At 68.9% G+C, this 45,300-nt stretch carries 43 protein-coding genes and 1 pseudogene; 31 read left to right on the top strand and 13 right to left on the bottom strand.

The window, feature by feature from the left end; genetic code table 11:
- Nucleotides 1-144: 144 nt before the first annotated feature.
- Nucleotides 145-405 (bottom strand): hypothetical protein, encoded by a 261-nt coding sequence (locus RSA25_RS04430; RefSeq protein WP_332807705.1) that lies wholly within the window; start codon nt 403-405, stop codon nt 145-147.
- 78 nt (nt 406-483) lie between these two features.
- Between RSA25_RS04430 and RSA25_RS04425 the strand changes: the two genes are divergently transcribed.
- Entirely contained in the window at nt 484-1,290 is an 807-nt protein-coding gene (locus RSA25_RS04425; protein ID WP_332807704.1) for a helix-turn-helix transcriptional regulator, read from the top strand.
- A 15-nt stretch (nt 1,291-1,305) separates the two neighbouring features.
- On the opposite strand, the gene RSA25_RS04420 is transcribed toward RSA25_RS04425, so the two are convergent.
- The 5 genes from RSA25_RS04420 to RSA25_RS04400 all read right to left on the bottom strand — a co-directional run bounded on the left by RSA25_RS04420 (nt 1,306) and on the right by RSA25_RS04400 (nt 6,816).
- The gene (locus RSA25_RS04420) at nt 1,306-1,917 is read right to left on the bottom strand and encodes a LysE family translocator (protein WP_332807703.1); all 612 of its coding nucleotides are present in this window, start codon (nt 1,915-1,917) and stop codon (nt 1,306-1,308) included.
- Between the two features lie 185 nt (nt 1,918-2,102).
- Nucleotides 2,103-3,287 carry an ABC transporter permease gene (locus tag RSA25_RS04415; protein ID WP_332807702.1) on the bottom strand — a complete coding sequence of 395 codons (1,185 nt, stop codon included), beginning with the start codon at nt 3,285-3,287 and terminating at the stop codon, nt 2,103-2,105.
- Complete coding sequence (locus tag RSA25_RS04410; protein WP_332807701.1) at nt 3,284-4,030, bottom strand: ATP-binding cassette domain-containing protein; 747 nt, start codon at nt 4,028-4,030, stop codon at nt 3,284-3,286. The genes RSA25_RS04415 and RSA25_RS04410 overlap by 4 nt, the downstream gene beginning before the upstream one ends.
- Nucleotides 4,027-5,538 (bottom strand): alpha/beta hydrolase, encoded by a 1,512-nt coding sequence (locus tag RSA25_RS04405; protein WP_332807700.1) that lies wholly within the window; start codon nt 5,536-5,538, stop codon nt 4,027-4,029. Before RSA25_RS04405 ends, RSA25_RS04410 begins: the two co-directional genes overlap by 4 nt.
- 108 nt (nt 5,539-5,646) lie before the next feature.
- On the bottom strand, nt 5,647-6,816 hold the full coding sequence (locus RSA25_RS04400) for a GGDEF domain-containing protein (RefSeq protein WP_332807699.1): 1,170 nt from the start codon (nt 6,814-6,816) through the stop codon (nt 5,647-5,649).
- Nucleotides 6,817-6,938: 122 nt separating this feature from the next.
- On the opposite strand from RSA25_RS04400, the gene RSA25_RS04395 reads away from it, so the two are divergent.
- The gene (locus tag RSA25_RS04395) at nt 6,939-7,568 is read left to right on the top strand and encodes a hypothetical protein (protein WP_332807698.1); all 630 of its coding nucleotides are present in this window, start codon (nt 6,939-6,941) and stop codon (nt 7,566-7,568) included.
- A gap of 60 nt (nt 7,569-7,628) precedes the next feature.
- Here RSA25_RS04395 and RSA25_RS04390 read toward each other — a convergent pair whose 3' ends face one another.
- The gene (locus RSA25_RS04390; RefSeq protein WP_332807697.1) at nt 7,629-8,378 is read right to left on the bottom strand and encodes a ferredoxin--NADP reductase; all 750 of its coding nucleotides are present in this window, start codon (nt 8,376-8,378) and stop codon (nt 7,629-7,631) included.
- Between the two features lie 104 nt (nt 8,379-8,482).
- Here RSA25_RS04390 and RSA25_RS04385 point away from each other — a divergent pair, with 104 nt between their 5' ends.
- From RSA25_RS04385 to RSA25_RS04365, 5 genes are all read left to right on the top strand, one after another.
- Nucleotides 8,483-9,442 carry an ABC transporter ATP-binding protein gene (locus RSA25_RS04385; RefSeq protein WP_332807696.1) on the top strand — a complete coding sequence of 320 codons (960 nt, stop codon included), beginning with the start codon at nt 8,483-8,485 and terminating at the stop codon, nt 9,440-9,442.
- A complete protein-coding gene (locus tag RSA25_RS04380; RefSeq protein WP_019185458.1) occupies nt 9,439-10,239 on the top strand; it encodes an ABC transporter permease in 801 nt (266 codons plus the stop codon). Before RSA25_RS04385 ends, RSA25_RS04380 begins: the two co-directional genes overlap by 4 nt.
- A gap of 4 nt (nt 10,240-10,243) precedes the next feature.
- Nucleotides 10,244-10,996, top strand: coding sequence for a DUF3800 domain-containing protein (locus RSA25_RS04375; RefSeq protein ID WP_332807695.1), 753 nt, complete (start codon nt 10,244-10,246; stop codon nt 10,994-10,996).
- 145 nt (nt 10,997-11,141) lie between these two features.
- Entirely contained in the window at nt 11,142-12,080 is a 939-nt protein-coding gene (panE, locus tag RSA25_RS04370; protein WP_332807694.1) for a 2-dehydropantoate 2-reductase, read from the top strand.
- Between the two features lie 8 nt (nt 12,081-12,088).
- Nucleotides 12,089-12,988 (top strand): NAD-dependent epimerase/dehydratase family protein, encoded by a 900-nt coding sequence (locus RSA25_RS04365; RefSeq protein ID WP_332807693.1) that lies wholly within the window; start codon nt 12,089-12,091, stop codon nt 12,986-12,988.
- Between the two features lie 49 nt (nt 12,989-13,037).
- On the opposite strand, the gene RSA25_RS04360 is transcribed toward RSA25_RS04365, so the two are convergent.
- The gene (locus tag RSA25_RS04360; RefSeq protein ID WP_332807692.1) at nt 13,038-13,859 is read right to left on the bottom strand and encodes a TatD family hydrolase; all 822 of its coding nucleotides are present in this window, start codon (nt 13,857-13,859) and stop codon (nt 13,038-13,040) included.
- Nucleotides 13,860-13,970: 111 nt separating this feature from the next.
- Between RSA25_RS04360 and hrpB the strand changes: the two genes are divergently transcribed.
- Nucleotides 13,971-16,475, top strand: coding sequence for an ATP-dependent helicase HrpB (gene hrpB, locus RSA25_RS04355; RefSeq protein ID WP_332807691.1), 2,505 nt, complete (start codon nt 13,971-13,973; stop codon nt 16,473-16,475).
- A 162-nt stretch (nt 16,476-16,637) separates the two neighbouring features.
- The gene (locus RSA25_RS04350) at nt 16,638-17,027 is read left to right on the top strand and encodes a hypothetical protein (RefSeq protein WP_332807690.1); all 390 of its coding nucleotides are present in this window, start codon (nt 16,638-16,640) and stop codon (nt 17,025-17,027) included.
- 302 nt (nt 17,028-17,329) lie between these two features.
- Here the strand turns inward: RSA25_RS04350 and RSA25_RS04345 are convergent, their stop codons facing one another.
- Together RSA25_RS04345 and RSA25_RS04340 are read right to left on the bottom strand one after the other, a co-directional pair.
- A complete protein-coding gene (locus tag RSA25_RS04345; RefSeq protein WP_332807689.1) occupies nt 17,330-17,869 on the bottom strand; it encodes a pseudouridine synthase in 540 nt (179 codons plus the stop codon).
- 84 nt (nt 17,870-17,953) lie between these two features.
- The gene (locus tag RSA25_RS04340; RefSeq protein WP_332807688.1) at nt 17,954-18,808 is read right to left on the bottom strand and encodes a methyltransferase; all 855 of its coding nucleotides are present in this window, start codon (nt 18,806-18,808) and stop codon (nt 17,954-17,956) included.
- Between the two features lie 174 nt (nt 18,809-18,982).
- Here RSA25_RS04340 and RSA25_RS04335 point away from each other — a divergent pair, with 174 nt between their 5' ends.
- From RSA25_RS04335 to RSA25_RS04245, 19 genes are all read left to right on the top strand, one after another.
- Nucleotides 18,983-19,936 (top strand): aldo/keto reductase, encoded by a 954-nt coding sequence (locus tag RSA25_RS04335; protein ID WP_332807687.1) that lies wholly within the window; start codon nt 18,983-18,985, stop codon nt 19,934-19,936.
- Nucleotides 19,937-20,690: 754 nt separating this feature from the next.
- Nucleotides 20,691-20,897 carry a hypothetical protein gene (locus RSA25_RS04330; protein WP_332807686.1) on the top strand — a complete coding sequence of 69 codons (207 nt, stop codon included), beginning with the start codon at nt 20,691-20,693 and terminating at the stop codon, nt 20,895-20,897.
- Between the two features lie 55 nt (nt 20,898-20,952).
- Nucleotides 20,953-21,147, top strand: a complete 195-nt coding sequence (locus RSA25_RS04325; RefSeq protein WP_332807685.1) for a hypothetical protein — start codon at nt 20,953-20,955, stop codon at nt 21,145-21,147.
- A 183-nt stretch (nt 21,148-21,330) separates the two neighbouring features.
- Nucleotides 21,331-21,933, top strand: a complete 603-nt coding sequence (locus RSA25_RS04320) for a hypothetical protein (protein WP_332807684.1) — start codon at nt 21,331-21,333, stop codon at nt 21,931-21,933.
- A complete protein-coding gene (locus RSA25_RS04315) occupies nt 21,917-23,281 on the top strand; it encodes a YcaO-like family protein (RefSeq protein ID WP_332807683.1) in 1,365 nt (454 codons plus the stop codon). Before RSA25_RS04320 ends, RSA25_RS04315 begins: the two co-directional genes overlap by 17 nt.
- A gap of 8 nt (nt 23,282-23,289) precedes the next feature.
- Entirely contained in the window at nt 23,290-24,129 is an 840-nt protein-coding gene (locus RSA25_RS04310; RefSeq protein ID WP_332807682.1) for a hypothetical protein, read from the top strand.
- A gap of 64 nt (nt 24,130-24,193) precedes the next feature.
- Nucleotides 24,194-25,018 (top strand): SagB/ThcOx family dehydrogenase, encoded by an 825-nt coding sequence (locus tag RSA25_RS04305; RefSeq protein ID WP_332807681.1) that lies wholly within the window; start codon nt 24,194-24,196, stop codon nt 25,016-25,018.
- Nucleotides 25,015-26,241: a site-2 protease family protein gene (locus tag RSA25_RS04300; RefSeq protein WP_332807680.1), complete on the top strand. Its 1,227-nt coding sequence runs from the start codon at nt 25,015-25,017 to the stop codon at nt 26,239-26,241. The genes RSA25_RS04305 and RSA25_RS04300 overlap by 4 nt, the downstream gene beginning before the upstream one ends.
- Before the next feature lie 40 nt (nt 26,242-26,281).
- On the top strand, nt 26,282-28,981 hold the full coding sequence (locus RSA25_RS04295) for a lantibiotic dehydratase (protein WP_332807679.1): 2,700 nt from the start codon (nt 26,282-26,284) through the stop codon (nt 28,979-28,981).
- The gene (locus RSA25_RS04290) at nt 28,971-30,011 is read left to right on the top strand and encodes a lantibiotic dehydratase C-terminal domain-containing protein (protein ID WP_332807678.1); all 1,041 of its coding nucleotides are present in this window, start codon (nt 28,971-28,973) and stop codon (nt 30,009-30,011) included. The genes RSA25_RS04295 and RSA25_RS04290 overlap by 11 nt, the downstream gene beginning before the upstream one ends.
- Nucleotides 29,995-31,110: a thiopeptide-type bacteriocin biosynthesis protein gene (locus RSA25_RS04285; protein WP_332807677.1), complete on the top strand. Its 1,116-nt coding sequence runs from the start codon at nt 29,995-29,997 to the stop codon at nt 31,108-31,110. Before RSA25_RS04290 ends, RSA25_RS04285 begins: the two co-directional genes overlap by 17 nt.
- Nucleotides 31,107-32,972, top strand: a complete 1,866-nt coding sequence (locus RSA25_RS04280; protein ID WP_332807676.1) for a hypothetical protein — start codon at nt 31,107-31,109, stop codon at nt 32,970-32,972. The genes RSA25_RS04285 and RSA25_RS04280 overlap by 4 nt, the downstream gene beginning before the upstream one ends.
- Nucleotides 32,969-34,012 (top strand): lantibiotic dehydratase C-terminal domain-containing protein, encoded by a 1,044-nt coding sequence (locus tag RSA25_RS04275; protein ID WP_332807675.1) that lies wholly within the window; start codon nt 32,969-32,971, stop codon nt 34,010-34,012. The genes RSA25_RS04280 and RSA25_RS04275 overlap by 4 nt, the downstream gene beginning before the upstream one ends.
- Before the next feature lie 29 nt (nt 34,013-34,041).
- Nucleotides 34,042-34,215, top strand: a complete 174-nt coding sequence (locus RSA25_RS04270) for a hypothetical protein (protein ID WP_332807674.1) — start codon at nt 34,042-34,044, stop codon at nt 34,213-34,215.
- 65 nt (nt 34,216-34,280) lie between these two features.
- On the top strand, nt 34,281-35,015 hold the full coding sequence (locus tag RSA25_RS04265) for a YIP1 family protein (RefSeq protein WP_332807673.1): 735 nt from the start codon (nt 34,281-34,283) through the stop codon (nt 35,013-35,015).
- Between the two features lie 48 nt (nt 35,016-35,063).
- The gene (locus tag RSA25_RS04260; protein WP_332807672.1) at nt 35,064-36,236 is read left to right on the top strand and encodes an efflux RND transporter periplasmic adaptor subunit; all 1,173 of its coding nucleotides are present in this window, start codon (nt 35,064-35,066) and stop codon (nt 36,234-36,236) included.
- The gene (locus RSA25_RS04255; RefSeq protein WP_332807671.1) at nt 36,233-36,928 is read left to right on the top strand and encodes an ABC transporter ATP-binding protein; all 696 of its coding nucleotides are present in this window, start codon (nt 36,233-36,235) and stop codon (nt 36,926-36,928) included. The genes RSA25_RS04260 and RSA25_RS04255 overlap by 4 nt, the downstream gene beginning before the upstream one ends.
- Entirely contained in the window at nt 36,925-38,157 is a 1,233-nt protein-coding gene (locus tag RSA25_RS04250; RefSeq protein ID WP_332807670.1) for an ABC transporter permease, read from the top strand. Before RSA25_RS04255 ends, RSA25_RS04250 begins: the two co-directional genes overlap by 4 nt.
- A gap of 550 nt (nt 38,158-38,707) precedes the next feature.
- A complete protein-coding gene (locus tag RSA25_RS04245; RefSeq protein WP_332807669.1) occupies nt 38,708-39,937 on the top strand; it encodes an RtcB family protein in 1,230 nt (409 codons plus the stop codon).
- 42 nt (nt 39,938-39,979) lie between these two features.
- Here RSA25_RS04245 and RSA25_RS04240 read toward each other — a convergent pair whose 3' ends face one another.
- On the bottom strand, nt 39,980-40,882 hold the full coding sequence (locus RSA25_RS04240) for an NAD(P)/FAD-dependent oxidoreductase (RefSeq protein WP_332807668.1): 903 nt from the start codon (nt 40,880-40,882) through the stop codon (nt 39,980-39,982).
- Nucleotides 40,872-41,324 carry an Rrf2 family transcriptional regulator gene (locus RSA25_RS04235; protein ID WP_332807667.1) on the bottom strand — a complete coding sequence of 151 codons (453 nt, stop codon included), beginning with the start codon at nt 41,322-41,324 and terminating at the stop codon, nt 40,872-40,874. The genes RSA25_RS04240 and RSA25_RS04235 overlap by 11 nt, the downstream gene beginning before the upstream one ends.
- 80 nt (nt 41,325-41,404) lie before the next feature.
- Here RSA25_RS04235 and RSA25_RS04230 point away from each other — a divergent pair.
- Nucleotides 41,405-41,875 (top strand): annotated as a pseudogene (locus tag RSA25_RS04230) (methyl-accepting chemotaxis protein); the annotation flags it as partial.
- Nucleotides 41,876-41,929: 54 nt separating this feature from the next.
- Here the strand turns inward: RSA25_RS04230 and RSA25_RS04225 are convergent.
- Nucleotides 41,930-42,832, bottom strand: coding sequence for a LysR family transcriptional regulator (locus RSA25_RS04225; RefSeq protein ID WP_332807666.1), 903 nt, complete (start codon nt 42,830-42,832; stop codon nt 41,930-41,932).
- Between the two features lie 127 nt (nt 42,833-42,959).
- Between RSA25_RS04225 and RSA25_RS04220 the strand changes: the two genes are divergently transcribed.
- Together RSA25_RS04220 and dkgB are read left to right on the top strand one after the other, a co-directional pair.
- Nucleotides 42,960-44,174, top strand: coding sequence for an MFS transporter (locus RSA25_RS04220; RefSeq protein WP_332807665.1), 1,215 nt, complete (start codon nt 42,960-42,962; stop codon nt 44,172-44,174).
- A gap of 119 nt (nt 44,175-44,293) precedes the next feature.
- Nucleotides 44,294-45,097, top strand: a complete 804-nt coding sequence (gene dkgB / locus RSA25_RS04215; protein WP_332807664.1) for a 2,5-didehydrogluconate reductase DkgB — start codon at nt 44,294-44,296, stop codon at nt 45,095-45,097.
- Nucleotides 45,098-45,300: the final 203 nt, after the last annotated feature.

Genomic DNA, 45,300 nt, shown 5'->3' with positions numbered 1-45,300 from the left:
CCCCGGCGCGGGGGCGGGCGCCTCGGGGGCAGTGCCGGCCGCCCCCCCCCCCCCCCACACCCCCACCCCGCGAGACAGAGCCGGCACTCGCAAGGCTTCATACGCCCCGACGACGGAACCCCGCAAATGGGCGAAGAACCTTTTTCATCCCTCGCCGTCCTGCCCGATCAGGCGCTGCAGGCACGGATCGCGCGGCGCCAGTACCTCGAACAGGCCCAGCGCCCGCAGGCTGGGCAGCAACGCCCGCACGTCGTGCTCGGCACTGGCCCGGTCTGCCGCGCTGGCGTTGGGGTCCTGCAGGACCCTGGCGTTGGCCAGGAAGGCGCCCACGCTGCCCTTGCGCACCCGGACACCGTTGCACTCGGCGTGGTTCTGGTCATCGGCAAGCACGTCTTCAGGCAGCATCGCGGTAGCTCCGTATCGGGTAGGGCCACAGTGTGCGGCGGCCACGGCGGCCGATCTGTCGTATAACGGCCAATGGATATGGCAGATCAGACACCGACCCCGTTGATCGACCCACAGCTGGCTGAGGCCGGCGAGGGACCGATGCTGTTCGCGGCCAGCACCGGGCCGGCCCTGGCCGGCGCGGGCGGGCGACGCACCGCCCGCCACCACCACGCGCGCGGCCAGCTTGTCGGGGCGCGGCACGGCCTGCTGCAGATCGAGGTCGGCACCGCGCATTGGCTGCTGCCGGCAGGCCACCTGGGCTGGATTCCCCCGCACCTGCCGCATGCGCTGCTGGCCCGCCAGCAGTTCGACGGGTGGAGCCTGTACTTCAGCGCGGCGGCGTGCGCGGCGCTGCCCAGCCAGCCGCGGATCCTTGCGCCGGGCCCGCTGCTGGCGGCCGCCATCGCGCGCGCCCGCGCCTGGCCGGCCGGTGCGCTGGGGGCGGCGCAGCAACGGCTGGCCGCGGTGATCGTGGACGAGATCGCCGGCTGCCCGGCGTTGCCGTTGGCGCTGCCGCAACCGCTGGACCGCCGCCTGCAGCGGGTGGCGCGCGCCCTGGCCGAACAGCCGCACGACACCCGCGAGGTGGCCGACTGGGCAGCGCGCGCGGGCCTGTCCAGCCGCACGCTGGCGCGCCGATGGCAGGCCGAAACGGGCATGGGGCTGGCCCAGTGGCGGCAACGGCTGCGGGTGCTGCACGCATTGCCGCGCCTGCTGGCCGGCGAGTCGGTGACCGGCACGGCATTGAGCCTGGGCTACGACACACCCAGTGCGTTCATCGCGGTGTTCAAGCGGGAGCTGGGCACCACGCCGGCGCGGTATGTGCAGGCCGCCCGCCCATAACCGGCCGGCACGCGCTCAACGCCCCAGCAGGGCCTGGCCGGCCATCGCCACCCCGATCACCGCCACCACCACCAGGAACGCCCCGGACAGCCCCAGCAACACGCGGTGCACGCGCGGGCGCAGCAGGCGCCGCACCAGCACGCACACCGCGAGCAGCACGCTGAAGTCGAGCACGATCCAGGCCAGGGTGAGCACCACCAGGCTGGTATCGGGGTGGGGCGTGATGGCCAGGAACTGCGGGAAGAACGAGGCGAAGAACAGGATGTCCTTCGGATTGGCGATGGCCATCGCAAAGCCCTTGCCGATCCCGCCGGCAGGCGGCGTCGGCACGGCCATCGCCGCCGGGTGCCGCGCATCGCGCAGCAGTTGCAGGCCCAGGTAGCCGATGTACAGCGCGCCGGCCGCCTTGATCACGGAAAAGGCGGTCTCGTTGACCGACAGCAGCCCCCGCACCACCAGCGTGGACAGCACGATCAGCACCAGCGACGCGGCATTGGTGCCCACGATCACGCGCAACGCCTGACGCGTGCCGCCGGCCAGCGCCGTACCGGCCACGAACACCGTGACCGGCCCGGGCAGCGCGATCATCACCACCACGCTGGCCACGTACAGCGCCATCAGGTTCATATCCCACTGCATCTTGCCTGCCCTGCCCGCGCGTGTCCGCGTTCCATCCTAGCCGCGCGCGGCAGGCGATGGCACACCGTGGCCGGCATGGCCGTGCAATCACGCCGATCACGCCATGCCATGTCGCTTTGACGATGGCGTGCGGCGGCGATGGCGCGACGGCGGCCTGCCGTCGCGCCGACCGGTCAACCCGAAATGGCCAACCGTTCCTGGTGATAGCGGCGCACCGCCGCGTACCACAGCACCGCGGCCAGGCCGAAGCCGGCGGCCAGGTACACCGCCCACATCTGCGCGCTGATCGCCTCGTGGCGGATGATCTTGAGCAGCATCTGGTTCTGCGCCAGGAACGGCACCGCGAACTGCCACAGCTCGCTCTTCAGCGGATACACCATCAGCGCGTAGCCGGGCAGCATCGGCAGCAGCATCAGCCAGGTCATGTGGCTCTGGGCTTCCTTCATGCTCTTGGCCGCCGCCGACAGGAAGGTCAGCAGCGAGGTGCCGATGAACAGCATCGGCAGCATGATCAGCAGCATCTGCGCCATCGGCAGGAAGCCCATGTTGAGCTGTCGCCCTGCCCCGCTGCTGGAAAGCTGCGCGCTGAGTTTGAAGGCCAGCAACGTGAGCAGCAGCGAAGCCATGCCGACCACGCAGGCGGCCACGATCTTGCCGCTGACGATGGCACTGCGCGGGGCCGGGGTGGCCAGCAGCGGCTCCAGCGACTGGCGCTCGCGTTCGCCGGCGGTGGTGTCCATCACCAAGTAGGCGCCGCCCAGGAACGAGGTGATGGTCAGCAGCACCGGCAGCAGGAAGGACAGCACCTGGCCGCGCTTGGCCTCGGCGGTGGCCAGGTCCTGGGTGGCCGCATCCAGCGGACGCGCCACCTGCGGGTCCACGCCCCGGGCCAGCAGGCGCAGCGCTCCCACCTGCTGGTTGTAGGCGCTCAGCGCGGTCTTCAGGCGCAGCGTGGGGATGTCGGCGGCGCGACGCGTGCTGTCCTGCACGATCTCCACCAGCGCCGGGCGGCCCTCGGCCCAGTCCTTGCCGAAGTCCGGGCTGATCCGCAGCGCGACGTCGATCTGCTGGTCGCGGATGGCAGCGGTCAGGTCCTTGGGCGCCTCCACCGCGTTGAGCCCCTGCGCGGCCAGGAAGCGCACCAGGTTGGGCGCGTTCTCGCGGCCGATGGTGGCGATGTCCAACGGCTTGTCGATCTGGGTCTTGACGCGGCTCTCGGCCAGCTTGCCCATGCCCAGGATCAGGATCGGGTACAGCAGTGGGCCCAGCAGCAGGGTCAGCGCGAGGGTGCGGCGGTCGCGGGAAAGATCGCGCAGTTCCTTGCGCATCACGGTCAACAGCGTGGCAAACGAACTCATGCGTGCAATCCTTCTTCCGAACCGATCACCTTGACGAAGGCATCTTCGAGATTGTCTTCCCCGGTCTGCGCGCGCAGCTCGTCGGCGCTGCCGGCGGCCATCACCGTGCCATGGGCGATGATCACGATGCGATCGCAGAGCGCGGCCACCTCCTGCATGATGTGGCTGGAGAAGATCACGCAGCGGCCCTCGTCGCGCAGGCCGCGCAGGAAGCCACGCAGCGCGCGGGTGGTCATCACGTCCAGGCCATTGGTGGGCTCATCGAGGATCACGTTGCGCGGGTCGTGCACCAGCGCGCGCGCGATGGCGGTCTTGGTGCGCTGGCCCTGCGAGAAACCATCGGTCTGCCGGTCCAGGATGTCCTCCATGTCCAGCGCCTTGGACAGCACCTGGGTGCGCGCGCGGATCTGCGCCCCGCTCATGCCGTGCAGCTGGCCGAAGTAGGCGATGTTCTCGCGCGCGGTCAGGCGCTTGTAGACGCCACGCGCATCGGGCAGCACGCCCAGCCGGCGGCGCACCGCCACCGCGTCGGTGGCCGCGTCGATACCGTCCACGCGCACATGGCCCTGGTCGGGCGTCATCAGCGTGTACAGCATGCGCATGGTGGTGGTCTTGCCGGCGCCGTTGGGGCCGAGCAGGCCGGTGATCTGGCCGTCCTCGGCCTGGAAACCGACGTTCTCCACCGCCTTGATCAGGCCGGTCTTGGTCTTGAAGGCTTTATGCAGGTTCTCGGCGACGATCATGGTGCCCATCCGTTGAACGAAGTGAAGGCCGGCACCGGGCTCAGCGAGTCCAGGCAGGTGGCGTCGAGCGATCTGGCATCTGCCTTGTCCATGAACTGGCCCAGCAGACGCGGCATGCAGCCGGCGTTGAGGGTGCCGTGGCCCTGGCCCTTGGCGACCAGGTGGCGGCCGTTGGGCAGGGTCTTGAGCACCTGTTCGGCATAGCGCGGCGGGGTGACCGGATCGAACTGGCCCGACAGCAGCAGCACCGGCCCATCGCTCTTGAACGGCACCGTGAAATCCTTCGGGCGCGTGCCCACGTTCCAGCCCGGGCAGGCGGCGAAGAACATGCGCGCCACCTCCGGCCCCAACAGGCGATCGCTGGCGGCCGGCTCCTGGTAGCGGTCGGCGTCCTCGGCGCAGATCACCGACCACTGCATGCCGCGGTTCATCTGCACGCCCAGCGAGCGCCCGGCCATTCTGCTCAGCGACATCAGCGGCGCGTAACGGCCGTGGGCGGCTTCGTCCAGCACCACCGGCAGCAGGGAGGACAGCTCGGGCATGTAGGAGAACATGAAGGCCAGCCCGGTGACCGAGTCGGCGGTGAGGGTATCGCGCTTGGTCTCGGCGGTGCCGGGGTCGCGGTATTCCACCTCGACCGGGGCCGTGGCCAGCGCGCCCATCACGTTCTTCAGCTGGGTGCGCGTATCGACCGGGAAGCGCTTGGCGCAGACCGGGTCCTTGCTGCACTGGGCGGCCTGCAGGTCGATGGCCGCCTCGAAGGTGTCGGCGAAATCACCGCCCACCACCACGTCGTTGGGCACCACGCCGTCGATGACCACCGCGCGGGTGTGCTGCGGATAGCGCGCGGCGTACTGCTGGGCCACGCGGGTGCCGTAGGAGCCGCCGATCAGGTTGATCTTGTCCACGCCCAGGGCCGCGCGCACGGTATCGATATCGGCGATGGCCTCGGTGGTGGTGTAGAAGCGCGTGTCGGCGCGGTCGCCCAGCGATTTGACGCACTGCGCGGCGAAATCGGCGATGAGCTGGGTGGACGGCGTGGCCGTTTCGTCCAGCGTCATCTCCTTGCCGCTGGCATCCAGGCAGGTGAGCGGGTTGGATTTGCCGGTGCCGCGCTGGTCCACCAGGATGATGTCGCGCTGCTTGCGCACTTCGCGCAGCGCCAGGTTGATCACCGCCGCCACTTCGGTGGCGGCCTGGCCCGGGCCGCCGGCCAGGAAGAACACCGGGTCGCCCTTGCCATCGCCTTCGTTGCTGGTTTCCAGCCAGGCGATGTTCAAGCCGATCTTGCGCCCGTTCGGCGCGGCCGGGTTTTCGGCCACCTGCAGGGTGGTGCACTGGGCTTCCACGTTGTCGCTGGCCTGGGTGCTGGTCAGCGTGCACGGCTTGAACGTCAGTGTTCCGTACTGGCGTTGCGCCGCTTCCGGCGTGGCGTCCGGGGTGGCCTGGCAGGCGGCCAGCAGCAGCAAGGCTGCACCGGTCGCCAGGGGACGGCAGGAAACTCGCATGTTCGATCGCATCCTGGATTGAAGGGGTCCAGCATGCCATGACGGCGGGGCGCGCTGGATGTGACCGATGGCCTGGGCCGGCCTCGCCACGTGCGCGCCGCGCCGGACTCAGGCCGGCAACAGGGGGCCGGCGCAGACCGTGCGGTCGCGGCCCTCGGCCTTGGCCTGGTACAGGGCGCTGTCGGCGGCGGCCAACAGGGTGGCCAGGTCGTGCGCACCGTGGCTGACCACCAGCCCGATGCTGGTGGTGACATGCACCGGCTGCTGCTCGACCACGGCCGGCCGGGTCTGCAGCTGGGCGCGGATGTAGGCGGCCTGCTGGCGGGCCTGCGCGTGGTCGGCCCCGGGCAGCAGCACCACGAACTCCTCGCCGCCGTAGCGGCCCAGCAGGTGCGTGCGCGTCTCCAGGCTCTGCGCCAGCACGCCGGCGAAGTGCTGCAGCACCCGGTCGCCGCACGGGTGCCCCCAACGGTCGTTGACCTGCTTGAAGTGATCCACGTCCAGCAGCAGCAGCGCCATCGGCTGCCGCGCCCGCTGGCTCTGCAGCAGGCAGGCGCGGCCGTCGGCCAGCACCGCACTGCGGTTGAGCAGGCCAGTCAGGCCATCGGTGCGCGCGGCGCGGCGCAGGTCCACCAGCATCCGCTCCACCAGCAGCAGCACCAGCGCAAAGCAGCGCGCCAGCTCCAGGAAGATTCCCGCCAGGTAGGTGATGAACATCGGCGCGCCGGCGCGGAAGATGTCCTGCCCGGCGTCGGCCGCGACCGGCAGCCACAGCCGCACCACGTACACCCCCGCTTCGGCGGCGAACACGGTGGCGGCCAGGCGGCAGCTGGTGCGCTGCAGGGGCGGCGCATGGCGCAGCAGCAGCCAGGCCATCCAGGCGTTGATCAGCACCGCGAACAGGCTGGCCACCTTCAGGCGGATCGCCAGGTCCGGGAACGGCACCACGAACACGATGATGCCGGCCACGTACGCGCCGGCCAGCAGCAGCGGCTGCCACGCGGGCAGGCGCACCTGCAGGTGCCGCGCCACGCCGTAGAGCATCAGCACCGCCGACAGCGCCAGCACCGCATTGCCGAAGATCACCGTGGGCACGGTCGGCAGGTGCGCGCGCAGGGCCACCGAGGTGAGGCTGAGCGCCAGCAGCCACAGGCTCGCCGTCCACAGCCGCAGCGCCGGTTGCCCGCGCAGGACCAGCAGCAGCAGCGAAAAACCCACGGCGATGCCCAGGCAGAGCAGGTAGCCGAGCACGGCGACGGTGGGGAAATCCAGTGACATGTCGCCTCGGGTGCCGGAATGGCGCCCGCAGTTTACTGTGCGTGGCCATGGCGGCGCCCGCACCGGGGCGCGGGCATGCGGTTTACACTCGGCCGCTTTCCCGATGCTCGAAAGGATTCGTCATGACCCCCACCCCACCCTCCTCGCCGTGGACCGCGCTGGTGCAGTCCCTCGGCGCCCACGGCCTGGCCGACCAGCTCTGCCAGTCGGACGCCGATGAAAGCTGGCGTCACGATGGCGCCATGCCCGACGACGCGCCCTCGGCCGAGCAGTTCGAGGCGCTGCTGCCGCCGGCCTATCGCGCCTTCGTGGCCGAACACGGCTACCCGCTGCTGGCCGCCCCTGCCGAGCTCAACTACGCCTTCGCCTTCCTGCCACCGCAGGCCGCCCGCCAGGTCAGCACGCTGATCGCCGATGACGAGCGCGACTTTGCCGAGGTGCGCGCGGCGCGCCGTGCCGGCACGTACGCCTGGCCGCACGTGATGTTCGCCGGCTGGAACTTCGCCGATGGCGACGGCTGGGCGTTTGGCGTCGATCCGGCCGCGGAGGACGCGCCTGAGCCGACGGTGTGGCTGCTGGAAGGCGGCCTGGTGGTGGAGGAAGTGGGCAGCTTCCCGCAATGGCTGGCCGAACGTGCCGAGGATGTGCGCCAGCGCCTGGCGGCGCTGGACGCCGATGCGCTGGCCGCGGCCGCCGCCTGGGAAGGCGACTATGCCCATGGCCCGCAGGATCTGCGCGGGTTTGACGGCTGAGGGGCGTGACGCGCGGCGGCGTGTTGGCGGGGCGGCCCTGGCCGGCCCCGCGGCAGCCCCTTACTTGCTGCTGACGTACTTCTCGCGCCGCACCTGCGGCGTGGGCAGGCCGGCGGCCTTCAACACCTCGAAGGTGGCATCCACCATGTCCGGGTTGCCGCACAGGTAGGCGATGTCGGTGGCCGGATCCGGGGCGAATTCGGCCAGGTGCTGCTGCACGTAACCGTGGCGCACGTCCGGGTGCGGGTTGTCGGGCAGCTCGCGCGACAGGCACGGCACGTAGCGGAAGCCCGGATGGGCATCGGCGAAGGCGTAGAAGTCGTCGCTGTACAGCAGCTCGCCCGGGGTGCGGGCGCCCTGCAGCAGCACCACCTCCACCCCACGCCCGGCCATCGCGGTGGCCAGCAGCGGCAGCATCGAGCGGTACGGGGTGACCCCGGTGCCGGTGGCGATCAGCAGGTAGCGGGCGTTGTGGTCGCCCGGCATCAGGCAGAACCGGCCGAACGGGCCGCTGGCGGTGACGTGGCCGCCGATGTCCAGGCCCTCGAACAGGGCCGTGGCGGCACCGCCGGGGACGAAACTGACCGCGATATCCACCGCCTCGCCCGGCCCCAGGGCGTGATCGTGAACGGTGGCCAGCGAGTAGCTGCGCTTGGTGGCGGTGCCGTCGGCGTACTCGAAATGGACCTGGATGAACTGGCCGGGCTGGAAATCCAGCGGCTGGCCGTCATCACGCAGGAACTGGTAGTGGCCGACGGTGGGGGCCAGCATGCGCCGGTCAACCAGCTTGAGGGGGAATTGAACAGGCACGATTTTGGGAAACAGTGTGTAGCCGGGGCAGGCCCTCGGGGTCTTCTATAATAGCCGCTCCCCGCCCCTATCCAGCGCCAGCCCATGGGCGCGAAGGCAAGAGCTTGGCTTCCCAGACTACCCCCGCGCCCAGCGCCGCCCCCGCCCTGCGCGTGCGCGACCTGCGCAAGACCTATGACAACGGCACCCAGGCCCTGAAGGGGGTCTCGCTGGACGTGGCCCCGGGCGACTTCTTCGCCCTGCTGGGCCCCAACGGCGCCGGCAAGTCCACCCTGATCGGCATCATCAGCTCGCTGGTGAACCTCAGCGAAGGCCAGGTGGAGGTGTTCGGCAGCGACCTGGTCCGCCACCGCAGCGCCACCATGCGCCTGATCGGCCTGGTGCCCCAGGAGATCAACTTCAACCTGTTCGAGAAGCCCTTCGACATCCTGGTCAACTACGCCGGCTTCTACGGCGTGGCCCGGGCCGAGGCCGAGCAGATGGCCGAAGTGGAACTCAAGCGCGCCCACCTGTGGGACAAGGCGCAGGTGATGAGCCGCACCCTGTCCGGCGGCATGAAGCGCCGGCTGATGATCGCCCGGGCGATGATGACCCGCCCGCGCCTGCTGATCCTGGACGAGCCCACTGCCGGGGTGGACATCGAGATCCGCCGTGACATGTGGCGGGTGCTCAAGGAGATCAACGCCGCCGGCACCACCATCATTCTGACCACCCACTACCTGGAAGAAGCCGAGCACCTGTGCCGCAACCTGGCCATCATCAACCACGGCCAGATCGTCACCCAGGGCCCGATGCGCGAGCTGCTGGCCAAGCTGGACGTGGAGGGCTTCCTGTTCGACATCGACGGCACCCTGCCCGCCCAGCTGCCGGTGATCGAAGGCGCCACGCTGATCGCCACCGACGGCCACACGCTGGACGTGGACATGCCGCGCGCGATGGACCTCAACCGGGTGTTCGAGGCCTTGAACGCGGCCGGCATCCGGGTGCGCTCGATGCGCACCAAGAGCAACCGCCTGGAGGAGCTGTTCGTGCGCCTCACCGGCAACCAGGAGAACGCGGCATGAGCAGCACCCCCACCCCGGTCCTGACCGACGGCCAGCGCAACCGCATCGCCCTGATGACCATCGTGCGCCGCGAAGTGGCGCGCATCCTGCGCATCTGGGGCCAGACCCTGGTGCCGCCGGCGATCACCATGACCCTGTACTTCCTGATCTTCGGCGGCCTGATCGGCTCGCGCGTGGGCGAGATGGGCGGCTACAGCTACATGCAGTTCATCGTGCCGGGCCTGGTGATGATGAGCGTGATCCAGAACAGCTACGGCAACATCAGCTCCTCCTTCTTCGGCGCCAAGTTCGGCCGCCACGTGGAAGAGCTGCTGGTCAGCCCGATGCCCAACTGGGTGATCCTGTGGGGTTATGTGTCCGGCGCGGTGCTGCGCGGCCTGATGGTGGGCGTGATCGTGCTGATCATCGCCATGTTCTTCACCCCGGTGCGCATCCCGCACCCGCTGGTGACGCTGACCACGGTGCTGCTGGGCGCGACCATCTTCTCGCTGGCTGGCTTCATCAACGCGGTGTACGCCAAGAAGTTCGATGACGTGGCGATCGTGCCGACCTTCATCCTGACCCCGCTGACCTACCTGGGCGGCGTGTTCTACTCGGTGAAGCTGCTGCCCACCTGGGCCGAGGCCGCCACCCACGCCAACCCGATCTTCTACATGGTCAACGCCTTCCGCTACGGCCTGCTGGGCACCAGCGACGTGCCGCTGTGGGTGGCCTATGCGCTGATGATCGGCTTCGTGGTGGCGCTGACCGCGCTGGCGCTGTGGTTGTTGAAGCGTGGTGTGGGGATGCGGAGCTGATCTGATGCGGTTCAGCGACTACATCGTGTTTGTCGATGAGAGTGGCGACCACGGCATGGACAGCATCGACGACGGGTATCCGTTGTTCGTGCTGTCCTGCTGCCTGATCAGCAAACGGGACTACATGGCCACGGTGGTCCCGGCGACGCAGCAGTTGAAATTCTCAACGTTCGGGCACGATGCGGTCATCCTGCACGAGCGCGAGATCCGCAAGGATATGGGCCCGTTTGCGATCCTTCGCAACCGACCAAGGAAGCACGCCTTCCTCCAGGCATTGACCGATGTGCTGGAAAGAACACCGATGACGGTGTTCTCCGCTGTCATCGACAAGCGTCAGCTTGTCGAGCACCCTCGACGAAACGAAAGCCCCTACGAACTGTCGTTGCGCTTCTGCCTGGAACGCATTTTCTATTCGCTGCGCCGGCTCGGCCAAAGCGATGATGATGAAGGACCGCTGCTGACCCACGTCCTGTGCGAATCGCGGGGACGCAACGAAGATGCCGACCTGGAACTTGCCTTCCGGCGCATCTGCGGCGGCGACAATTTCGCCAACATCCACCTGCCATTCGAACCTGTATTGACCGACAAGAAAAGCAATTCGATCGGCTTGCAGCTTGCGGATCTCGTGGCCCGTCCCATTGGCCTGAAACAGCTGCGTCCCGACCAGCCCAACCGGGCATGGGATGTGATCGAAGGCAAGCTCGACCGTGACACGACCGGGCGCTACCGTGGATACGGCCTCAAGTGCTTCCCCTGAAAAACAAAAGGCCCCGGCGAATCCGCCGAGGCCCAATGCCGACCGGGAATCCCCGATCCTGCCCTCATCATAGCAAAGCGGCCGGGCACCTGCCTTGGCAGGCTTGAATGCATTCAGTTATCCCTGACATTGGAGTGTGAGAGCAATGCGCATCCTGATCCTCGGCGCCGGTGGGACCGGCGGTTACTTTGGCGGTCGCCTGGCCCAGGCCGGGGTGGATGTCACCTTCCTGGTGCGCCCGGCGCGGGCGGCCCAGCTGGCGGGCGAAGGGCTGGTGATCCGCAGCCCGCTCGGCGATGCGGTCTTCCCGGTCCAGCACGTCACCGCCGAGGGCCTGCCGGCACTGGCCGCCGCGCAGCCGTTCGACCTGGTCATCCTGAGCTGCAAGGCCTACGACCTGGACAGCGCGATCGAGGCCATCGCGCCGGCCATGGGGCCGCGCACCACCGTGCTGCCGATCCTCAACGGGTTGGCGCACTACGCCGCGCTGGATGCGCGCTTCGGCCGGGATGCGGTGCTGGGCGGGCTGTGCTTCATCAGCGCCACCAAGGCCGACGATGGCGCGGTGCTGCACCTGGCCCCTGCCGCCAAGCTGACCTTCGGCGAGCGCGATGGCACCGGCAGCAGCGCGCGCGTGCTGGCGCTGGCGGCGGCCTGCGTGCAGGCGAACGTGGACCACGTGGCCAGCGATGCCATTGGCCAGGAGCAGTGGGTCAAATACACCTTCCTGACCGCGCTGGCGGCCGCGACCTGCCTGATGCGCGCCGACGTGGGCACCATCGTGGCCACCGATGACGGCGCGGCCATCGTGCGCGCGCTGTATGCCGAGTGCGTGGCCGTGGCCGAGGTGGCGGGCGAGCCGATCCCGGAGAAGGCGCGCGGGATCGCGCTGACCGCCACCACCCAGCCCGGCTCGGCGTTGAAGGCCTCGATGCTGCGCGACCTGGAAGCCGGCCAGCAGGTGGAGGCCGGGCAGATCGTGGGCGACATGCTGACGCGCGCGCGCGCCGCCGGCCAGGCCGCCCCGCTGCTGGCGGTGGCCTACGCGCACCTGCAGGCCTACCAGCGGCAGCGCGGCGCCTGAGCAGGGTGATGGCCGCGCCGGCGCATGTGCTGGTGCTGGGCATGGGCTACAGCGGGCGGCACCTGGCCGCCTTGCTGCAGGCCGAGGGCATCGCGTGCAGCGGCACCGTGCGTGACCCCGGCACGGCCCCCGATGACGGGCTGACGCGGTATCGGCTGGCCGAGGGCGTGCCGGTCGATGACGGGCTGCGCGCGGCGATCCGGCGCGCGGACGCGATCGTATGCAGCGTGCCGCCGGAAGAGGCAGGCGACCCGGCCATGCGCCTGCTCGCCGATGCACTGCACGACAGCCCTGCGCTGCGCTGGGTGGGCTACCTGTCCTCGACAGCGGTCTATGCCGACCGTGACGGGGGCTGGGTGGACGAGCACTCCAGCGCCGATGCGGGTGACGACACCGCCCGGCGGCGGCTACGCGCCGAACGGCAATGGCGCGCGTTTGCACAGGCACGCGGCATCGCCTCGGCGGTGTTGCGCCTGCCCGCCCTGTACGGGCGCGGGCGCAATGCGCTGGTGCAGCTGGCGCAGGGCAAGGCCCGGCACGTGGTGCGGCCCGGGCTGGTGTTCAACCGGCTGCACGTGGAGGACCTGGCCAGCGCCGTGCTGGCGGCGATGCGGCGTGCTTCGGGCCATGCGCTGCATCTGCCGGCCGACGATGCGCCGGCCCCGCCGCAGGAGGTGCTGGCGCATGCGGCCTTGCTGAGTGGCCTGCCGCTGCCCGCCGCCCAAGCCTGGGATGACCCGGCCGTGCCCGCCTCGTTGCGGCGCTTCTATTCCAGCAACAAACGCATCGACAGCCGCGGCACGCGCGCGGCCCTGCAGTGGCAGCCGCGCTTTACGAGCTACCGCGAGGGCCTGGCCGACGCCTGGGCCGCAGGGGACGGGCGGGCCGCTCACGACCGTTGGTCGTGAGGCACGTCTCGATCATCGCGACAACGGCGTACAGACGCCCGGTCGGTACCTACCGGGCCTCGGGTGCGGGCAACCGGAAGAACGCACGCGTGGCCGCGGTCGCATTGGCCGCCGTGGTCTGCACGTCTTCGCCCCGATCACGGGCCAGTTCCTCGACGATGTGCGAGAGGAACATCGGCTCGTTGCGGCGGTCCTTGGGCATCGGCTTGAGCGAGCGCGGGAGCAGGTACGGCGCATCGGTCTCGATCATCAGGCGGTTGGCCGGGATGTGCTTCACCAGCTCGCGCAGGTGGCCGCCGCGGCGTTCGTCGCACAGCCAGCCGGTGATGCCGATGTACCAGTCCTGGTCCAGGTAATCGAACAGCTCCTGGCGCTCGCCGGTGAAGCAGTGCACCACCGCCGCGCCGAGCTGGCCGTCGAAGTTCTTCATCTGCGCCATGAAATCGGCGTGCGCGTCGCGCTGGTGCAGGAACAGCGGCTTGCGCGCGCCATCGGCGGCGAGCACGTCGGCCGCCAGTTGCAGCTGGCGCTCGAAGGCACGGTGCTGGGCCGGGCGCGGGGCGAAATCGCGGAAGTAATCCAGCCCGCATTCGCCGACGGCCACGACCTCGGCATGCGCATGCAGCGCCCGCATCTCGGCATCGCATTCGTCGGTATATTCCACCGCGTGGTGCGGGTGCACGCCGGCGGTGGCATACAGGACGCCGGGGTGCTGGCGGGCCAGCGTCAGGGCCATCGGCGAGTGCTCGCGGCTGGCGCCGGTGATGACCATCTGCGCCACCCCCGCCTCGCGGGCACGTGACAGCACCGCGTCGCGGTCGCGGTCGAAGGAGTCGTGGGTGAGGTTGGCGCCGATATCGATCAGTTGCATGGGGATCTGCAGGACAGGTAACCCGCGCATTGTAGCGGGCCGCGCCCGGCCCCCTCCGCGCCCGGCGCGGCAGGCGATGGGCAGGCGGCCGGGACGCCGTATCCTTGGCACATGACACCGCCGATTTTCCCCATTTCCCCGCTGCTGCCGCAGATTCTCGAGCACCTGGCGCGCCAGCCCCGCCTGGTGCTGGAGGCGCCGCCCGGCGCCGGCAAGACCACCCAGGTACCGCTGGCGTTGCTGGATGCGCCGTGGCTGCAGGACCGCAGGATCATCATGCTGGAACCGCGCCGGGTGGCCGCACGCAGCGCCGCGCAGTTCATGGCGCGCCAGTTGGGCGAGGAGGTCGGCGGCACCGTCGGCTACCGGATCCGCTTCGAGAACAAGGTGTCCGCGCGCACCCGCGTGGAAGTGGTCACCGAGGGCATCCTGACCCGCATGCTGCAGGACGACCCGATGCTGGAGGGCGTGGGCGCGCTGCTGTTCGACGAGTTCCACGAGCGCCATCTCGCCGCCGACCTGGGCCTGGCACTGGCGCTGGATGTGCAGGCGCAGCTGCGCGAGGACCTGCGCATCGTGGTGATGTCGGCCACACTCGATGGCGAGCGGCTGGCGCAGTTCCTGCAGGCACCGCGCCTGAGCAGCGAGGGCCGCAGCCATCCGGTGGCGATCAGCCATTTCCCGGCACGGCGCGAGGAAGCACTGGAAGCGCACGCGCGGCGCGCGGTGGAACAGGCGCTGGCTGCCCATCCTGGCGACGTGCTGGTATTCCTGCCCGGCCAGCGCGAGATCGCACGGACCCAGGCCGCGCTGGCGCAGGCCCTGCCGGCCAGCGTGCAGGTGTTGCCGCTGCATGGCGAGCTGCCGGTGGAGCAGCAGTCGCGCGTGCTGCAGCCCGATCCGGACGGCCAGCGCCGGGTGGTGCTGGCCACCAACGTGGCCGAATCCTCGGTGACCCTGCCCGGCGTGCGCGTGGTGATCGATGCGGGGCTGGCACGCGAGCCGCGCTACGACCCCAACAGCGGTTTCGCGCGGCTGGACGTGGTGAGCATCGCCCAGGCCTCGGCCGACCAGCGCGCCGGGCGCGCCGGCCGCGTGGCCGAGGGCTGGGCGTGGCGATTGTGGCCGCAGTCGCAGCGCCTGGAAGCGCAACGGCGGCCGGAGATCGCCCAGGTGGAACTGGCCGCCCTCGCGCTGGAACTGGCCGCCTGGGGCAGCGACGACCTGCGTTTCGTCGATCCACCGCCGGCCGGCGCACTGGCCGCCGCGCGCGAACTGCTGCAGCGGCTGGGCGCATTGAGCGAGGGCGGCGGCCTGACCGCGCTGGGCCGGCGCATGCTCACCCTGGGCACCCATCCGCGCCTGGCGGCGATGCTGCTGGCCGCCGGCCCTGGCGAGGAACAGGCGCTGGCCTGCGACCTGGCCGCGCTGGTGGAAGCACGCGACCCGCTGCGCCAGGGCGGTGATGCGCTGGCGGCACGCTGGCGTGCGCTGGCCGCGTTCCGCCAGGGGCGTGCGCCGGCGGACGCCAACCGTGGCGGGCTGGCCACCATCGACGCGGCCAGCAAGCAATGGCGGCGCCGGCTGCGCTGCGATGCCACGGCGCCGGCGTCGGTGGAAGCGCACCGGCTGGGCGACCTGCTGGCCCACGCCTTCCCCGATCGCATCGCCGCGCGCCACCCCACTGATCCGCTGCGCTACCTGCTGGCCAACGGACGCAGCGCGCGCCTGTTCGACCCCAGCGACCTGCGCGGCGAGCCGTGGCTGGTGGCGGTGGAACTGCGCTACGAAGCGCGCGATGCGCTGCTGCTGCGGGCCGCGCCCGTGGATGAGAACCGCCTGCGCCGCGACTTCCCCGAGCGCTTCCGGCAGGAAGACGTGGTGCGCTGGGACGCGGAGAAGCGCGCGCTGGTGGCCCGCCGCGAGACCCGCTTCGACCGTATCGTGCTGGACAGCCGCTCGGCCGGGCGGGTGGACCCGGCCCATGCGGCGCAGGCGCTCACCGAGGCCGTGGCCGAGCTGGGGCTGCAGGCCTTGCCGTGGACCGAGGGGCTGCGCCAATGGCAGGCACGCACCGTGGCGCTGCGGGCGTGGATGCCGGAGCTTGAGTTGCCGGCCGTCTCCGACGCGGCGCTGATGGCCGACCTGGGCACGTGGCTGACGCCGGCCTTCAACGGCAGGACGCGGCTGGATGCGCTGGACGAGGCCAGCCTGGGCGAGGCGTTGAAATCGTCGATGACGTGGGCACAGCGCCAACTCGTCGACCGCCATGCACCGGTACGCATCGCGGTGCCCTCGGGGATGGAGCGCCCGATCCACTACGCATTGGAAGCCGATGGCCTCACCCCGCAGGCGCCGGTATTGGCGGTCAAGCTGCAGGAGCTGTTCGGGCTGGCGGACACGCCGCGGATCGCCGATGGGCGGGTGGCACTGACGCTGCACCTGCTGTCGCCGGGCGGGCGCCCCTTGCAGGTGACGCAGGACCTGCGCAACTTCTGGGCCAGCACGTATGCCGAGGTCAAGAAGGAAATGAAGGGGCGTTACCCCAAGCACCCGTGGCCGGACGACCCGTGGACGGCCACGGCCACCCATCGCGCCAAGCCGCGGGGGACGTGAGGACGGCCTCGCTTTCATGGCTGGCGGCTGACCGCGCCGTCGGCGGCCACCGCGCCGCTGCGCGCAAGCGGCTACAGTCGTGATCCGGTCGTGGCGGGCGGATGACACGCCCTACACGGCCCACGCGCCACACTGGACCCGAATCAAGGCAAAGGACCCCCCATGAGCAGACTGACTGTGATTACCGACCGCGCCCTCGAGCGCGCCCTGGACTTGGCGAGCAGTGCCGGTGACGGCCTCAAGCATGCCGGTGGGAGCCTTCGCCACTTCGGCCCGCAGGCGACGGACTGGATCAAGACCGGCGCGGCGCTGGGCGCGGTGAGGACCGGCGGCAAGGTGGCCGCGAAAGTGGTGCGCCGCAACCCGGCCGTGACCATCGCCGCCGCTGCGGTGGGCGTGGGCCTGCTGGGCTATGCGCTGTACCGCAAGCAGCAGAAGAAGAAGCTCGCCAATGGCGAGGTGGTGGACGGGCAGGCGCAGCGCATCAGTGCGCGCAACCGCCGCGCCAGCACCGTGGTGGACGAACACAGCGATATCGGCAGCGACGCCTGATCCCGCGAGGGGTCGACGCACCTGCATCGAAGCCGCCGGCCCGTCCGGCGGTTTTTTTTTGCGGCCGGTGTGTCGCGTGGGTTACGGTGTGTTGAACCCAAGGTAGAGCCACCCCATGGGTGGCTGCGCTTCGCCGGCGCCGCGTGCAGCCACCCATGGGGTGGCTCTACCATTGGGTTCGTGCAGCCACCCATGGGGTGGCTCTACCATTGGGTTCGTGCGGCCACCCATGGGGTGGCTCTACCATCGGGTTCGTGCAGCCACCCATGGGGTGGCTCTACCTCGGCCACACGTGGGCGCTGTCAGTCGATCTGTCGCCATTGGCCGGGCTGCAGGCCGTCCAGTGCGTGGGCGCCCATCGAGACGCGGACCAGGCGCAGGGTGGGCAGGCCGACCGCGGCGGTCATGCGGCGTACCTGGCGGTTGCGGCCTTCGCGCAGGGTAATGGCCAGCCAGGCGTCGGGGACGGTCTTGCGGAAACGCACGGGGGGATCGCGTGGCCACAGCGCCGGCGCGGGCTCCAGGCGCTGGACCCTGGCCGGCAAGGTCGGGCCGTCGTTGAGCTGCACGCCGTTGCGCAGCGCCTGCAGGTGCTCGTCCCCGACACTGCCCTCCACCTGCACCCAGTAGGTCTTGTCGGCCTTGTGGCGCGGGTCGGTGAGCTGGTGGGCCAGGCCGCCGTCGTCGGTGAGCAGCAGCAGGCCTTCGCTGTCGTAGTCCAGGCGGCCAGCCGCATACACCGCCGGCGGCAGCCCGAAGCCGGCCAGCGTGGCGCGCGGCGGCTGGCTGCGGTCGGTGAACTGGCACAGCACGTTGAAGGGTTTGTTGAAGGCGATCAGCATGGCGGAAACAACAGCGGGGGACGGGCCATTGTCCCATCCCCCGCGATCCGGTGACGCACGTTGGCCGCCCGGCGGCCGGCGGGGTCAGGGCTTCACGAAACGCAGGGTCATGCGGTCGCTCTCGCCGATGGCCTGGTACTTCGCGTCGTCGGCCTTGTCATGCTGGTTGGTGGGCGGCAGGGTCCACACGCCGTTGGGGTGGTCCTTGGTGTCGCGCGGGTTGGCGTTGATCTCGCTGCTGCCGGCCAGCTTGAAACCGGCCGCCTCGGCCATGGCGATCACCTGCTTCTGGCCCACGTAGCCGCTCTTGTCTTCGGCCGGCACATCGGCCTTGGCGCGGTGCTCGACCACCCCCAGCACGCCGCCGGACTTGAGCACGCGGTAGAAGCCCTGGAACATGCCCTCGGCCTGGTTGGCGCTGCGCCAGTTGTGCACGTTGCGGAAGGTCAGCACCACGTCGGCGGAGTTGTCCGCACCGAATTTCGGCGCGGTCGGGTTGTAGGCCACCACCTTGGCCTTGTCATACAGCCCGGCGTTGCCGGCGAACTTCTTCTCCAGGCCGTCGCGGCTGCGCTGCTGGTAATCGCGGCCGCGGCCTTCGGGAACGGCCATCGGGTCCACCACGGCGGCCACGTAGCTGCCGTCCGCGCGCAGCAACGGGGCCAGGATCTCCGAGTACCAGCCGCTGCCGGGCGTGATTTCGATGACGGTCTTGCCCGGTGCCACGCCGAAGAAGGACAGCGTCTGCGCCGGATGGCGCCAGGCATCGCGTTTGACGTTGGCCGGGTCGCGGCCCTGGCCCTGCACCGCGGTCTGCACCGCCGGGGTGATCGCGATCTGCGCGTTGGGGCCGGCCGGCTTGGTCGCCCCGGCCGGCGCGGACAGCAGCAGCGTGGACAGGGTGAACAGGCAGGCAGTGGTCAGCGAGCGGGTTTTCATCGGTGGATTCCATCGGCGGGATGCGGCGAGACTAGCAGTCGCGATGCGCCATGTGTTCACAAAACGTTAGTGCGATGCAGCACGGCGGAACACTGTTTTGTGGCTGTCGCCGCAACGCTGTCATGCGGACCGTCTTATTCTGTCGTTCTGGATTTCCATTGGATGACATCGCCCATGACTGCATCGCGCGAGCTCGGCCGTTCCGGCCTCAAAGTGCACCCCATCGCATTCGGTGGCAACGTATTCGGCTGGAGCGCCGACGAGAAGACCTCCTTCGCGCTGCTGGATGCGTTCGTCGACGCCGGCTTCAACCTGGTCGATACCGCCGATGCGTATTCGGCGTGGGTGCCGGGCAATGCCGGTGGCGAATCGGAAACCATCCTGGGCCGCTGGTTCAAGCACAGCGGCAAGCGCGACCAGGTGGTGCTGGCCACCAAGGTGGCCAAGTGGGCCGAGCGCCCGGGCCTGTCGGCCGACAACATCGCCGCGGCGGTCGAGGATTCGCTGCGCCGCCTGCAGACCGATGTGATCGACCTGTACCAGGCGCACGAGGACGACGAATCCACCCCGCTGGAAAGCACGCTGGCCGCCTTCGGCCGGCTGATCGAACAGGGCAAGGTGCGTGCGATCGGGGCATCCAACTACAGCGCCAGCCGCCTGCGCGACGCGCTCCGGGTGTCGGCCGACTACGCGCTGCCGCGCTATGAAACCCTGCAGCCGGAATACAACCTCTACGACCGCGCCGGCTACGAGGCCGGGCTGGAACCGCTGGTGCGCGAGGAAGGCCTGGGCGTGATCAGCTACTACTCGCTGGCCAGCGGTTTCCTCAGCGGCAAGTATCGCCGCGCCGAGGACGCGGCCAAGAGCAGTGCGCGCGGTCGCAGCGTGGTGGACAAGTACCTCAACCCGCGCGGCCTGCGCATCCTGACCGCGCTGGATGACATCGCCAGCAGGCACGGCGCCAGCGCCTCGCAGGTGGCCCTGGCGTGGCTGATCGCGCGCCCGGGCATCACCGCGCCGATCGTGAGCGCCACCAGTGTAGACCAGCTCCAGGATGTGTTGGCGGCAGCGCGTGTGACGCTCTCGTCACAGGATGTCGAGCAGCTGGATGCCGCCAGCGCGGAATAGCGGCTCGGCAAGCGCCAGCAAGATCCACAAGGCCGCTCATGCGGCCTTGTTCATTTCCAGGACCACGCGCGTCTCCCGCGTCGCCTGCATGACGGGCCGACACTGTCGCAAGTGACATCCGCGCATTCAATATTATGAATCCGTCAAGCGATTTCTCTGCTCCGCGGACGGGCACTCACAAACCCTTCGCGCTAACTTGACAAATTTAACTGAGCGGCATTTTCGCGCAATAACGCCATATTCTTTCGAATAAATAGAATATGCATCACGTCTATTTTGAGACTTGCTTCTCATAATATTTCTGCATATGTGATTCATATCACACATACGGACATCGGCGGTTTACACGATTTTCTGAACAGTATCTAAGTGAGGCAACGGAGCACTTGTTCTTTTAAGGATAGAGCTGCTGAATGGAATCACTTATTTCACGTGAGGCGCCGCGGCAATTCAAGCGTCCACCGCACGGACAACGCGCTGTTCGATGTGCACCGTCATCACGCTCGCCGGCCACCCGCCCCGCCTTCGGCGCGGCATGCCCGGGGCGCCACACCCTTCCGCGCGAGACGATCGCGCCACCTTTTTCAAGCAACGCAGCGGACCGGTTGAAGCCGGACCGGTCGCCGTTCGTTGCCTCCCGCGTTCCGGTCGTCGTCCCCCTCGGGGCGGCGCTGGAATCGCACGCCTGCGCCCTGCTGTAGCGGGTTCCGGCGTTGCGTCCATCAATGTTCCATTCGTCACAAGGAGCAGTTGAATGAGTAGCAACAAGCACGAAGAGACCGCCAACGATGGTCTTGATCTGTTCGCCGAAGAACTGGACCAGAAGCTCAATGCCGCTGCGGCAGCGGGCTGCAGTTCCACCTTGGGCAGCTCCACGTCGTTCAGTTGCGTTGCAGGCACGTTCTGCAGCTTCGGTTGCGTCGGCTCGGCCTGTACGGCCGCGGTCGAGGTCATCAGCTGATTCGGCACGTCGCTTCTTTCGATTCACATCACTGCACAACTCAAGGAGAACCACCATGAATGACAACAACAACAACGAAATCGACCTGTTCGCCGACGAACTGGACGACCGCATGAATGCTGCCGCCGTGGCCGGCACCGTGTCCTCGGGCACCTGCCTGAGCTCGGCATCCACCGGCGGCACTTCGTCGGCATCGTGCGGTTGCAGCTTCAGCAGCCTGTGCAGCGCCTCGTTCGAACAGACGATGTAAGCAGCTGACGAGGTATCCCGGGAAGCAATAACTCGATTGCGACCCGCTCACCCATCCATTGGTCCAGCCCAGGACGTCGGCACCTCGCGCCGAAGACACCGGTGAAACCCCGGTATGGAATCCAGGTGAGTTCCACCTGCCGCCTGCATACCCCCGCATCCCTCCGACCTGGATACCGTGCCCATGCCTGCCGCATCTCATTTCCGCTCCGCGCAGCCGCACGATCGCGTGTGCATCCTGCATGCGCCGGATCTGCACGGCCTGGCCCATCGCGTTGCCGATCGTCTCGGTGCCTCGCTGTCGGCCTCGACCCTGGCCATCGACGACGCGGCGCTGGCGACCCCGGCCATGCGTGATGCGCAGGCCTGCATCGTCCTGCTGCCGGCCGGCTCTCCGGACGCGGCCGGGATCAACCTGCAGCTGGAGCAGCTGAAGATACCCACGCTTTTCGTCGAACGCGGCACCGACACCCTGCGCACCGGCCCCTGGTGCCATTACGGGCACACCGCCTGCCCGGCCTGCATCGCCTCCATCGCCCCGTGTTTCACTGCCGCGCCTGCGCAGGACGAGGGCCAGTCCGCCGGGCTGGATGAGGGCGACACGGCACACCGCATCGAGAACACATTCACCGCGATCCTTGCCCGACGCAGCCCGCTCGTCGACGGCGCCGTCATCCACCACGGTGGCACGGATCGCGTTGAATACGTTCTCAAGGACCCGCTGTGCCCGGTCTGTTCCACCTGGTCACGCCAGCCCATGGAGGCCCTGTATGCACACCACGGCTGATACGCCCACCGCCACCAATGGCTACCTGACCGCCGAGCAGATATTCGCCCGGACGGCCGAGCTGCTCGATCCCCGCACCGGGCTGGTGAACCCGCCGATGGAGCTGCCCGCCGACAGCGGGTCGGCGCAGATCATCGTGTACTCCTCGGCCCTGAGCCGCCTGCAGAACGCGCTGCCACATATCGAACTGCGCGCCGATGACGGCCTGATCATGTCCGGCTCCGGTTCCTCGATACGCCGCGAGCCGGCCCGGGCCAAGGCGGTCTGCGAGGCCCTGGAGCGCTACTGCAACATCAGCTTCGACCCCGCCGCGGTCCGCGTGGCCACACGCAACGAGCTGGGCGAGGACGCACTGGACCTGGGGCTGTTCCACCGTGGCGAAGAGAGCGAGTACAAGGCGGTCTCCTCGCATATCCGCGCCTCGGACGAACTGAAGATGCGTTGGGTGAAAGGGCATTCGCTGGTATCGGGACGCGAACTGTGGGTGCCGTTCTCGGCCACCTATATCGCCACCCCTTACAAGTATCCCGGCGAAGCGTTCGTCATTCCCATTTCCACCGGCAGCGGGCTGGCCGCCTCCTACGCCCGTGCGGCGGTCGCCGGCACGCTCGAACTGGTGGAGCGCGACACCCTCAGCCTGGTGTGGCTGCAGAAGATGCGTCTGCGCAGGATCGACATCTCCAGCAGCCAGAACCCCGAGCTGGTGGAGCGTGCACGGATGATCGCCGCCTCGGGCATCGAGCAGTTCTTCTTCGATGCCACCACCGACATCGGCTTCCCCACCGCCTACCTGGTGCAGCGCGCGCCCGGACGCAACCTGCACATCCTGGTGATGGCCGCGACCCGCCTGAACATGGAAGACGCGATCATCCGGGTGATGGACGAGGCGTCATCCTCGCGGCTGGCGCTGGAATCGCTGGCGCGACAGCCCAGGCTTTACCGCGCCGATGACTTCCGCAGCTTCACCCGGCTCACCGATGGCGCGGTGTTCTATGCCGATCCAGCCAACGAACATGCCTTCGACTTCCTGCTGCGCGACGCGCCGACGGTGGACCTGCAGGCGCTGCAATCGCCGCGCGTGGCCACCGACGTGGCGATGATGGACCACGTGGTGGCGTCCTTCCAGCGCAGTGGGCTGGAGCTGGTCTGCGTGGACCTCACCACCCCGCAGTTGCAGCGGATCGGGTTGCGCAGCGTGCGCATGCTGGCCCCGCAGCTGATGCCGCTGACGGTCAACTACAACATGAAATACGGCGCCACGCCGCGGCTGTACCAGGCACCGGAGCGCATGGGCCTGAAGGTGCATGCCTTCGAGGAACTCAACCCGTGGCCGCAGCCCTTCGCCTAGGACAATCCATGACCGAGTATCTGATGCAGGACTGCCGCCAGGGCCACCTGCGCATGCTGGAACGACTGGACGCACGCGCGCAGCGCCTGCAGGCCGATGACCGTTCGGCGATGACGGCACCGCGCCGGCTGACCGCCAGCCAGGTGTACCTGGTAGCCGGTGGCGAGGTGGGGCGGCAGACCGCACGCCGGCTGGCGGCCCTTGGGCTGGGCTACCTGTCCATTGCCGCTGCTACCGCGCAGGACCAGGCCGCGTTGCGCGAGGCCTTCCCCGCCGGCACCCGCGGTGACTGCAACGTGCTGCCCGGGGTCTATGACATCTACGCCGCCGCCTTGCAGCTGGGCATGCACCAGCTGATCTGCTTTGCCTCCTCGCGACCGCATCCGGCGATCCAGAGCGAGCTCAACGAGGCCGCCGTGCGCCTGGGCATTCCCTTCGTGCAGGCCAGTCTGTTCGCCCACGAAGTTCAGCTGGGCCCGACGGTGATCCCCGGTGCCACCGCCTGCCATGCCTGCTACCAGGCGCGGTTGAAGGCCAACTATGCGCGGCTGGACGTCCCGGAGGCGCGCGACCGTTTCCTGGACCGCAATCCCGGCTTCCAGTTCGACGGCCGCCTGGCCTCGGTGGATGCGCTGGCGGCGAGCCTGGCGGCCAGCGAGGTGTCGCGGGTGCTGTCCAACCATGCGCCGCCGGTGGCGCTGAGCGCGGAGGTGAGCATCAACGCATTGACCCAGACCCGGCAACGGCACTTCATTCCCTACGTGGAATGGTGCGCGGTGTGCAGCAGCGCACGGCCGGAACCGCACAGCACGGCGTTTTCCTCGTTCGTGGCGGCCATCGCCCGTTAGGCACCGCCACGACCTGCGCCGCGCGCCTGCGCTGGCGAACAGGTTTCATTGAAAGGGACCCAGGATGAAAGAGCATTTCTTCATGCGCGAGGGCGTTGGCCGCGGCGCCGGGATGGTCGTCCACGAGTTCACCAAGAACTTCGAGCACGGGCGCCAGCACCTGCGCGCGGATCCGGCCCTGCCCCGCGCCGGCGGCTGGGGCCCGGCGGCGTTCGCGCTCGACCTCGCCCATCCCCCGGTGCGCTACGCGGCCGACGCTGACGAGCCGCCGCTGGACGGGCTGCTGGACGTGCTGTATCGGCGCCGCAGCGTCCGCGGCTATGCCGCTGCCCCGCTGCCCCTGCAGCGCCTGGGTCAGCTGCTGGAGATGGCCTATCCCACCGAGTCCTGCGATCCGGATTACACCCCGGCCGCCGCGCCGCACCAGTCCACCACGCAGTGGAACGGCCACGTGACCGCCTGCCGGCTGGTGCTGCTGGCACGCAACGTGGAAGGGCTTGCCCCCGGCGCCTACCTGGTGGATGAGGGCGAGCGCGTGCTGCGGCGGATCGGCCACCACGACCTGCCCGACATCGACGCACTGCTGCACGATGCCTGCTTCCAGCGCGAGTTCCACGCCGCGCCCGCCCTGTTCCTGCAGTTCGGGTCGATCCACGACGCCATTACCCGGTACGGCGAGCGTGGCTACCGCTACATGCTGTTCGAGAACGGGGTGATGATCCAGCGGCTGTACCTGGCGGCCTCGGCACTCTCGCTCTCGGCCTGCGTGACCGGCAGCCTGGTGCAGAAGCAGGTGGAGACGTGGATCGGTGCCGACGGTTACACCGCTGCCTTGCTGAACGGCTTTGCGGTGGGCTTGCGCACGCCGCCACGCCAGGAGGCCAGGTGAGCAGCGTCGGGCTGGACGCCGGGCCGGCGGCGGCGGTGGCGGCACCTGCGCTGGCCGCTGCTGGCGCCCTGACCCGCGGCGAACCGACGCTGGCCGAGGGCGTGAGCTGGCATGCCTTTGGCGCGCCGGTCGAGGGCCGGGCGCGCTTCGTGGTCAAGAGCGCCAGCGCGGGCAACTACATCATGACCTCGGCACTGGGCGTGGACATCCTTGCCTGCCTGGACGGCACGCGCGACATCGCGGGGCTGTGCGCGCACCTGTCGGCGCAGCACGGCAAGCCCATCCCCGCTGCGCGCATCTGCGCCTTCCTCGATACCTGCCTGGCCAACGGCATGATCGAAGCCGATTCCTGGGGCAACGGCGAGGTGGTGGCCGCCGACGCGGGCGCGCGCCGCGAGAAACTGGGCATCTACAGCAAGGTGCACAACGCCGACCGCCTGCTGGACCTCATCCTGGAATATCGGCGCCTGTGGCTCAATCCGGTGACCAAAGGCCTGGCGGCGGCATTGTGCCTGCTTGGGCTGGTCAACTTCTTCCTGATTCCCAAGGGTGGCGGCCTGATCGCACCGCTCAAGCAGATGGACATGTCCTACACCGACATTTTCCTGCTGGCCGTGCCGATGGTGTTTGTCATCGAACTGGCCCTGCATGAACTTGGCCATGCACTGGCGTGCCGGCTGATGGGTGCGCGGCCCAAGGGCTTCGGGGTCGGCCTGCTGTTCGGGGTCCTGCCGATCGTGTTCACCGAAACCACCGACTCCTACACGATTCCCAGCCGCGCCAAGCGTGCCTTCGTCTCCTTCGCCGGGCCCATGGTCAACCTGATGAGCTTCGGGCTGGTCATGAGCCTGTACTGGATGGTCGACCGCGATGGGCTGGCGGCCAAACTGCTGCTGGCCTACAGCGCGCTGCCGCTGGCGTCCTTCCTGGTCAGCATGAACCCGTTCTACCTGCGCATGGATGGCTACTGGATCCTGGCCGACTGGCTGGAACGGCCCAACCTGCGGCGCGATGCCATGCGTTACCTGAAGTCCTTCTTCAAACGCGCCGCCCCCGGCACCGCGCCGGTCCAGCGCGACCGCAAGGAGAAGTTGACATTGTCGCTGTACCTGCTGGTGGCCATTGCCTGGACGTTGACCTTCGTCAGCTACGTGACCATCGAGGGCCTGCGCACCATGTATTCGATCATGCAGACGTTTTTCGCCGAGTCGTTCTATCTATAAGCGCGAGCAAAGGGGTACGACGTTGTCCACCAATTGGAAGATGTCCCGCTATGCACTGGTCCGCATGAGCGGCGCCACCCAGGATGCCCTGGTCGATCTTCGCTTCGCCGATGCCGCCGCGCATGTGCGCCGCGTCCATGCCATGCGCCAATGGCTTGGCGAACAGCGCGAGCACGTGTGCGAGCAGGTGCTGTTCGCGTTGATCGGCACGGCCAGCGGCGCGGACAAGTCCTGCCTGGTCGGCATCCGCCGCAAGCTCTACAACGGCAAGCTGCCCCGGTTGCAGGACATGGCGGTGATCATCGCCCATCCCGATCGCGCGGCCCGTCGCGCGGTTGCCCGCTACTACCTGCGCCTGCACCGCTACCAGGCCAGCACCCAGGGCGACGGCGCCGAGCAGGCGCGCCGCGCGTTCTTCCAGGAGCTGGAAGGCAAACGTGATGTGCTGGTCCAGCACCTGTCCACGCCGCAGTTCATCAAGGCCCTGCAGGTGGCCTCGCCCAGCCTGGCCGGTAGCGTCGCCAAGCTGGTTACCCGGCCCACCGCGGCCTGGGCCAAGAAGGAGCGGCAGGTGGAAGTGCGTGCGGTGCGCTACCTCACGCGCATGCTGATCAAGACCAGTCCGTTTGGACGCTTCGGGCCGGTGGCGCTGGCCAACTACGACGACAGCGCCGCCGAGGCGGTCCGCTTCGATACGGACGGGGCGGTGACCGAGACCGTGTCCAGCCTCAACCTGTCCTTCGTGGACCGCCTGTTGACCACGCTGGGGCGACACCCGCAGGTGGCCGGGCAACTGCCGGTCAAGGTCAACGGCAGCTACTTCCTGGACGGGCAGGACATCTGCTTCTACAGCCCGGCCGAGCGCAACAACCTGCCCAAGTACACCACCCTGCGTCGCGGGCGCTTCCTGCGTCAGATCCAGGTAGTGGTGGACTGCCTGGAGCAGGCACGCGCGCCGTTGACCGCCGCGCAGTTGGCCGAGGCCGTCCTGCAGCAGGGATCCAGCGAACACTGGGAAGCGCCGGGCAAGGTGCTGCCCTTCGTGGAAAGCCTGATCAGCTCGGGCCTGCTGGTGCGCGAGCTGTCGGTGCCGACCAACATCATGGACCGGCTGGACGGGTTGACGCAGGTGCTCCAGGGTCTGGCGCTGGAGCTGCCGGCGGAATGGTCGGCCGGCCTGCGCGAACTGCGCGAGCTCGGCCAGGGCTTTGCCGCAATGGGCGTGCGCGACCGTGACCGGGCGATCCGCCGCGCCGACCAGCTGCTGGGCGAGCTGCTGGATGGCGCCGTCGACCCGAGCGCGCGGATGGCCCGCGACCGCCGTCTGTTCGTGGAAGACACCTACACGCGCGGCGGCACGTTCACCCTGGGCCGGCCGTTCTGGGATCACGTGGGCGCCGATGTGGCCGCGTTCGTCGAGCTGCTGTGCCGCCGCGACCGCGGGGGGCTGGGCTACCAGCTGATGAAGGATATTTTCATCCAGCACTATGGCGAAGGCGGGGTGTGCGAGGACACGGGGCGGTTCGGCAATGAACTGGCCAAGAGCGCCTTCAAGCCGACGGCGATGGGGACCACAGGCTTTGCCCACTCGGCCCGCGTCAACGACAACGCCTGGCGTTACTTCAACTGGCTGCAGGCGGCCGTGGACCAGTCCAACGGGGCGGCGGACATCGATCTGGGCCGGGACAAGGTGGCCTCGCTGTCCGACGAGTTCATCGGCTGGGAGCTGCCGCGCACCTCGATCGCACTGCACCTGCAGTTCGTGGCGGCCTCGGCGGAGGCGCTGGCCTCGGGCGACTTCCAAGTGGTGCTCAATTACACCCTGCCCGGCCACGGCCGCTTCTTCACCCGCTACTGCGCGTACTACGACCAGGCCGGTCCGGCACCGCGGCTCGGCGACCAGTTGAGCGTCCAGGCCGGCTTGATCGGCCGCAGTGCCGGGGGCGTGGAGCCGGTGGAGATGGTGTCCATCGTCAACCACAACGCACAGATCCACCGTCCGCTGACCGGCCGGGTGATCGTGGCACCCGGCGAGCACGTGCAGCTGCCGGCCGAGCATGTGATCGGCATGCGCGACCTGCAGCTGCGGCACTGTACCGACAGCGGGGAGATGCGCGTGTTCGCCGGCGGCGAGGAGATCCTTCCGTTGTACATGGGCTTCTTCCATTCCATGGCCCTTCCCTTCAGCCACCGGGTGCTGGCCGATGCCTCCCCGCACGCCTTCCACGCCGAACGCTTCCGCCTGCTGGAGTTCAGCGAAAACACCGGCGCCGGGCGGCGCAGCCAGGGCGCCACGCCGATCCGCCACTACCCGCGCCTGCGCTGCGGCCGGCTGGTGATCCAGCGCCAGGCCTGGGTGGTGGACTTCGGCGAGCTGGCGCCGCATTTCGTGGACACCCGCGATGACTTCGACCTGTTCCTCAAGGCCAACCTGTGGCGGCTCGGCCACGGCCTGCCGTCCACCTGCTTCGTCCGCATCCGCCGCCAGCGCGAGACGCCGGGCGAGATCGTGAGTGCGGCCAACCCCAACGAACACAAGCCCATGTTCCTGGACTTCGACAACCTGTTCACCGTGCGCAGCTTTGCCGCCGCCTGCGCCAGCCAGGCGGTGGATACGGTGCAGTTCGACGAGGCCTTGCCGGAACAGGGCGACACGCCGCTGGTGAGCGCCGGCTCGCCAGTGACGCTGGAGATGCAGATCGAGATCAACCGCCAGGTGGAGCCGGCCGATGCAGCGTGAGGCCTGCCGCCAACTGGGCTTCTGGACCCTGGCGCTGTGCTACTACGCACGCCAGGACCCGGCGGCGCTGCTGGACCCCGATGGCGACCAGGTGGTGCAGGGCTTCGTCGCGCCGCTGGTGGAGCAGCTGCGCGCGGCCGGCGTGCTGGGTGACTACAGCTGGATGCGTTATGCCGAGGGCGGGTTCCATCTTCGATGCCAGTTCCGCGCCGGGTCCGAGGACCAGGCCCGGCGCCAGCTGGCCTGCATCGCCGACCAGTTCGAACAGGTCAAACAGGCCCGGCCGGCGCTGTTCAGCGGCGGCCAGCAGCTGTCGCCGATCGCCACGGCACTGAACCAGCGCGCGGGCGTTGCCCAGCTGCATGCCCCTGGAACGCTGCAGTCCGGCCCGGTGCACGACAGTGGCGAGCAGCATGTGTACGACCATGCCACCGGCTACCTGCACGTCATGCGCGGGCAGACGCACTGGTCGGATATCGCGCTGCAGGCGCTGGCCACCACCACCACCTACGACCAGCGCCTGCAGGTGGCCATACCGGTGATGTTGGCGCTGTTGGTGCAGCACGGGTCCAACGCCGCCGAGCGCTCGGCGCAGGCGCTGTTCATTGCCGCCACATGGCGACAGCACTTCGGCATCGATGGCACGCCCGCCGACCCGGGTGCCGCCGCGCTGTGGCAGCGGCGCGTGCCCATCCAGGCGCTGCTCGATGCGGTCCACGCCGACCCCCTGCACGCCATCGCGCGGCTTCCGGCGGCGCTGCGGCCGGCGGTGTCGGCCGCACTGGCCTGGGGCGCCGACGGGGTCGCCGCGCTGGCGGCAGAACGCCCGGCGCTGCGGGCCATGCAGGTGCTCTCGCTGGTGCACCAGCTCGCCAACCGCCTGGGCATCAGCCTGATCGACGAGACCGCCCTGTGCGAGCTGGTCCACCGCCACCTCACGGCGGCGACGGCCCTGCCGCTGGCGCCGCTCCAGGCCGATGTCGCCACATGGACCGACTACTGGAGCCGACCGCATGTCGACGCTGCATGATCCGGACTGGGTGTACCTGCGCATCTTCCCCGGGCACTGCGACCAGTCCGCCGATGCCCCCGGCATGCTGGAGGACAGCGCCGATGCGCTGCTGACCCGGTGCCTGCTGCCCGCCCTGCAGCAGCTGCACGCGGCCGGTGTGATCGATGGGTACTTCTTCCTGCGCTATGCCGAGCAGGGCTATCACCTGCGGGTGCGCTGCCGCGCCAGCCTTGCCAGCCAACGCGCCTACGCGCGCGGCGTGCTGCTGGCGGCGCTGGATACGCACCTGCAGGCGGCGGCGGCCAGTTTTCCGGGCGCACGCGACAGCGCCGCGCTGATCGCCGATGGACGTCTCCGCGACAGCGACTACGCGCCGGAGCTGGACAAGTATGCGGGCCGCGAGGGATTGGACGTGGTGGAGGCGCACTTCCGCCATTGCTCGAACCTGGCCGCCGAGGCGATCGCGCTGGCCGACCAGGGCCTCAAGCGCGACCACCTCTCCCTGTGGATGACCGGCCAGGTGCTGCATGCGCTCGGCTTCGAGGGCGACGCGGCCGTCGGCCTGCTGGCCGGCTACGCGCAGTACTGGATGCCGGCCGGCGGTGGCGACCCGGGCCAGACCCTGCAGGCCCTCGAGGACGCCTATCTGGGCCGGCTGCGGTTGGTGGCCGCCCTGTTGCCCGACACCGACGGGGACAGCCAGTACGCGCGTACCTACCCGCAGGTGCAGCAGCGACTGGGTGGCATCGGTGCGCTGTTCGCAGGCACCGTGGCACGGCTGTGCCGCCTGGAAGAGGCCGGTGCGCTGCACAGCAGTGCGCTGCCGCAACTGCGTGGCCGGACCATCGGCGTGGATCGCTGCCGCCGCCATCCGCTCACCTGCCTGCTGATCGTGCCGAACCTGCTGCACATGATGAACAACCGCATCGCGGTGAACGTCATGACCGAAGCCCGGCTGGCCTTCTTTGCCGCCCGCCACTACGCCGGCGCCCCCAGTGCCGCGTGGTCGGTGCTGCCGGTGATGCTGGAGCCGACCGTTTCCCTTTCCCTCCACCCATCGGCCGGTGGCCATCCCCGTCCGCGCGTGGACCACGCTGCAAGGAGCCAGGAATCATGAACCAGGGCAGGACCCTCACGCTCAGCGAGCTGCTGGCACTCGACCCACAGATGGCCATGCCCGAGCGCCCGCGGGTGCCGGCCGACCTGCTGCGGGTCACCGACAACCTGAGCACCGAAATGGTGTTCGGTGCCGCCTCCACCGTGGTGTTTGGCGGCAAGGCGGTCAGCACGCTGTTCCCGCACCTGTATCCCCTGCTGGATGGGCGACGGGACCTGGAAGAGATCGCCGCGCGCCTGGACCACATCCCGCCGGCGCATCTGCAGAAAGCCATCTCCATGATGTACATGAAGGGCATTATCGAGGACGGTGTGGCCGAGCACCCGCTGGATCCGGCGCTGGCGAGGCGGTTTCCGGCGCAGCTGCAGTTCTATTCGCGCTATCTGGACATGACCCGGGTGTATCGCAACCGCGAGGATGTGCTGCATCGGCTGCGCGAGGCCCGCGTGCTGCTGGTCTCCGACGCACCCGCCGCCCCGGCGCTGGTGGCCGACCTGGCCGAGTTCGGCCTGGGCCAGCTCGACCTGGTCTGCAGCGACGCGCTGGCCGCGCAGCTGGGCGCGCACGCGCCGGATCTGCAGACAACCCACCTGTGCAATGACCCGGCCGATTATCTGGCCGGTGCCGCCGGGCAGGCGCCGCAGGACCATGCACTGGTGATCCTGTTGCTGCAGCAGCACTCCCCGGCCTGGCTCGAGGCGCTCAACCTGGCCTCCCGCGATACCCGCGCGCGCGTGGCCTATGCGGTGATGGGACCGACACGGGTACAGATCGGGCCGATCATGGAACGTGACTTCACGCCGTGCTTTGCCTGCGCCGGCGACACCGCCCCGGGCGAGGATGCCTGCCTGGACGCGTTGGCGGTGGAGTACGGCGTGCACACGCTTGGCCTGGCCTGCCTGAATCTGTTGACCCATCTGGCGCCCATCACCACCGCCGACAGGATCCAGGTGCTGTGCCCGGACACCCTGGATTTCAATGCGGTGCCGTTGTACCGGCAACCCGGCTGCGCGGTGTGCGGGCTGGGCGGGGCGAAGGGCTCGGACCTCACCAGCTGGTTCGCCACCGGCGGGCAGCTGCGTCATTCGCTGGCGTGGTTCTACAACGAAAACGCCAACTTCAAGCGCCACCACATGATTCCCAAGGGGCACCAGGCGCACTACGAGGAAAAGAACACGCGTGCGGCCGCCGGCGCGGTGAAGACGCTCGCCAACGCGCCGTCCCAGCACATCGAACTGGCCAGCGCGCTGCCGGCCGGACTGCTGCAGCCGTATGCCGGTGACTATGCCGTGGCCAGCGACTGCAACGACGTTGCGCTGCCACAGCGGGTCAACATGCTGCTCAGCGTAGCGGCCACCCGGCGCGTGCAACCCATCGCCGAGGGCATGGAAGTCGGATTCCGGGTGGTGCCCTCGGGCGGCGCCCTGTCCTCGCAGAATCTGTATCTGGTCAACTTCTCCGTGCCAACGCTGCAGCCCGGCATCTTCTACTGCAACCCCGATGGCGACTTCAACCGCGTCGGCGACGGCGTCGCCACCCTGCAGGACCTTGGCCTGCTGGTGCCACCGGATGCGCAGGGACCTTCGCCGCAGGCGGCGGTGGTGATCACCGAGGCGTATGGGCGGGTGGAAAGCAAGTACATGGGCATCAGCTACCGCTACACCCTCAGTGATGCCGGCGCGATGCTGGCCACGCTGATGGCGCTGGCCCCCCGGGTGGGGATCGCACTGGCCCATACCGCCAATTTCTACGACGACACCCTGGCCGACACCCTGCGCTGCCAGGGCATCACCGAATATCCCGCGCTGGTCTGCCTGCTCTACGATGGCACGGCCGAGGCAACGGCACGGGAGGCGGCGTGACCGACGCCGCGCCCTTCCTGCTGGTCGAGTTCTATTACCCCATGGTGGACGACGGGCGGGGCGGCGACATGGTGGGCGATGCCTGCCTGCTGGACGTGGTGCAGCCGGTGGCCGCCGCACTCTCCCAGCTTGACGGAGTGACCGGCCATGAGTTCATGCGCTACTCGCTGGACGGCTACCACCTTCGCATCAAGTTCCATGGGCAGCCTGAGGCACTGCAGCGCCTGGCCGACGAGCAGGTGCGCCCGGCCCTGCTGGCATTCGCCGATCGGCACGCGCAGTGGCTGGCGCAGGACATGGCACTGGGCGATTTTGGCCAGCGCCTGGTGGCGCGCCTGGGCAAGCAGGGCGATCCGCTGCGGGAGGGCGGCGACTTTGCGCTGCGCATGGCGCGCGATGCGCAGGACGTGTTCGAATCAGCGCAGGTGCGCGGCCACTACCTGGCCCTGTCGCGGCATATGTGCGACCTGGTGCTTGCGTCCATCGCGTGCGGGCTGGACCAGCGTGAACGGCGGGCACTCGCCCGGCTGCTGCTGATGCAGCTGCTGGCCGCCACCGGCATGCAGGCCGCTGGCCTGCACTACCTGGCCACCTTCGCCGCGCGGCAGTGGCAGGGCTACTTCGACATCGAGCCGGCGCAGATCGCGCGCTGCCAGGCCACCGCGGCTGCGGCCGCCGCCCCGTTCTCGGCGTTCCTGGCCTCGGCCGGGGATACCCCGGGCATCGCCCGCGCCCTGCCCGAGCGCGTGCGCGCCGCGTATATCCAGCACATGTCGCCGATGCTGGCCCTGATGCCGCTGCTGGTGGAGATCGGCGAAGGTGGCGCGGCCACCAACCACGCCGCCCTTCGCGTGCTGAGCCTGGTGCACCTGGCGCACAACCGGCTGGGCCTGAACATCCTGCAGGAAATCATCTTCGCCGAGCTGGCCTGCCATCACTACGCCGCCCAACTCGATCCGGCCGCCACCCGCAGCAACCGCGAATGGGTCGACAGGAACCTGTCCACCTATCTGGCAAACACCGACCACATCGCGGTGTGAGCACGCTCTTTGCTTACCAGGAGAACCACATGAAAAAGAATCCGCTTCTGATCATCGGCGTTGTCGGCCTGGCCATCACCGCTGCGATGCACGTGGGACTGTCGCTGGCAGGCGTGGGGGGCAGCCTGGGCGTCTGGCTGGCCTGCTACAGCGCATGGCTGGGCTTTTCGATCATCGGCCTGGTGCTGTCCAGGAAACGTTGAGCCTCCGGCCCGCGCCGCGGGCCTCCGTCCTGCCGCCGCCGCATGTAGAGGATCCGATGGAAAACGTGGCCACACTCCCCACCACGCCCCCGCCAAGCGCATGGGCAACCCTGCTCAACGTGCTGGTTTCGCCGGCCGCGGCATGCGACGACATCGCCCGGCGCCGACGCCAGGCCCTGCTGCCGCTGGTGCTGCTGCTGGTGTCCTTCTCGGCATTGTGGATCTACTACTACAGCCGGGTGGACTTCGCCTGGCTGTTGGAAAGGATGGTCGACAGCAGCATGGCCCGGATGAAGGAAGGCGTGTCCCGGCATGATGTGGAGGCGCGCATGGGCGACCTCAGCGCCGGCATGATGTGCGCGATGATGCTGTTTGCCGGCCTGACCTCGATCCTGATGATCCTGGCCTTCCGCGCGGTGTACCTGCTGGTGCTGTCGCGGTTGCTGAGCGAGCGTCAGGTCGGGATCGGCACGTGGATGGCGCTCTCGATCTGGGCGGCGGTTCCCACCGCGCTGTCCAGTGCGGTGGCGCTGCTCTACATCCTCTCGATGGATGTCAGCTACCTGATGCCCGAGGACGTGGCGGTGGCCTCGGTCAACCACCTGTTTCTGCACCTGCCCTCCACCGATCGCTGGGCGCCACTGGCCACCAGCCTGGATGTCTTCCTGGGTTGGAACGCGGTCATCCTCGGCGTGGGCTTCTCGCGCTGGACCGGCGCGGCCTGGTGGGTCGGGCAGCTGGTGGGGTTCTTTCCATTCGTGCTGATCTACGTCATCTGGGCGGTCATCGTCGCGTTCTGATCCTGCAGCGTCGTCAACAGCAGGGTTGCGGCCCTGATCGGAGTCGGTTTGTTCAAGAGCAAGCGTGTGCGTCTGGGCCTGATCGTGGCGGTGATCGCGAGTCTGCTGATGGGTGCCCGTCTATTGGCGCCCACCCAGACCCAGGCGGTGGAGATCGGCCAGGTCGAGGTGCGCCCGGTGCGCACCACCGTGCTGGCGTCCGGCTCGGTGGCCTTTGTCAGGACCGTGGAGTTGCGCCCGGAGATCACCGGGCGGGTCTCGCGGATCGCGGTAAAGATGGGGGATTTCGTGAAACAGGGCGACATCCTGCTGGAATTCGACCCCAGCACGCTGCAGGCCGAACTGTCCCGGCAGACCGCCAGCATCGCCGCCCAGCAGGGCATGATCCGCCGGGCCCATGACAGCCTGGACCGGGCCGAGCGCCACGCCGAGCGCAGCCGCGAGATCTTCCAGCGGCAGTTGATGAGCCGGGATGGCTACGATGAGATCCAGACCACGGCCAACCTGGCCCGGCATGACCTACAGATCCAGCGCGACAACCTGCAGATGGCCGTCGCCATGCGCAGGAGCATTGAAGAGAGCCTCGGCAAGACCGTCATCCGTGCGCCCTTCGATGGCCAGGTGGTGGACGTGGCCATCAAGATCGGCGAGACCGCCGTGGCCGGCATCACCAACATCGCCGGCTCGCAACTGCTCACCCTGGCCGATACCGGCGATGTCGTCGCCGACCTGCTGGTCGATGAAGTGGACGTGGGTCGGCTGGCGATCGGCCAGCCGGTGGAAGTGGATGTGGTGGCATTGGGCGAGCGCCGTCTGAATGGCACCATTGCCGAGATCGGCCTGGCCGCGCAGCCCAAGCAGGGCAATGAAGCGTTGAAGTACAAGGCACGCGTGGCCTTTCCCTCGGTGGAGGATGCGGCGGTGCTGAAGGACATGACCGTGCGCGCCGAGGTGGTGGTCGCCGGCGGCACGCCGGCATCGGCAGTGCCGCTGCGTGCGTTGCAGAGCGAGCCGGTGGGCCGCGGCGAACGTCGATACCACCTGTTCGTGATCGAGGGCAACCGGGCCCGCAAGCGCGTGGTGGAGCTGGGCCGGGCCGATGATGAGTTCCAGGTGGTCAGCGCCGGGGTCAAGCCGGGCGACCGCTTCGTGGTCGGGCCCTACGAACAACTGCGGGCGATGAAGGATGGCGACCTCGTCCGGAGCATCCAGGCACCATGACGACCGCGACCATCTCCCCTGCCGGTGCCGTGCTCGAGACACGCGGGCTCGGCAAGCGGTTCATGAGTGGCGGTGAGCCGTTGGAGGCACTCCGCGATGTCTCCCTGCAGGTGGCCGCCGGGGACTACATGGCCATCGTCGGCTCGTCCGGCTCAGGCAAGTCCACCCTGATGAACATCCTGGGTTGCCTGGACCGCCCCACCCGTGGCGAGGTGCTGTTCGAGGGTGTATCGATCACCGGGATGAGCCCTTCGGCGCTGGCGGGCATCCGCAACCGCCGGATCGGCTTCGTGTTCCAGAACTACTCGCTGCTGCCCAAGCTGACCGCGCTGGACAACGTGGCCCAGCCACTGGTGTTTGCCGGTGTGCGCGCCGCCGAGCGCCGCGATGCCGCCGCGTCCATGCTGGAGCGGGTCGGGCTGTCCGATCGCCGCACCCACTTCCCCAGCCAGTTGTCCGGCGGCCAGCAGCAGCGCGTGGCCGTGGCCCGGGCGCTGGTGACGCGCCCGGCGCTGATCCTGGCCGACGAACCCACCGGCAACCTGGACCTCGCCAGCCGCGAATCGGTGTTGAGCCTGTTTGAGGCGCTCAATCAGGAAGGCAATACGATCGTGATCGTGACCCATGACCCGGACATCGCCGCGCGGTGCCACCGGGTGGTGGAAATCCGCGACGGACAGGTGGTGCCATGATCAACCGCGTCCTGCTGGAAAGCGTGTCCGCCGCGTTCCGCTCGTTGCTGGCCAGCCCCGGCCGTACCGTCCTGACCTCGCTGGGCGTGGCCATCGGCGTGGCGGCCACCATCACCGTGGTATCGATCATTGCCGGTTTCAATGCGCAGATCAACGAGCGCTTCGAAGGATTCGGTGCCAACTCGGTCACCATCCAGCCGAAGAATTCCTTCGAGGACCAGTTGAAGGGGCGAATCGCCTACCTGCGTTATGAGGAACTGGACCTGGTGGCCCGGCGCGTGCACGGCATTTCCAACATCACACCGGAGATGAGCGTGTTCGGGCAGTTCCGTGGCACGGTCCAGTACAAGGGCAAATCCACGATCACCGACGTCAAGGGCACCGCCAGCAGCTGGCAGGACCTGTTGCGCACCTACCCGGAGCAGGGGCGGTTCCTGGTGGCCTCCGATGACCAGGCGCGCCGCCGCGTCGCGGTCATCGGTGCAAGCGTGGCCCGCCAGCTGAAGATGCCCGACAACCCGGTGGGCGAGTTCATCCAGCTGGGCTCGGGATGGGCCAAGGTGGTGGGCGTGCTGGAGCGGCGTGGGAAGAGTTTCGGTGTGGACCAGGACGACCTGGTGCTGGTGCCGTTCTCCACCGGGCGCGCGATGAGCAGCCGCGAGCGCGATCCCAGCTTCTGGATCCAGCTGGAGGTCGATGATCCGGCGCGCATGAACGAGACCATCGAACGGATCCGGCAGCTGCTGCGTCAGTCGCGCGGCATCGCCGAGGAGGATGAGGAAGACTTCGAGGTGCAGACCTCCACCCAGTTCATGGATGCGTTCAACGAAATGAGCCTGTCGATCTCGCTGATTTCCGCCGGCATCATGGCCATCTCGATGCTGGTGGGCGGCATCGGCATCATGAACATGATGCTGGTGTCCGTTGCCGAACGCACTAGGGAGATCGGCATCCTCAAGGCGTTGGGCGCCACCCGCAACTGGATCGTGGTGATGTTCCTGTCCGAAGCGGTGATGATGGCCTTGGCCGGCTGCGTGCTGGGGCTCCTGCTGAGCACGCTGGCCATGCTGGGCGTCGGCCTTGTCCCCGGTTTTCCGCCGCCCTCCACGCCCCTGTGGACGGTCGCGCTGTCGATGGGCTTCTGCGCGCTGATCGGCGGCGCGTTCGGCGTGATCCCGGCGGTCAAGGCAGCCAACATGGAGCCCATTGAAGCCATGCGGCGCAGCTGAGCGAATGGCAGCGACGCCCGCCACAACCGAATGAGATAATGCGCCGATTAGATTTTCCGCTTGCAGTACAAAACAAACCCGGGTAATGTTCGCGCCCATCGCCGCTGCATGCGGCACCCCTTCCACCCCAACCGAGCCCGTCATGCCCCTTCGTTCCGCCGCCACCGCCAACCGACTGCATTGCGCGACCGCGCTGCGTCCGTGCGCTGTCGCGGACAAAGCCGACGCTCCCCCGCTCGACTGATCCCCTGCACGGAGATCGGTCGCCGATCTCCGAGGCACGCCAACGCCCTCGGATGCTGCATCCGGGGGCGTTTTCGTTTGCGTTGACGTCGCCCTGCCCTACCACGATCACCTGGCGTGATCTTCCATCGTCCACACCCGGGCAAGGATTGCCTGACCACACGGACGTGTTGCCAAGAGGCGCGAAAGCGCTGTGTCCTGGTGTGGGGCACGGGCAGCGGGAGATTATGTCCCCTTTATTATCAGCGCCATTTCCAGGCGCTGCACGGTGCTGCCCGATGATTATCCGGCAGCGCCACTCAATGGAATGAACACCATGACGATCGAATCGAATCTCGAACTGCTGCATGCCGAAGGCACCACCCCCATCAAGGGCTGGGTGCGCGGCGTTCCCGTGGACGAACTGGCCCGCGCGCAGCTGCGCAACATCGCCGCGGTGCCCTTCGTCGGGCCCTGGGTGGCGGTGATGCCGGACGTGCACGTGGGCAAGGGCGCCACCGTGGGTTCGGTGATCCCCACCCGCGGGGCGATCATCCCCGCCGCGGTGGGCGTGGACATCGGCTGCGGCATGGCGGCGGTGCGCACCACGCTGCGCGCCGAAGACCTGCCCGACAACCTCGCCCGCCTGCGCAGCGACATCGAGCGCAGCGTGCCGGTGGGCAACGGGCGCGGCGGTGAGCACCGGCAGCTGCCGGACAGCATCCACAGCCGCCTGCTGCGCTCCGGCTTGGTCGAGCGGCTGGATGCGATCAAGCAGCGCCATCGGCGCGTGCGCACCGACAAGCTGGCCTGCCAGATCGGCACGCTGGGCGGTGGCAACCACTTCATCGAGATCTGCCTGGATGAAACCGGCGCGGTGTGGGTGATGCTGCACAGCGGCTCGCGCGGCACCGGCAACCTGATCGGCACCTACTTCATCGAGCAGGCGCGCGAGCAGCTGGCCCGGCGCGTGCTGGGCTTCCACCTGCCCGACAAGGACCTGGCGTTCTTCATGCAGGGCGAGCCGTTGTTCGATGACTACGTGCAGGCCGTGTCGTGGGCGCAGGACTACGCCCGCGAGAACCGCGAAGCGATGATGGCACGGGTGCTGGCCGAGATGCGCCTGCGCTTGCCGAAGTTCCAGCTGGAGAAGCTGGCGGTGAACTGCCACCACAACTACGTGCAGACCGAAACGCACGGTGGCGAGGAACTGCTGGTCACCCGCAAGGGCGCGGTGAGCGCTCGCGCCGGTGAGCTGGGCATCATTCCCGGCAGCATGGGCACGCGCAGCTACATCGTGCGCGGCAAGGGCAACGCGGAGAGCTTCCACAGCTGCAGCCATGGCGCCGGGCGCGTGATGAGCCGCAGCGCGGCACGCCAGCAGATCACCCTGGCCCAGCACCGCGAGGCCACCGCCCACGTGGAATGCCGCAAGGACGCGGCGGTGATCGACGAATCACCGGCCGCGTACAAGTCCATCGATGCGGTGATGGCCGCGCAGAGCGACCTGGTCGAGGTGGTCCATACCCTGCGCCAGGTGGTCTGCATCAAGGGCTGAAGGCCCCGTACAACGGCCGCCTGCGGGTGGCCGTTGCGCGTGTCAGGCCGCGCTGTCTTCGGCCACCAGCGCGTGGTGCAGGCTGATGCCCGCGCGCACGCCTTCGGCATTGGCCAGGGTGATGTTGCCCACCACGGTGGCATCGCCGGCAGCGTAGATACCGGGCACCGAGGTCTGCTTCTGCGCATCCACCTGCACCAGCACGCCGATCGGGCTGTCTTCCAGCGCGCAGCCCAGCTGCGCCACCAGCGGCGTGGCCATGGCCTGGCGCGCGGCGACGAACAGCGCGCGCAGGTCCACGCGGCGGCCGTCGGCGAGCAGCGCGCCACTCAACTGCGGTGCATCGCCCTCCAGGCCCAGCACGCGTTCGGCTTCGATGCGCACGCCACGCCGTTCCAGCATGGCGCGCTCGTCGTCCTCGATCTGCATGCCATGGGCGAACAGCGTGACCTGGCCCCAGTCGGCCAACAGGCCGGCCATCTTGACCGAGAGCGCATGGCCGCCGAGCAGGCCGATGGCGCCGCCGCCCACTTCGTAGCCGTGGCAATAGGGGCAATGCAGCACGCTGTGGCCCCAGCGCTCGGCCACGCCGGGCAGCTCGGGCAGCCCATCGGCGATGCCGGTGGCCAGCAGCAGCTTGCGCGCCGCCCAGGTCTCGCCGCCGGCGGTGTGGACGGCGAAGCCATCCACGGTGCGATCGGCGGCGGTGGCGGTGTCGGTGACCCAGCGCACCGTCGGGTAGGCCAGCAGTTGCGCCTTGGCCTGCCGCAGCAGGTCGGCGCCGGCGATGCCGTCCAGGCCGAGCACGCCGTGCGAGTGGGTGGAGAAGCGGTTGCGCGGCAGGCCGCTGTCGATGACCAGGATGTCACGACGGGCGCGCGCCAGCATCAGCGCAGCGGACAGGCCGGCAAAACTGCCGCCGATGATCACGGCATCAAAGGTCATGGGAGTTCCCTGCAGCGTGGTGGGCAAGATGGCGGGCAAAGGCCTGCCCGAGGGTGTCCAGGGTGGTGCCACGCAGGCGCTGCTCCAGCAGGGCCTGGGCCTGGCGGTAACTGTCGTCCAGCGCGTCGTTGACCACCTGCTGCACCGGGCAGCCCCGGCCCGTTTCGCGAGCGCCGGTGTGCAGCAGCGGCGGCGAGCCGATCGCCACGTACACATCGTGGAGGGTGATCGTGGCCGGGTCGCGCGCCAGCTGGCTGCCACCCCCGTGGCCGCGTGCATTGCGCACCACCCCGCCCTTCTGCAGCGCGGCCAGCAGGCGCCGGATCACCACCGGGTGGGTGGGCAGGCAGGCGGCCAGCTGCTCGGAGGTGCGCGGCCCGTCCTGGCCGACCAGGTGCGCGGCGATGTGCAGGGCGTCGGAAAACTGGTTGCTGGATTTCATGTAACCAGCGTAGTTACAAATTGGACGCCTGTCCAGCGACTGTTCCGGCGCTCCATTTCACATTACTGAACCCGTGCAGGAACATCCTGGCGCTCAACGCCGCCGTCGAAGCCGCCCGCGCCGGTGAACAGGGCCGCGGCTTCGCGGTGGTGGCCAGCGAGGTGCGCACGCTGGCGCAGTGCTCGGCCGGCGCGGCCAAGGAGATCAAGGGGCTGATCGATGCCTCGGTGGGCGACGTGGCCACCGGCGCGCAGCTGGTCCGGCAGGCCGGCCAGACCATGGATGACATCGTGGGCGGCGTGCAGCGGGTAACCGACATCATGGCCGAGATCTCGGCCGCCTCGCAGGAGCAGTCGGCCGGCATCGAGCAGGTCAACCAGACCGTGGTGCACATGGACGAGCCCACCCAGCAGAACGCCGCGCTGGTGGAGGAAGCCACGGCTGCGGCGCGCAGCATGGAAGAGCAGGCCATCGCGCTGAACGATGCGGTGGATGTGTTCGTGCTCGATGGCGGCCACGCGGCCCCGGCCGGGATGGCGCGCGCGGCGTGATCCTGGCGGCGCGCCGGCACCCTGGCAATGCCGGGTGCCGGCCGCTGGCCGGCATCACCGGAGGTAGGGCGTGCCGACCATGGCCGCGGCCAGGTGGTCCAGGAACGAGCTGATCCGCGCCGATACCGCCGTGTTGCGGTAGTACACCGCGTGGATCGGCTGGCGCACCTCCACGGTGAGGGCCGGCAGCACCTCGACCAGCCGGCCGGCCTCGCGGTCACGCTGGGTCACGAAGTCGGACAGGCAGACGATGCCGACCCCTTCCACCGCCAGCGCGCGCAGGGTTTCGCCACTGGACACGGCCATCGAGGGGCGCACGTGCAGCAGCGCGTCGGTGTCGCCGGGCAGTGGCCAGTGGTTGAGCGAATCGGGTTCGTTGAAGCCCAGCAGGGTGTGCGAGCGCAGGTCGGCCACGCTGGCCGGGGTGCCGTGCTGCCGCAGATAGGCCGGGCTGGCCACCACCCGCAGCCGGCAGTGCGCCAGCGGGCGCGCGTGCAGGGTGGAATCGGCCAGCGGCCCGATCCGGATGGCCACGTCGGTGCGCCGCTCCAGCAGGTCGATGTAGCGCTCGCTGCTGTTGAGCTCCAGCGCCACGTCCGGGTAGCGCGCGCGGTAGCCGGCCACCAGCGGGGCGATCACATGCAGCACGAAAGGCATGGCCGCATCCACCCGCAGCCGCCCGGCCGGGCGCACACGGCGTGCGGCGATCTGCTCTTCGGCCGCCTCCACCGAGGCCACGATCGCCCGCGCCTGGGCCAGGAACGCCGCCCCCTCTTCGGTGAGCTGCAGGCGCCGGGTGGTGCGGGTCAGCAGGGTGGTGCCGAGCTTCTGCTCCAGCCGGCCCAGCGCCCGGCTCACCCCGGAGGTGGTCTGCCCCAGCGTCTCGGCGGCGGCGGTGATCGAGCCGCTGTCGATGACGGCGATGAAGGCCTGCATTTCGTCGAGGGTGGTCTGCATGGCGGGTGCGGGCGGGAGGGACGCCCATTATTGACCACCAAGCAAGAGTGATTGGCGTGAAGACCGCTTTTTCGGCAAGAGTGCGACGCGCAGACTGCGCAGCCTCTCCTCCCACCGGTAACGTCCCATGTCCCGTGGCATCCCCTTGGCCCTGCTGGCGCTCACCCTTGGTGCGTATGCCATCGGCACCACCGAATTCGTCATCGTCGGGCTGATCCCGACCATCGCCGCCGACCTCGGCGTCACCCTGCCCTCGGCCGGCCTGCTGGTGTCCCTCTACGCGCTGGGCGTGGCCATCGGCGCCCCGGTGCTCACCGCGCTCACCGGCCGGGTGCCGCGCAAGACCCTGCTGGTGGCGTTGATGGCGATGTTCACCCTGGGCAACGTGATTGCCTGGATGGCCCCCAGCTATGGCGCGCTGATCGTGGCGCGCGTGCTCACCGGCCTGGCGCACGGCGTGTTCTTCTCCATCGGCGCGATCATCGCCACCTCGGTGGTGCCCAAGGAAAAGGCGGCCAGCGCGATCGCCATCATGTTCACCGGCCTGACCGTGGCGCTGGTCACCGGCGTGCCGCTGGGCACCTTCATCGGCCAGCACCTTGGCTGGCGCGCCACCTTCCTGGCGGTGGCCGGGCTGGGCGTGGTCGCGCTGCTGGGCAGCCTGCTGTTCGTGCCCCGCCACCTGGAGCGCAGCGCGCCGGCCACCTTCGGCCAGCAGCTGGCCGTGCTGGCGCAGCCGCGCCTGCTGCTGGTGTATGCGATCACCGCGCTGGGCTATGGCGGCACGTTCCTGTCCTTCACCTACCTCGCCTCGATCCTGCAGGACGTGAGCGGCTTCTCGGCCAACGCGGTCAGCGGCGTGCTGCTGGTGTACGGCGTGTCGGTGGCGATCGGCAACCTGTGGGGCGGCCGCCTGGCCGACCGCCGCGGGCCGATCCCCGCGCTGAAGCTGATCTTCGGGTTGCTCGCGGCGGTGCTGTTCGTGCTGACCTTCACCGCCTACAACCCGTGGCTGGTGCTGCTGACGGTGCTGGCGCTGGGCGCGGTGGCCTTCGGCAACGTGCCGGGGCTGCAGGTCTACGTGGTCAAGCAGGCGCAGCGGTTTGCCCCGCAGGCCGCCGACGTGGCCTCGGGCCTGAACATCGCCGCGTTCAACGTCGGCATTGCCCTGGGCGCCTCGCTGGGCGGGCTGGTGGTGGACCACCTCGGCCTGATGCACACGCCGTGGCTGGGCGCGCTGGTGGTGCTGGCCGCGCTGGGGCTGACCGTGCTGAGTGGTCGGCTGGATCGCCGCGATGGCGTGGAAGACCGCGCCGACGGCATCGCCGTGGCGGCGCATTGATCGATGCCGCTCGCGGACCCGCAGTTCGTCTGACGCAACAGCAGCCGATCCACGGTCGGCTCTACATCGCTTTACGGTGCACGGCGTAGCGTGTACGTCCCCCCATTGAAGGAGTTTCCATGCACATTCCCGCATTCGGCCTCGGCACGTTCCGCCTGAAGGGCCAGACCGTCATCGACTCGGTGCGCAACGCACTGGCGGTGGGCTACCGCGCCATCGACACCGCGCAGATCTACGACAACGAGGCCGAGGTCGGCCAGGCCATCGCCGAGTCCGGCGTGGCCCGCGAGGACCTGTTCCTGACCACCAAGGTCTGGATCGCCAACTTCCACCGCGACGCCTTGCTGGACAGCCTGCGCGAGAGCCTGCGCAAGCTGCGCACCGACCACGTCGACCTGACCCTGATCCACTGGCCTTCGCCCCGGGATGCGGTGCCGATGGCCGAGTACCTGGGCGCACTGGCCGAAGCGAAGTCGCTGGGCCTGACCCGCCAGATCGGCATCTCCAACTTCACCATCGCCCAGGCCCGCCAGGCGATCGAGATGCTCGGTGCCGATGCCATCGCCACCAACCAGATCGAAGTGCACCCCTACCTGCAGAACCGCGCGCTGATCGCGTTCCTGAAGGAACAGGGCATCCACGTGACCGCTTACATGAGCCTGGCCTACGGCGAAGTGCTCAAGGACCCGGTGATCCAGGCCATCGCCGACCGCCACCAGGCCACCCCGGCCCAGGTCGCGCTGGCATGGGCGCTGCAGCAGGGCCTGGCGGTGATCCCCTCGTCCACCAAGCGCGAGAACCTGGCCAGCAATCTGCTCGCCGCCGACCTGCGCCTGGATGATGCGGACATGGCGCAGATCGCCACGCTGGACCGTGGTCAGCGCCTGGCCAACCCGGACGGGATTGCACCGGCCTGGGATTGAATCGGGCTGCACGGTCGCTCTCTGCGTCGTCACCACCTGCTGACCGCCTTCCCGATTTACCCCGAGGTAGGGTCGGATCCCGATCGACCGCCGACCCTGTGCATCGGTACGGCGAACGAATGACTCTGGCCGAAGCGCGTGCTTCGACGCCGGTCATGCCACCACCGAACGTGGCGCGTTTCACGGCAGTCGATTGGGATGCG

The sequence above is a fragment of the Stenotrophomonas sp. genome, assembly GCF_036662295.1.
Lineage (GTDB): Bacteria > Pseudomonadota > Gammaproteobacteria > Xanthomonadales > Xanthomonadaceae > Stenotrophomonas.
The sequence above is the reverse complement of the archived record's forward strand: the minus strand, read 5'-3'. Positions and strand labels throughout refer to the sequence as shown.

Bases quoted from the DNA above. Each gene is read 5' to 3' on its own strand.
- RSA25_RS04305 (WP_332807681.1), top strand. From the start codon at position 24,194: ATGAAAGAGCATTTCTTCATGCGCGAGGGCGTTGGCCGCGGCGCCGGG.
- RSA25_RS04240 (WP_332807668.1), bottom strand. From the start codon at position 40,882: ATGACCTTTGATGCCGTGATCATCGGCGGCAGTTTTGCCGGCCTGTCC.
- RSA25_RS04225 (WP_332807666.1), bottom strand. From the start codon at position 42,832: ATGCAGACCACCCTCGACGAAATGCAGGCCTTCATCGCCGTCATCGAC.
- RSA25_RS04295 (WP_332807679.1), top strand. From the start codon at position 26,282: ATGTCCCGCTATGCACTGGTCCGCATGAGCGGCGCCACCCAGGATGCC.
- RSA25_RS04220 (WP_332807665.1), top strand. From the start codon at position 42,960: ATGTCCCGTGGCATCCCCTTGGCCCTGCTGGCGCTCACCCTTGGTGCG.
- RSA25_RS04280 (WP_332807676.1), top strand. From the start codon at position 31,107: ATGAACCAGGGCAGGACCCTCACGCTCAGCGAGCTGCTGGCACTCGAC.
- RSA25_RS04340 (WP_332807688.1), bottom strand. From the start codon at position 18,808: ATGAAAACCCGCTCGCTGACCACTGCCTGCCTGTTCACCCTGTCCACG.
- RSA25_RS04315 (WP_332807683.1), top strand. From the start codon at position 21,917: ATGCACACCACGGCTGATACGCCCACCGCCACCAATGGCTACCTGACC.
- RSA25_RS04425 (WP_332807704.1), top strand. From the start codon at position 484: ATGGCAGATCAGACACCGACCCCGTTGATCGACCCACAGCTGGCTGAG.
- RSA25_RS04375 (WP_332807695.1), top strand. From the start codon at position 10,244: ATGCGGTTCAGCGACTACATCGTGTTTGTCGATGAGAGTGGCGACCAC.
- RSA25_RS04380 (WP_019185458.1), top strand. From the start codon at position 9,439: ATGAGCAGCACCCCCACCCCGGTCCTGACCGACGGCCAGCGCAACCGC.
- RSA25_RS04430 (WP_332807705.1), bottom strand. From the start codon at position 405: ATGCTGCCTGAAGACGTGCTTGCCGATGACCAGAACCACGCCGAGTGC.
- hrpB (WP_332807691.1), top strand. From the start codon at position 13,971: ATGACACCGCCGATTTTCCCCATTTCCCCGCTGCTGCCGCAGATTCTC.
- RSA25_RS04235 (WP_332807667.1), bottom strand. From the start codon at position 41,324: ATGAAATCCAGCAACCAGTTTTCCGACGCCCTGCACATCGCCGCGCAC.
- RSA25_RS04365 (WP_332807693.1), top strand. From the start codon at position 12,089: ATGGCCGCGCCGGCGCATGTGCTGGTGCTGGGCATGGGCTACAGCGGG.
- RSA25_RS04415 (WP_332807702.1), bottom strand. From the start codon at position 3,287: ATGAGTTCGTTTGCCACGCTGTTGACCGTGATGCGCAAGGAACTGCGC.
- RSA25_RS04405 (WP_332807700.1), bottom strand. From the start codon at position 5,538: ATGCGAGTTTCCTGCCGTCCCCTGGCGACCGGTGCAGCCTTGCTGCTG.
- RSA25_RS04360 (WP_332807692.1), bottom strand. From the start codon at position 13,859: ATGCAACTGATCGATATCGGCGCCAACCTCACCCACGACTCCTTCGAC.
- RSA25_RS04350 (WP_332807690.1), top strand. From the start codon at position 16,638: ATGAGCAGACTGACTGTGATTACCGACCGCGCCCTCGAGCGCGCCCTG.
- RSA25_RS04325 (WP_332807685.1), top strand. From the start codon at position 20,953: ATGAATGACAACAACAACAACGAAATCGACCTGTTCGCCGACGAACTG.
- RSA25_RS04400 (WP_332807699.1), bottom strand. From the start codon at position 6,816: ATGTCACTGGATTTCCCCACCGTCGCCGTGCTCGGCTACCTGCTCTGC.
- RSA25_RS04270 (WP_332807674.1), top strand. From the start codon at position 34,042: ATGAAAAAGAATCCGCTTCTGATCATCGGCGTTGTCGGCCTGGCCATC.
- RSA25_RS04410 (WP_332807701.1), bottom strand. From the start codon at position 4,030: ATGATCGTCGCCGAGAACCTGCATAAAGCCTTCAAGACCAAGACCGGC.
- RSA25_RS04345 (WP_332807689.1), bottom strand. From the start codon at position 17,869: ATGCTGATCGCCTTCAACAAACCCTTCAACGTGCTGTGCCAGTTCACC.
- RSA25_RS04245 (WP_332807669.1), top strand. From the start codon at position 38,708: ATGAACACCATGACGATCGAATCGAATCTCGAACTGCTGCATGCCGAA.
- RSA25_RS04420 (WP_332807703.1), bottom strand. From the start codon at position 1,917: ATGAACCTGATGGCGCTGTACGTGGCCAGCGTGGTGGTGATGATCGCG.
- RSA25_RS04255 (WP_332807671.1), top strand. From the start codon at position 36,233: ATGACGACCGCGACCATCTCCCCTGCCGGTGCCGTGCTCGAGACACGC.
- RSA25_RS04310 (WP_332807682.1), top strand. From the start codon at position 23,290: ATGACCGAGTATCTGATGCAGGACTGCCGCCAGGGCCACCTGCGCATG.
- RSA25_RS04290 (WP_332807678.1), top strand. From the start codon at position 28,971: ATGCAGCGTGAGGCCTGCCGCCAACTGGGCTTCTGGACCCTGGCGCTG.
- RSA25_RS04285 (WP_332807677.1), top strand. From the start codon at position 29,995: ATGTCGACGCTGCATGATCCGGACTGGGTGTACCTGCGCATCTTCCCC.
- RSA25_RS04395 (WP_332807698.1), top strand. From the start codon at position 6,939: ATGACCCCCACCCCACCCTCCTCGCCGTGGACCGCGCTGGTGCAGTCC.
- dkgB (WP_332807664.1), top strand. From the start codon at position 44,294: ATGCACATTCCCGCATTCGGCCTCGGCACGTTCCGCCTGAAGGGCCAG.
- RSA25_RS04330 (WP_332807686.1), top strand. From the start codon at position 20,691: ATGAGTAGCAACAAGCACGAAGAGACCGCCAACGATGGTCTTGATCTG.
- RSA25_RS04250 (WP_332807670.1), top strand. From the start codon at position 36,925: ATGATCAACCGCGTCCTGCTGGAAAGCGTGTCCGCCGCGTTCCGCTCG.
- panE (WP_332807694.1), top strand. From the start codon at position 11,142: ATGCGCATCCTGATCCTCGGCGCCGGTGGGACCGGCGGTTACTTTGGC.
- RSA25_RS04320 (WP_332807684.1), top strand. From the start codon at position 21,331: ATGCCTGCCGCATCTCATTTCCGCTCCGCGCAGCCGCACGATCGCGTG.
- RSA25_RS04335 (WP_332807687.1), top strand. From the start codon at position 18,983: ATGACTGCATCGCGCGAGCTCGGCCGTTCCGGCCTCAAAGTGCACCCC.